Annotated in this window: 49 protein-coding genes (1 of these 49 only partly in view); 28 read left to right on the top strand and 21 right to left on the bottom strand. The window is 63.7% G+C overall.

The window, feature by feature from the left end; all coding sequences use genetic code 11:
* Positions 1–31: 31 nt before the first annotated feature.
* The 3 genes from C7I87_RS05050 to C7I87_RS05040 form a co-directional block, all read right to left on the bottom strand.
* On the bottom strand, positions 32–391 hold the full coding sequence (locus C7I87_RS05050; RefSeq protein ID WP_149903158.1) for a tRNA-binding protein: 360 nt from the start codon (positions 389–391) through the stop codon (positions 32–34).
* A gap of 16 nt (positions 392–407) precedes the next feature.
* Positions 408–908, bottom strand: coding sequence for a type III secretion system chaperone family protein (locus tag C7I87_RS05045; RefSeq protein ID WP_015316098.1), 501 nt, complete (start codon positions 906–908; stop codon positions 408–410).
* 317 nt (positions 909–1,225) lie between these two features.
* Positions 1,226–1,528, bottom strand: coding sequence for an accessory factor UbiK family protein (locus tag C7I87_RS05040; RefSeq protein ID WP_027143348.1), 303 nt, complete (start codon positions 1,526–1,528; stop codon positions 1,226–1,228).
* Positions 1,529–1,683: 155 nt separating this feature from the next.
* Between C7I87_RS05040 and C7I87_RS05035 the strand changes: the two genes are divergently transcribed.
* The 8 genes from C7I87_RS05035 (at position 1,684) to C7I87_RS05000 (ending at position 8,121) form a co-directional block, all read left to right on the top strand.
* Positions 1,684–1,845, top strand: a complete 162-nt coding sequence (locus C7I87_RS05035; protein WP_373424636.1) for a hypothetical protein — start codon at positions 1,684–1,686, stop codon at positions 1,843–1,845.
* 119 nt (positions 1,846–1,964) lie between these two features.
* A complete protein-coding gene (locus tag C7I87_RS05030; RefSeq protein WP_149903156.1) occupies positions 1,965–2,207 on the top strand; it encodes a BrnA antitoxin family protein in 243 nt (80 codons plus the stop codon).
* Between the two features lie 117 nt (positions 2,208–2,324).
* Complete coding sequence (lgt, locus tag C7I87_RS05025) at positions 2,325–3,185, top strand: prolipoprotein diacylglyceryl transferase (RefSeq protein WP_149903155.1); 861 nt, start codon at positions 2,325–2,327, stop codon at positions 3,183–3,185.
* On the top strand, positions 3,182–4,285 hold the full coding sequence (locus C7I87_RS05020) for a class I SAM-dependent methyltransferase (RefSeq protein ID WP_149903154.1): 1,104 nt from the start codon (positions 3,182–3,184) through the stop codon (positions 4,283–4,285). The genes lgt and C7I87_RS05020 overlap by 4 nt, the downstream gene beginning before the upstream one ends.
* A 135-nt stretch (positions 4,286–4,420) precedes the next feature.
* Complete coding sequence (gene pgeF, locus C7I87_RS05015; protein WP_149903177.1) at positions 4,421–5,212, top strand: peptidoglycan editing factor PgeF; 792 nt, start codon at positions 4,421–4,423, stop codon at positions 5,210–5,212.
* 2 nt (positions 5,213–5,214) lie between these two features.
* On the top strand, positions 5,215–6,366 hold the full coding sequence (locus C7I87_RS05010) for a M24 family metallopeptidase (protein ID WP_149903153.1): 1,152 nt from the start codon (positions 5,215–5,217) through the stop codon (positions 6,364–6,366).
* A gap of 43 nt (positions 6,367–6,409) precedes the next feature.
* Complete coding sequence (locus C7I87_RS05005; RefSeq protein WP_149903152.1) at positions 6,410–7,030, top strand: hypothetical protein; 621 nt, start codon at positions 6,410–6,412, stop codon at positions 7,028–7,030.
* A 155-nt stretch (positions 7,031–7,185) separates the two neighbouring features.
* Positions 7,186–8,121: a ribose-phosphate pyrophosphokinase gene (locus C7I87_RS05000; RefSeq protein ID WP_149903151.1), complete on the top strand. Its 936-nt coding sequence runs from the start codon at positions 7,186–7,188 to the stop codon at positions 8,119–8,121.
* 7 nt (positions 8,122–8,128) lie between these two features.
* On the opposite strand, the gene C7I87_RS04995 is transcribed toward C7I87_RS05000, so the two are convergent.
* A complete protein-coding gene (locus C7I87_RS04995; protein WP_149903150.1) occupies positions 8,129–9,028 on the bottom strand; it encodes an AraC family transcriptional regulator in 900 nt (299 codons plus the stop codon).
* Between the two features lie 139 nt (positions 9,029–9,167).
* On the opposite strand from C7I87_RS04995, the gene C7I87_RS04990 reads away from it, so the two are divergent.
* A complete protein-coding gene (locus tag C7I87_RS04990; RefSeq protein ID WP_149903149.1) occupies positions 9,168–10,409 on the top strand; it encodes an MFS transporter in 1,242 nt (413 codons plus the stop codon).
* Positions 10,410–10,476: 67 nt separating this feature from the next.
* On the opposite strand, the gene C7I87_RS04985 is transcribed toward C7I87_RS04990, so the two are convergent.
* Positions 10,477–11,334 carry an alpha/beta fold hydrolase gene (locus C7I87_RS04985; RefSeq protein ID WP_149903148.1) on the bottom strand — a complete coding sequence of 286 codons (858 nt, stop codon included), beginning with the start codon at positions 11,332–11,334 and terminating at the stop codon, positions 10,477–10,479.
* Between the two features lie 151 nt (positions 11,335–11,485).
* Here C7I87_RS04985 and C7I87_RS04980 point away from each other — a divergent pair, with 151 nt between their 5' ends.
* The 7 genes from C7I87_RS04980 to C7I87_RS04950 all read left to right on the top strand — a co-directional run bounded on the left by C7I87_RS04980 (position 11,486) and on the right by C7I87_RS04950 (position 16,943).
* On the top strand, positions 11,486–11,914 hold the full coding sequence (locus C7I87_RS04980; RefSeq protein WP_149903147.1) for a MarR family winged helix-turn-helix transcriptional regulator: 429 nt from the start codon (positions 11,486–11,488) through the stop codon (positions 11,912–11,914).
* A gap of 235 nt (positions 11,915–12,149) precedes the next feature.
* Complete coding sequence (locus tag C7I87_RS04975; protein ID WP_149903146.1) at positions 12,150–12,791, top strand: 50S ribosomal protein L25/general stress protein Ctc; 642 nt, start codon at positions 12,150–12,152, stop codon at positions 12,789–12,791.
* Between the two features lie 22 nt (positions 12,792–12,813).
* Entirely contained in the window at positions 12,814–13,551 is a 738-nt protein-coding gene (pth, locus tag C7I87_RS04970; protein WP_149903145.1) for an aminoacyl-tRNA hydrolase, read from the top strand.
* 95 nt (positions 13,552–13,646) lie between these two features.
* Complete coding sequence (gene ychF / locus C7I87_RS04965) at positions 13,647–14,750, top strand: redox-regulated ATPase YchF (protein WP_149903144.1); 1,104 nt, start codon at positions 13,647–13,649, stop codon at positions 14,748–14,750.
* A gap of 185 nt (positions 14,751–14,935) precedes the next feature.
* Positions 14,936–15,910, top strand: a complete 975-nt coding sequence (corA, locus tag C7I87_RS04960) for a magnesium/cobalt transporter CorA (protein ID WP_149903143.1) — start codon at positions 14,936–14,938, stop codon at positions 15,908–15,910.
* Positions 15,911–16,017: 107 nt separating this feature from the next.
* Entirely contained in the window at positions 16,018–16,488 is a 471-nt protein-coding gene (locus tag C7I87_RS04955) for a MaoC family dehydratase (RefSeq protein ID WP_188393728.1), read from the top strand.
* Positions 16,485–16,943, top strand: coding sequence for a MaoC family dehydratase (locus C7I87_RS04950; RefSeq protein WP_149903142.1), 459 nt, complete (start codon positions 16,485–16,487; stop codon positions 16,941–16,943). Before C7I87_RS04955 ends, C7I87_RS04950 begins: the two co-directional genes overlap by 4 nt.
* A gap of 47 nt (positions 16,944–16,990) precedes the next feature.
* Here the strand turns inward: C7I87_RS04950 and C7I87_RS04945 are convergent, their stop codons facing one another.
* The 5 genes from C7I87_RS04945 to petA all read right to left on the bottom strand — a co-directional run bounded on the left by C7I87_RS04945 (position 16,991) and on the right by petA (position 21,523).
* A complete protein-coding gene (locus C7I87_RS04945) occupies positions 16,991–17,536 on the bottom strand; it encodes an adenine phosphoribosyltransferase (protein ID WP_027143364.1) in 546 nt (181 codons plus the stop codon).
* Positions 17,537–17,766: 230 nt separating this feature from the next.
* Positions 17,767–18,462 (bottom strand): acid phosphatase, encoded by a 696-nt coding sequence (locus C7I87_RS04940; RefSeq protein WP_149903141.1) that lies wholly within the window; start codon positions 18,460–18,462, stop codon positions 17,767–17,769.
* 282 nt (positions 18,463–18,744) lie between these two features.
* Positions 18,745–19,617, bottom strand: a complete 873-nt coding sequence (locus C7I87_RS04935) for a cytochrome c1 (protein WP_149903140.1) — start codon at positions 19,615–19,617, stop codon at positions 18,745–18,747.
* Positions 19,618–19,644: 27 nt separating this feature from the next.
* Positions 19,645–20,946 (bottom strand): cytochrome b, encoded by a 1,302-nt coding sequence (locus C7I87_RS04930; protein WP_149903139.1) that lies wholly within the window; start codon positions 20,944–20,946, stop codon positions 19,645–19,647.
* A 16-nt stretch (positions 20,947–20,962) separates the two neighbouring features.
* Complete coding sequence (gene petA, locus C7I87_RS04925) at positions 20,963–21,523, bottom strand: ubiquinol-cytochrome c reductase iron-sulfur subunit (protein ID WP_023770291.1); 561 nt, start codon at positions 21,521–21,523, stop codon at positions 20,963–20,965.
* Positions 21,524–21,837: 314 nt separating this feature from the next.
* Here petA and C7I87_RS04920 point away from each other — a divergent pair, with 314 nt between their 5' ends.
* Positions 21,838–22,182 (top strand): cupin domain-containing protein, encoded by a 345-nt coding sequence (locus C7I87_RS04920; RefSeq protein ID WP_149903138.1) that lies wholly within the window; start codon positions 21,838–21,840, stop codon positions 22,180–22,182.
* Positions 22,183–22,218: 36 nt separating this feature from the next.
* Here C7I87_RS04920 and C7I87_RS04915 read toward each other — a convergent pair whose 3' ends face one another.
* The 5 genes from C7I87_RS04915 to C7I87_RS04895 are packed head-to-tail and all read right to left on the bottom strand — an operon-like array spanning position 22,219 to position 27,226.
* Positions 22,219–22,530: a DUF6665 family protein gene (locus C7I87_RS04915; protein WP_149903137.1), complete on the bottom strand. Its 312-nt coding sequence runs from the start codon at positions 22,528–22,530 to the stop codon at positions 22,219–22,221.
* The gene (locus tag C7I87_RS04910; RefSeq protein ID WP_188393727.1) at positions 22,531–23,019 is read right to left on the bottom strand and encodes a GNAT family N-acetyltransferase; all 489 of its coding nucleotides are present in this window, start codon (positions 23,017–23,019) and stop codon (positions 22,531–22,533) included.
* Between the two features lie 4 nt (positions 23,020–23,023).
* Positions 23,024–24,907, bottom strand: coding sequence for an ABC transporter ATP-binding protein (locus C7I87_RS04905; RefSeq protein ID WP_149903135.1), 1,884 nt, complete (start codon positions 24,905–24,907; stop codon positions 23,024–23,026).
* A gap of 10 nt (positions 24,908–24,917) precedes the next feature.
* Complete coding sequence (locus C7I87_RS04900) at positions 24,918–26,804, bottom strand: ABC transporter ATP-binding protein (RefSeq protein WP_149903134.1); 1,887 nt, start codon at positions 26,802–26,804, stop codon at positions 24,918–24,920.
* Positions 26,805–26,833: 29 nt separating this feature from the next.
* Positions 26,834–27,226, bottom strand: a complete 393-nt coding sequence (locus C7I87_RS04895; RefSeq protein WP_149903133.1) for a hypothetical protein — start codon at positions 27,224–27,226, stop codon at positions 26,834–26,836.
* A gap of 409 nt (positions 27,227–27,635) precedes the next feature.
* On the opposite strand from C7I87_RS04895, the gene C7I87_RS04890 reads away from it, so the two are divergent.
* A complete protein-coding gene (locus tag C7I87_RS04890) occupies positions 27,636–28,094 on the top strand; it encodes a tRNA (cytidine(34)-2'-O)-methyltransferase (protein WP_149903132.1) in 459 nt (152 codons plus the stop codon).
* 129 nt (positions 28,095–28,223) lie between these two features.
* Positions 28,224–28,670, top strand: coding sequence for a redox-sensitive transcriptional activator SoxR (gene soxR / locus C7I87_RS04885; protein ID WP_149903131.1), 447 nt, complete (start codon positions 28,224–28,226; stop codon positions 28,668–28,670).
* Here soxR and C7I87_RS04880 read toward each other — a convergent pair.
* On the bottom strand, positions 28,667–28,924 hold the full coding sequence (locus tag C7I87_RS04880; RefSeq protein WP_023770299.1) for a hypothetical protein: 258 nt from the start codon (positions 28,922–28,924) through the stop codon (positions 28,667–28,669). The genes soxR and C7I87_RS04880 overlap by 4 nt on opposite strands.
* A 168-nt stretch (positions 28,925–29,092) precedes the next feature.
* Between C7I87_RS04880 and hemF the strand changes: the two genes are divergently transcribed.
* The 5 genes from hemF (at position 29,093) to C7I87_RS04855 (ending at position 32,869) form a co-directional block, all read left to right on the top strand.
* Positions 29,093–30,007: an oxygen-dependent coproporphyrinogen oxidase gene (hemF, locus tag C7I87_RS04875; protein WP_149903130.1), complete on the top strand. Its 915-nt coding sequence runs from the start codon at positions 29,093–29,095 to the stop codon at positions 30,005–30,007.
* A gap of 302 nt (positions 30,008–30,309) precedes the next feature.
* Entirely contained in the window at positions 30,310–30,570 is a 261-nt protein-coding gene (locus tag C7I87_RS04870) for a DUF1344 domain-containing protein (protein WP_149903129.1), read from the top strand.
* Positions 30,571–30,783: 213 nt separating this feature from the next.
* A complete protein-coding gene (locus C7I87_RS04865; RefSeq protein WP_149903128.1) occupies positions 30,784–30,969 on the top strand; it encodes a DUF1059 domain-containing protein in 186 nt (61 codons plus the stop codon).
* Positions 30,970–31,216: 247 nt separating this feature from the next.
* The gene (locus C7I87_RS04860) at positions 31,217–31,795 is read left to right on the top strand and encodes a hypothetical protein (protein ID WP_149903127.1); all 579 of its coding nucleotides are present in this window, start codon (positions 31,217–31,219) and stop codon (positions 31,793–31,795) included.
* An 87-nt stretch (positions 31,796–31,882) separates the two neighbouring features.
* Positions 31,883–32,869: a S8 family serine peptidase gene (locus tag C7I87_RS04855; protein WP_149903126.1), complete on the top strand. Its 987-nt coding sequence runs from the start codon at positions 31,883–31,885 to the stop codon at positions 32,867–32,869.
* 38 nt (positions 32,870–32,907) lie between these two features.
* Here the strand turns inward: C7I87_RS04855 and C7I87_RS04850 are convergent, their stop codons facing one another.
* The 3 genes from C7I87_RS04850 to C7I87_RS04840 are packed head-to-tail and all read right to left on the bottom strand — an operon-like array spanning position 32,908 to position 35,428.
* Entirely contained in the window at positions 32,908–34,170 is a 1,263-nt protein-coding gene (locus tag C7I87_RS04850; RefSeq protein WP_149903125.1) for a CCA tRNA nucleotidyltransferase, read from the bottom strand.
* Complete coding sequence (locus C7I87_RS04845; protein WP_149903124.1) at positions 34,167–34,799, bottom strand: CoA pyrophosphatase; 633 nt, start codon at positions 34,797–34,799, stop codon at positions 34,167–34,169. The genes C7I87_RS04850 and C7I87_RS04845 overlap by 4 nt, the downstream gene beginning before the upstream one ends.
* Positions 34,799–35,428: a DUF1285 domain-containing protein gene (locus C7I87_RS04840; protein ID WP_149903175.1), complete on the bottom strand. Its 630-nt coding sequence runs from the start codon at positions 35,426–35,428 to the stop codon at positions 34,799–34,801. The genes C7I87_RS04845 and C7I87_RS04840 overlap by 1 nt, the downstream gene beginning before the upstream one ends.
* A gap of 157 nt (positions 35,429–35,585) precedes the next feature.
* On the opposite strand from C7I87_RS04840, the gene C7I87_RS04835 reads away from it, so the two are divergent.
* Genes C7I87_RS04835 through C7I87_RS04820 form a run of 4 tightly spaced genes read left to right on the top strand, consistent with a single transcriptional unit; the run spans position 35,586 to position 42,549 of the window.
* On the top strand, positions 35,586–36,590 hold the full coding sequence (locus C7I87_RS04835; protein ID WP_149903123.1) for an AAA family ATPase: 1,005 nt from the start codon (positions 35,586–35,588) through the stop codon (positions 36,588–36,590).
* The gene (locus tag C7I87_RS04830; RefSeq protein ID WP_149903122.1) at positions 36,590–37,600 is read left to right on the top strand and encodes a DUF58 domain-containing protein; all 1,011 of its coding nucleotides are present in this window, start codon (positions 36,590–36,592) and stop codon (positions 37,598–37,600) included. Before C7I87_RS04835 ends, C7I87_RS04830 begins: the two co-directional genes overlap by 1 nt.
* On the top strand, positions 37,597–40,419 hold the full coding sequence (locus C7I87_RS04825; RefSeq protein ID WP_149903121.1) for a DUF4159 domain-containing protein: 2,823 nt from the start codon (positions 37,597–37,599) through the stop codon (positions 40,417–40,419). The genes C7I87_RS04830 and C7I87_RS04825 overlap by 4 nt, the downstream gene beginning before the upstream one ends.
* 57 nt (positions 40,420–40,476) lie before the next feature.
* Positions 40,477–42,549 carry a hypothetical protein gene (locus tag C7I87_RS04820; protein ID WP_149903120.1) on the top strand — a complete coding sequence of 691 codons (2,073 nt, stop codon included), beginning with the start codon at positions 40,477–40,479 and terminating at the stop codon, positions 42,547–42,549.
* Positions 42,550–42,683: 134 nt separating this feature from the next.
* Here C7I87_RS04820 and clpS read toward each other — a convergent pair whose 3' ends face one another.
* Entirely contained in the window at positions 42,684–42,989 is a 306-nt protein-coding gene (clpS, locus tag C7I87_RS04815; RefSeq protein WP_149903119.1) for an ATP-dependent Clp protease adapter ClpS, read from the bottom strand.
* Positions 42,990–43,119: 130 nt separating this feature from the next.
* A protein-coding gene (locus C7I87_RS04810) for a hypothetical protein (RefSeq protein ID WP_149903118.1) crosses the window boundary here: on the bottom strand, positions 43,120–43,202 show its end. It continues 232 nt past the right edge of the window; only the last 83 of its 315 coding nucleotides appear in the window; its start codon lies beyond the right edge, outside the window; its stop codon occupies positions 43,120–43,122.

The following is a 43,202-nucleotide window of genomic DNA, read 5'->3' as shown; positions in this document are numbered from 1 at the left end:
ATCCGCTCCAGCAAATGCCGGGATTAAACATCTAAAACAGCCGCCCGCCGTCAGGCACCTCGCGCTCGATGGCGCCGAGCACCACAGCACCCTCCTCATCCGGAAAACCGAGCGTCAGCACTTCCGACATGAACGGGCCGATCTGGCGCGGCGGGAAATTGACCACCGCGAACACCTGGCGGCCGATCAAGGTCTCGGGCGTATAGTATTTGGTGATCTGCGCCGACGACTTCTTGATGCCAATCGTCGGGCCAAAATCGATCTTCAGCTTGAATGCCGGCTTGCGCGCCTCCGGAAAAGGCTCGGCCTCGACGATCGTGCCGGCACGAATGTCGACACGATCGAAATCGGCGAAGCTGATTTCGGGCTTGCGCTCGTTGCTTGAACTCATGTCGAACGCTTCTTGCTCAGGCGTTGCCGAAGGTCTCGAACAGCACGCCGGCCAGTGCGTCCTTTGCCGAGGTTCCCGACCAGACGACGAACTGGAAAGCCTGGAAGTAGCACTCGCAGGCTTCCAGGGCCGAGGACAAAAGCACCTCGACCTGCTGGCTCGAGGGTTCGACCCCGCCGGCCAGGAGCAGCGACTGGCGGAACATGATCGCGCCCTCCTGCTCCCAGAGGTCGAAATGGCCGAACAGCATCTGTTCGTTGATCAGCGACAACAGCCGCATCACTTCCAGCGTGCGCGCTTCCGGCACCTTGATGTCGAAGGCGCAGGCGAGATGCAGCGCCTCGAAATCCTCCATCCAGGAGAAGGACACGTGATAGTCGGTCCAGCTGCCGGCGACCGAGATCGAGATTTCGTCGTCGCCGGCCCGTTCGAAGGACCAGTCATTGTTGTGGGCCACCTGCTCGATCACATCCACCGGATGGATTTCGCGCGAAAATTCGAGTTCGAGAAGTTCCATGGAATGCTTCCTGTGTTCAGGGGGAGCGCCACACGCTCCGCGGGGCACACACGACGAACAATCTGTCTAGAACTCGGACGGCCGGGACTTCTCAACGCAAAGACCCCAGACCGGACCCCACCGCCCGGCGCATGACCCTGCTCCGAATCATGCAACAAATTCAGTCTATTGATCGGGAGTCGCGTGAACAGCCCAATTTTTCGCACTGCGTCATTCGCATGTGGAAAGGTGCCTGTCACAAAGAGTCACGCAATGCCGGTAAGCGATTCACGGCAAAGCGATTTTCAGGCTGGTGCTTTGTGGAAAAGTTTAACGAATTATTTTTTCGGCTTGGGCTTGGCCGGAGCCGCAGGTGTGGCCTGACCGGTCAACTCGGCGATCCTGGCCTCGAGCGTCTCGATGCGCTCGGCGAGCCTGCCGTTCTCTTCTCTCGCCTTGGCCGCCATCTCGCGCGCGGCCTCGAACTCCTCGCGCTGCACGACATCCATGGAGTTGAGGATGCGCTCGGCCTGGCCCTTGAAGGCCGTCTCCACCTCGCGCCGCACACCTTGAGCGGCACCGGCGGCGTCGGTCATCAGCTTGGCGAATTCATCGAGAATGCGGTTCGGTCCGGTCGACATGGCAAATCCTCGCTTGCTCGATTTGAATTAGTGACGTGGCGCGAGGAATGCAAGAACGTTAAAGCCGATGCGGCATCACGTCGGATGCGATTTGATCTGAACTGACAGCCGATAGCTGGTATCATCTGGGAAGAGCATCTAGGTGGGAGTCTTCCGTGGCTATCGATGCGGATTTGAACCGGCGCCTTGCCGCACTCGACGCAGCGCTTGCCCGAGGCGTCAGCGATGCCGATGCAGGGCGGGTCAAACCAGCCGAGGAGGTGCTTGATCGCCTAGAGGCCAAGTACAAGGCATTGACAGTGAAATCGCCGAGATAGGCACTGCGCTTGCAAGAACGTCGAGCGGCTCCTTCTATACGGGATGGTGTCAAGTCGCCTATTGTAGCGTTTTCATCGCGACTGCATCAGGCATGAGTCGTCTTCAGTCAGGATAACCAATGGCAACACCCCCGCGCCGACCGACAAATCCGATGGAAGCCGCCGAGGCTGTCTTCAAGCCGGTCAAGAAGCCGGCCGCGGCTCCGCCACGCGAGCCCTCCACCGCTCCGAATGTCCGCGAGCTGGTCTCGATCAGGATCGACCGGGCCGTGCTCGATCATTTCCAGGAAGCTGGTCCCGGCTGGCAGGACAGGATCAACGACGCCTTGCGTGAACTGGTGTCCGGCAAGCCCAGGGGTTGAGCACGGCACCCGCGCGATGGACCTTGGAGCGATCCTGCTCCCGGGGCCGTGACCTTGCCTTGACCCTGCCAAAACCCTGCCGCATGGTCCGCGCCGATCGCAACCGAGAGCTCCCCGTTGAACGAATATTTCCTACTGCCGCTGGCTTCGCTGCCTTTCCCGAACATCAACCCGATCCTCGTCCAGATCGGGCCGCTGGCGGTGCACTGGTACGGCATCGGCTACATCGTCGGCATCCTGTTTGCCTGGTGGTATGCCAAGCGGCTCGCCGCCAATCCCAAACTCTGGCCCGACGGCGTCCTGCCGATGAAGCCGGAGGATCTCGACGATTTCATTGTCTGGGCGGCCATCGGCGTGGTTCTGGGTGGCCGCACCGGCTATGTCCTGTTCTACGACCTGTCCCGCTATATCGCCCATCCGCTCGATATCTTCGCTGTCTGGCAAGGCGGCATGTCCTTCCATGGCGGCCTGCTCGGCGTCATCCTCGCCATGACGCTGTTTTCCTTCAAGCGCGGCATCCGTACCTGGTCGCTGTTCGATGTCGTGGCGGCCGGCGTGCCGGTCGGCCTTGGCCTTGTGCGCGTCGCCAACTTTATCAACTCCGAGCTTTGGGGACGGCCCACCGATGTGCCCTGGGCGATCGAATTCCCCAATGGCGGTCCGTTCACCCGCCATCCGAGCCAACTCTACGAAGCCCTGCTCGAAGGGCTGGTGCTGTTTCTCGTGCTGCGCATCCTTACCCATTCGCGCCTCAAGCTGAAGACGCCGCGCTTTGTCGGCGGCGCCTTCATCTGCGGCTACGGCCTGTCGCGCATCTTTGTCGAATTCTTCCGCGAGCCCGACCAGCAGCTCGGCTATCTCCTCGGCACCAACTGGCTGACCATGGGCATGATCCTGTCGACGCCGATGGTGCTGGCTGGCATCTGGGCAATGGCGACAGCCAAACCGGTGACGCAAGCACAACCGCAGGCGACATGACGCGGCTGAGGTCCCGCATCGTCGACCTGATCAAGGCTGTGGGTCCGATGCCGGTGAACGAATACATGGCGCTCTGTCTGTTCGATCCGCGTGACGGCTATTACACGACACGCGAGCCGTTCGGCACAGCCGGCGACTTCGTCACCGCACCGGAGATCAGCCAGATGTTCGGCGAACTCGTCGCCGTCTGGCTTTACCAGGCTTGGGCAGCGAACGGCCGGCCGATGCCAGTCACCGTCGCCGAGATCGGTCCCGGCCGCGGCACGCTGATGAAGGACATGCTGCGCACCTTGTCGCGGCTCGATCCAGCCTTGGCCAATGGCGCGTCCTTCGCCATGATCGAGACCAGCCCTCGCCTGGCCGAGGTCCAGAAACAGACGCTTGCGGCGACACCCTTCACGATCGGCTGGCACGAAACCATCGACACGCTGCCGCGACAGCCTCTGTTCATCGTCGGCAACGAATTGTTCGACGCTGTGCCGATCCGGCAGTTTGTCCGCGCCGGGGCCGGCTGGCGTGAGCGCATGGTCGGCCTCGATCACTCGGACAACCTTTGCTTCTTCGCTGGCGCCGGCTCGGTCGACCCGACACTTCTGCCCACCGATGCCACAGGCGCGCCACAAGGCGCGATCGTCGAAGTGGCGCCCGCCCGGGCCGCCCTGATGGCTACCATCGCCGAGCGCGTATCCACGGATGGCGGCGCCGGGCTATTCCTTGACTATGGCCATCTGCAGCCGGGTGTCGGCGACACGCTGCAGGCCTTGCGCAGGCACGATCACGAAGATGTGCTGGCCAATCCGGGCGAAGCTGACCTCACCTCTCATGTCGATTTCGCCGCCCTTGCCGCGATCGTGCGCGCGCAAGGTCTTGACGCCCATCTGTCGACGCAGGGTGATTTCCTGCTCGACATGGGCATTCTCGAACGTGCCGGCCGGCTCGGCGCCGATGCCGGCCAGGCGGCACGTGACAAGATCGCCGACGATGTCGAGCGCCTCGCCGGCCCGCAAGCCATGGGCGAGTTGTTCAAGGTGCTTGCCATACTGCCGCGTGGCGTGGCCGCCCCACTCTCCGCAACGACGTCCCTTGCCACGGCGGATTGACTTTTCACCGCAGCCTCTCCCAATCTCCCGTCCGTAAAAAAGCGCGACCGGATCGCCGGCCGCGCCATGCCCCGTTTTCTTCTCGACGAAGCACTCCTTCTTGACGAAACCGCCCACACGGACAACAACGCCCGCATGCTGAATCAGACCAAACCGGATCCCGTTCGGTCGCCGTTGCTGGACAAGACGCGGGCACAAGGCATCCGCCACGGCTATTTCACCCGCATAGGCGGTGTCTCCACCGGCATCTACCAGGGCCTCAACATCGGCACCGGGTCGGATGACGACCAGGCGCTGGTGGCGCAGAACCGGGCTCGCGTCGCCGCCTGGATGGGCGTCCCCGCAAGCCATCTCCTGACCGCCTGGCAGGTCCATTCGCCCGACGTCGTCATCGCCAGGGAACCCTTCGCGGGCGAGCGGCCCAAGGCCGATGCCATCGTCACCGATCGTCCAGGCATCGCCATCGGCGCCTCGACCGCCGATTGCGGCCCGGTTCTGTTCGCGGATGCCGGCGCGCGCATCATCGGCGCGGCGCATGCCGGCTGGAAAGGCGCTTTCACGGGCGTGCTCGAAAACACCATTGCCGCCATGGAAAGCCTCGGCGCCCGTCGCGAAAACATCGTCGCCGTGCTCGGCCCTTCGATCGGCCCCGACAATTACGAAGTGGGGCCAGAATTCGTCGCCCGCTTCGTCGATGCCGACAGTGAAAATGCGCGGTATTTCGTGCCTTCGGCACAGGCCGGCCATTCGATGTTCGACCTTAACCGCTATACGGTCGACCGGCTGGCCAGGGCCGGAGTGACGGCCGATGGCCTTGGCCGCTGCACCTATGCCGAGGAAGATCTGTTTTACTCCTACCGGCGCACCACGCACCGCAAGGAGCCCGATTATGGCCGGCAGGTTTCGGCAATCGTTTTGGAGAATTAATAATGGCTCTGCATTTTGAACGATCGGAATTCGACGCGCGGCGCGACCGGCTGACGATCGAGATGGCCGAGAAGAAGCTCGACGCCATCCTCCTGTTCGCGCAGGAAAGCATGTACTGGCTGACCGGTTACGATACGTTCGGCTTCTGTTTCTTCCAGTGCCTGGTGGTGAAGGCCGAAGGGTCGATGGTGCTTCTGACCCGTTCGGCCGATCTGCGCCAGGCGCGCCACACCTCGATCATCGACAACATCGTGCTGTGGACCGACCGCGACGGCGCCAACCCGGCGGTCGATCTGCGCAACCTGCTCAACGAACTCGACCTGCTCGGCGCCCGCATCGGCGTCGAATACGACACCCACGGCCTGACCGCCTATAATGGCCGCCGCCTGGACGAGCAGTTGCAGACCTTCGGCCAGATCGCCGATGCTTCCGGCATCGTCGGGCGGCTGCGCCTGTTCAAGAGCCCGGCCGAGGTCGCCAAGGCGGAGAAGGCCGCCAATCTCTCCGACGACGCGCTGGACGCGGCGCTGCCGCTGATCAAGCAGGGCGGCGACGAGGCCCTGATCCTGGCCGCCATGCAAGGTGCGATCTTCGCCGGCGGCGGCGACTACCCGGCCAATGAGTTCATCATCGGCTCCGGCATCGACGCGCTGCTCTGCCGATACAAGGCCGGCCGCCGCAAGCTCACCAAGAACGACCAGTTGACGCTCGAATGGGCCGGCGTCTTCCATCACTACCATGCGCCGATGATGCGCACGGTGCTGACCGGCAAGGTCTCCAAGCGCCATCAGGAGCTGTTCGACGCGGCACGCGCCGCGCTTCTGGCCGTCGAAAAGGCGATGACGCCCGCAAACACCTTCGGCGACGTGTTCGACGCCCACGCCCGCACCATGGAAGCGCACGGCCTGACCAAGCACCGGTTGAACGCCTGCGGCTATTCGGTCGGCGCCCGCTTCACCCCGTCCTGGATGGACATGCCGATGTTCTACCAGGGCAATCCCGAGCCGATCGCGCCGAACATGACGCTGTTTGCCCACATGATCATCATGGATTCCGACACCGAGACAGCGATGACGCTTGGCCGCACCTACCTGACCACCGAATCCCAGCCGAAGCCGCTGTCCCGCCATGATCTCGACTTGATCGTGCAGTGAATCCATAATGGGAGGCGTTCTTCGCCAAGGAGTTAGAAGGCAAATGAGACGATCGCACATGACGACCGTGTCATTGCTTGTGGCATTGGCTTTGACTGCCTGCACCAACGCAAAGGACGTCCTCGAACCTTCCGCCATCACCCCGCCGGCGGCTTCGGCACAGCCCGCACCCGCCACACAAGGCAGCGCTGCGGCCACCGTTCCCGCCCTGGCGCCATCGACGCCCACCGCGACGGCGGGCGCATCCGCCGCGCCCGTCACCTCCGCCCAGGCCGCCGCGATCCTGTCGAAGACCCGGCTGCAGATCGCGCCGATCGTCGGCGCTTCGGTGGAAGCCGCCACGCCGCTGACGGCGGAACTTCAGACACGCGCCAAGCAGCGCGGCATCACGCTGGCCGGCAGCCAGGACCAGACGGCAACGCATGTACTGAAGGGTTACTTCTCGGCGATGACGGAGGGCAAGGACACCACCGTCATCTACGTCTGGGACGTCTACGACCCCTCCGGCAACCGGCTGCACCGCATCAACGGCCAGATGAAGGCGCCTTCGACCAGTTCCGGCGGCGCCGACAGCTGGAAGTCGGTCTCGCCAGCCACCATGCAGGCGATCGCCGACCAGACCATCGACCAGTTTGCGGCCTTTCTCAGCGGAAAGGCGAGTTGAGGTATTGCCAGTCGGTGATGCCAAACAGTTTTCCTGGGCTTAGCCGGCGGATTCGCGATCACGGCGCTTGCAATACCAGCGCGGGCCGCTAAAAGCCCGATTAAAAGGCGCAGGAGAGTCCGCCAGGCCTCTCCGTCCTCCACCAGGAACGGTGCATGAAACTCTTCGCGGGCAATTCCAACAGGGTGCTGGCCGAAGCGGTCGCCCGCTATCTCAACATCCCGCTGGGCAAGGCCAGTGTCAGGCGCTTCGCCGACCAGGAAATCTTCGTCGAGATCCAGGAAAATGTGCGCGGCGAGGATGTCTTCATCCTGCAGTCGACCTCATTCCCGACCAACGATCACCTGATGGAACTGCTCATCATGATCGACGCCTTCATGCGCTCCTCGGCCAAGCGCATCACCGCGGTTATCCCCTATTTCGGCTATGCCAGGCAGGACCGCCGCGCTTCCGGGCGCACGCCGATCTCGGCCAAGCTGGTCGCCAACATGATCACCCGCGCCGGCGTCGACCGGGTTTTGACGCTGGATCTCCATGCCGGCCAGATCCAGGGTTTCTTCGACATCCCGACCGACAATCTGTTCTCCGTGCCGGTGATGGCCCGCGACGTGAAGGCGAAGTACAAGCAGCTCGGCAATGTCGTGGTGGTGTCGCCCGATATTGGCGGCGTGGTCCGCGCCCGCGCGCTGGCCAAGCGCTTCGACGCGCAGCTCGCCATCGTCGACAAGCGCCGTGAGCGTCCGGGCGAATCGGAAGTCATGAACATCATCGGCGCGGTGGCTGGCAAGGACTGCCTTTTGATCGACGATATTGTCGATTCCGGCGGGACGCTCTGCAACGCAGCCGATGCGCTGCTGGCCAACGGCGCGACCAGCGTCACCGCCTACATCACCCACGGCGTGCTGTCGGGCGGCGCGGTCGCCCGTATCAGCGGCTCGAAGCTGCAAGAACTGGTGATCACCGATTCCATCCAGCCGACGCAAAGCGTGCTGGACGCGCCCAACATCCGCGTCATCTCGATCGCCGACCTGATGGGCGAAGCCATTTCGCGCACGGCTACCGAGGAATCGGTGTCGAGCCTGTTCGACTGAAAACCAGCTACCCCTGCGGCGGCAAGGCCGATGGCGCCGGGGCCTCTAACCGGGCCGGGGCTCGCCGCATGCCTTCGCCGGCGTCACGCGCCCCGCGCATATAGCTGCGCGGCGAAGAACCCAGCATGCGCTTGAACATGGTGATGAAGGCCGGCACGCTGTCATAGCCGAGATCGAGCGCCACCCGCGTGATCGGCTCACCATCGGCGAGCCTCGGCAAGGCCGCGAACAGGCAGGCCTGCTGGCGCCATGTCGACAGCGACAGGCCGGTCTGGCGCTGGAAGGCACGCGTGAAGGAGCGCCGGCTCATGCCCACGGTATCGGCCCATTCGTCGATCGTTGCGTGCGGTGAGGGTGCTGCGACGAAACGCCGGCAGAGCGCCGCAAGTTTGGGATCCGACGGGAACGGCAGGCCGAGCGGCCGCTCCGGCAATTGCGGGATCTCATGCAGGAGAAGGTTCATGATCAGGCCGCCCCGCCCTTCCAGTTCGCCGCCTTGCGGCAGCTTCTCGGATTCCACGATCAGGCTATGCATCAGGTCGGTGACGCCGACGACGCGCATGCCCTCCGGCAGGCCCGGTATCGCCTGCGGCATGACGTAGACCGAGCGCATCGAGACATCGCCCAGCATCTCGACGGAATGTTCGATGCCGGCCGGAATCCACATCGCATGGTCCGGCGGCACCATCCAGCGCCCATGCCGCGTCGTCACCAGCACGACGCCGACCAGCGCATGCAGCAACTGGCTGCGGCTGTGGTGGTGGTGCGGCACGTGGTAGCCGTCCGGATATTCGGTCGGCAACACCACCGCCGGCCCGACCGCCTGCTCGAGCCACTGCCAACGTAGCCCGTGCAACTGTTGGAGATCGGTGTGCCCGGCGCCGAAAATCTCCCTGGTTTTTGGCATTCGGTATGGCCCACTTGCGAAACTATTGGACCAAACCACGAAAGAAGTCTCTTGGCAACCGGCCTATAAGGCTGCCTGCGGGAAGCGCCCGCCACGTCGCCCGCGGGAACAACCCGCCAAAAAGACTACGGAGCCTATCTTGACCGATACGACAGCCAGCAGCGTCGCGACACAAGCGACCGCCAGTCGGGCTTCAGCCCAGGCGACGGCCTTCACCGTCATCCTGGCGGTGAGCCTCTGCCACTGCATCAACGACATCATGCAGTCGCTGCTATCGGCCATCTATCCGCTTCTGAAAGACAATTACGGCCTCGACTTCTGGCAGATCGGCCTGTTGACCTTCACCTTCCAGGTGACGGCATCCCTGCTGCAGCCGATCATCGGCGCGGTCACCGACAAGCGGCCAATGCCTTATTCGCTGCCCTGGGGCATGGCGTCCTCGCTGATCGGCCTGGTCGTGCTGGCCTATGCCGGGCACTACTACCTGCTGCTGATCGGCGCCTCGCTGATCGGCATCGGTTCGGCGATCTTCCATCCGGAATCCTCGCGTATCGCCCGTTTCGCTTCCGGCGGCCGGTTTGGCCTGGCGCAATCGCTGTTCCAGGTCGGCGGCAATTTCGGCCAGTCCATGGGTCCCTTGCTGGCCGCCTTCATCGTCGTGCCCTTCGGCCAGACCAGCATCGCCTGGTTCGCCGTCGGCTCGCTGATCGGCATCGTCATCCTGTGGCAGGTCGGTGGCTGGTACAGCCGCCTGCGCGCCGCGGAGGGCAATCGCAAGACGGCAAGCTTCGTCTCGCCCTTCCCGCGCCGCAAGGTGATGTGGGCCTTGGCGGTGCTGACCTTGCTGGTGCTGACCAAGAACGCCTACATCGCCAGCCTAGCCAGCTACTACACCTTCTATTCCATCCATAAGTTCGGCGTTTCGGTGCAGATGTCGCAGGTCATGCTGTTCCTCTTCCTCGGCTCTTCGGCACTGGGCATCCTGCTCGGCGGCCCTTTCGGCGACCGCTATGGACAAAAGGCGATGATCTGGTTCTCGATCGTCGGCGTCCTGCCCTTCACGCTGGCGCTCCCCTACGCCAACATGGAATGGACGATGGTGCTGACCGTGCTGATCGGCCTGATCCTGTCGTCGGCCTTCTCCAACATCGTCGTCTTCGCGCAGGAACTGGTGCCGGGCCGCGTCGGCACCATCGCCGGCATCTTCTTCGGCTTCGCCTTCGGCGTCGGCGGCATCGCGGCCGCCGTGCTTGGCGTCGTCGCCGACATGAAGGGCATCGATTTCGTCTTCCAGATCTGCTCGTACCTGCCGTTGCTGGGGCTGCTGACGGTGTTCCTGCCCAACATGAAGGAAGCCCGCAAGGCGCAGGCAACCGCTTAAATCATCCGAGTTGTGTCCACGCAAAGGCACCCGCCGTACGGCGGGTGCCCCCGTTCTATGGAAGGTTCTAGGCCTTGAAGAAGGCCAGCAGGTCGGCGTTGATGATTTCGGCGTGGGTCGTGGCCATGCCGTGCGGAAAGCCCTTATAGACCTTGAGCTCGCCCTTCTTGAGCAGCTTGATCGTCAGCAGCGCCGAGTCGGCGATGGGAACGATCTGGTCGTCATCGCCATGCATGACCAGCACCGGCACCTCGATCGCCTTCAAGTCGTCGGTGAAGTCGGTCTCTGAGAAGGCCTTGATGCAGTCATAGTGGGCCTTGGTGCCGCCCATCATGCCCTGGCGGTACCAGTTGTCGATGACACCCTGCGAAACCTGCGCACCCGGGCGATTGAAGCCGTAGAACGGGCCGGCGGGAACATCCACGTAAAGCTGGGCGCGGTTGGCGGCGACGCCGGAGCGGAAGCCGTCGAACACCTCGATGGGAAGGCCGCCGGGATTGGCTGGGGTCTTGAGCATGATCGGCGGCACCGCGCCGAGCAACGCTGCCTTGGCGACACGGCCGCCCGAGCCATACCGGGCGACATAGCGCGCCACCTCGCCGCCGCCGGTCGAATGGCCGACATGGATGGCATCCCTGAGATCGAGATGCGCGACAAGTTCAGCCACGTCGGCGGCATAGGTGTCCATCTCGTTGCCGATATCCGTCTGCGTCGAGCGGCCGTGGCCGCGCCGGTCATGCGCAATGACGCGGTAGCCTTGTGCCAGGAAGAACAGCATCTGGGCATCCCAGTCGTCGCCGCTCAACGGCCAGCCGTGATGGAAGACGATGGGCTGGCCGGTTCCCCAGTCCTTGTAATAGATCTGCGTACCGTCCTTGGTGGTGATCGTGCCGCTGCCTGAGCCTGATTTGGTCTGCGAAGTCATCTCAATCTCCGTTTAATTGATATCACGATAAAGGATATCGCGATATCAATATCGCTATCTCAGCTTGATCGTCTTGTCTACAAAAATATGTATCGCGATATCATTTTTCGTGGTATATATTGCAGGCGCTTAATCGGCAAAGGAATGCGTCGTGCCTCTCCCATTGGACAATCAGCTCTGCTTCACGCTCTACGCCACCAGCATGGCGATCAATCGCACCTACAAGCCGATGCTGGACGAGATGGGCATCACCTATCCGCAATATCTGGTGCTGAACGCGCTGGGCGAAGCCGCTGGCATGTCGGTCGGCACGATCGCGCACAGGCTCGCTCTGGAATCGAGCACGGTCACGCCGCTGGTGAAGCGGATGGAAGAGGCTGACCTGGTAACCCGCCAGCGCAGCCAGACCGACGAGCGCCAGGTGCAGGTCGATCTGACAGCCGCTGGCCGCAAGCTGCTTGTGCGGTGCAATTGCCTGAACGAGACCCTGGTCGAACGCTCGGGCATGACGCTGGCCGAGCTCGACGCCCTGAACCGGCAGGTCCAGGCACTGCGCGATGCGTTGAGTGGCGACCGGTAGCGACGGCATCCGGCCATGGCTTGCACGCCTGCCCGCCTTCCGCTATAGAGCCGCCACCCGCGTAGACACCCTTGGAGGCAACGCGGCGGAAGGCTGCCTTCCCCTTGTGATCCCGAACAAAGATCCGCTCGCTGCGGTTTCCGGCATTCGGACATCGAGGTCCGGCGGCTTTCGACGTTTACGGCTCGGCACATCGCCAACCGTAGGCGCTCCATAACACGCGAAAGGAAAAACCATGAGCCACGATACTTACGAGCTCAAGGCCGAAGCGCGCGAACAGGTCGGTAAGGGGTCCGCCCGTGCAGTTCGCCGCAATGGTAAAGTGCCTGCAGTAATTTACGGTGACAAGCAGCCTCCCCTGGCGATCGCTCTCACCTACAAGGACATCTTCTACAAGATCCATGGCGGCGGGTTCCTGACCACGGTCGCCACGATCGATGTCGACGGCAAGAAGATCCAGGTCCTGCCGAAGGACTTCCAGCTCGACCCGGTCAAGGACTTCCCGATGCACGTGGATTTCCTGCGCATTGGCAAGGACACGGAAGTCAATGTCGACGTGCCTGTCCACTTCATCAATGAAGACAAGTCGCCCGGCATCAAGCGTGGCGGCGTGCTCAACATCGTGCGTCACGAGGTCGAGTTCCACTGCCCGGCCAATGCGATCCCGGAATTCATCACCGTCGATCTCACCGGCGCCGACATCGGCGATTCGATCCATATCTCGGCGGTCAAGCTGCCGGCTGGCGTCAAGCCGGTCATCTCCGATCGCGACTTCACCATCGCGACCATTGCCGGTTCGGCGGCGATGAAGCCGGAGGCGGAAGAGACGGTCGAGGCTGCGGCTCCCGAAGCGGCTCCGGCCGCCGAAGAGAAGTAAGTTTTCCCGCCCGGAGGCGACGATGCCGGGGAAGACGGCGCTTGTCTTTGCAGGCCTCGGCAATCCGGGCGCGAAATACGCTGAAAACCGGCACAATGTCGGCTTCATGGCGGCGGACGCTATCGCCCGCCGCCATTCCTTTTCGCCCTGGTCGAAGAAGTTCCAGGGCCTGATTTCCGAAGGCACGCTCGGCGGCGAAAAGATCATCCTGATCAAGCCGCAGACCTTCATGAACCTATCCGGCCAGTCGGTCGGCGAAGCGTTGCGCTTCTACAAGCTCGACCTTTCCGCCCTCACCGTCTTCTATGACGAGATCGATCTTGCCGAAGGCAAGCTGCGCATCAAGACCGGCGGTGGCGCCGGCGGCCACAACGGCATCCGCTCGATCGACGGTCATGTCGGCAATGCCTATCGCCGCGTGCGCATCGGCGTCGGCCATCCCGGCGTCAAGGAAATGGTCCAGCATCACGTGCTCGGCGATTTCGCCAAGGCCGACCGCGACTGGCTCGACCCGCTGCTCGACGCGATCGCCGACAATGCGGCGATGATCGTCAAGGGCGACGAATCCGGCTTCATGAACAAAGCCGCCCTTGCCGTCCAGGGTAAGGCCGGCGCCGAACCGGAAAAGCCGGCGCAGAAGCAGGCTCCGAAACAGCAGAGCCAGGCCCGCCAGGCCCGCCCCCAGCAGGCACCCGCCAAACTGCCTGAGACCGGCCCAATGGCCGCCATGCTGAAAAAGCTGTTCGGCAACAAGGACTGAGGCGCAGGACCATCGACGTTACAGGGCTTGACGTTGATCACCCCTATCGCCCATAGCCCTCATCAAATTTCGCTTTCCCGATAGGACCGGACACCATGGGTTTCAAATGCGGCATCGTTGGCTTGCCCAACGTCGGCAAGTCGACGCTTTTCAACGCGCTGACGAGGACGGCCGCCGCGCAGGCCGCCAACTATCCCTTCTGCACCATCGAACCGAACACCGGCGAGGTGGCGGTGCCCGATCCGCGCCTGCAGAAGATCGCCGAGATCGCCAAGTCGAAGGAGATCATCCCAACCCGCATCTCTTTCGTCGACATTGCCGGCCTGGTGCGCGGCGCCTCGAAGGGCGAAGGGTTGGGCAACCAGTTCCTCGCCAACATCCGCGAGGTCGACGCCATCGTGCATGTGCTGCGCTGTTTCGAGGATGACGACATCACCCATGTCGAGGGCCGCATCGACCCTGTCGCCGACGCCGAGACCGTCGAGACCGAGCTGATGCTCGCCGACCTGGACAGCCTCGAGCGCCGCGTCGTGCAGTTCCGCAAGCGCGCCGGCAGCAAGGACAAGGAAGCGACCACGGTGCTGCCGATGATGGAGGCGGCGCTTGAGTTGCTGCAGGCCGGCAAGCCGACCCGCATCCTGCTCAAGGGCATTTCGGCGGAGGACCTGCGCATCCTGCAGGGCCTGAACCTTCTGACCTCGCATCCCGTGCTCTATGTCTGCAACGTCGCCGAGGCCGATGCCGCCACCGGCAACGAGCACACCAAGGCCGTGGAAAAGATGGCCACCGCGCAGGGCGCCGGCACCGTGGTGATCTCGGCCGCGATCGAGGCCGAAGTCGCCCAGCTCTCGGACGAAGAGGAGATGGAGTTCCTGTCCTCGCTTGGGCTCGACGAGCCAGGCCTGAACAAGGTCATCCGCGCTGGCTACGACCTGTTGCATTTGATCACCTATTTCACCGCCGGCCCGAAGGAAACGCGCGCCTGGACCATCCACAAGGGCGACAAGGCCCCGCAGGCCGCCGGCGTCATCCACACCGACTTCGAACGCGGCTTCATCCGCGCCCAGACCATCGCCTACAACGACTTCGTCACATTGGGCGGCGAAGTGGCGGCCAAGGAAGCCGGCAAGGCGCGTGACGAAGGCAAGGAATATGTCGTCCAGGACGGCGACGTCATGCTGTTCAAGTTCAATACTTGACCGGCCAGGAGCCATGGTCGGCCGGGAGGATCAGCGCCGCTTTCCCCTGCCTTGACCTTGTCACATCGCGGGTCTAATCGGCTGCTGCACGGATCGGCGCTCTCGTCGAAAGCGCCTGTTCCGTGCAATCCGACACGATGCGTCAACCTGAGCGCACCCTTTAAGTCAGCAAGGGAGAACCGGCGATGATCAAGGCCTTCGTCGTCGACAATGATCGCCTGCGCCTCACCGACGACCTGCTGGCCAATGGCGACAAGGTCGTCTGGGCCGATCTCTTCAATCCGACCAAGGAGGAAGAGGCCGCCATCGAGAGCTGGCTCGGCATCGCCATCCCGACCCGCGAGGAGATGGAAGAGATCGAGATTTCGAGCCGCCTCTATATCGAGGACGGCGCCTACTTCATGACCGCCACGCTACCTGCCCAGACGGAGGTCGACGATCCCCTGATGTCACCGGTCACCTTCGTGCTCGCCGGCGCCAGGCTGATCACCGTGCGCTACCACGAACCGAAGGCGTTCAAGACCTTCCCGTTGCGCGCCGAGAAAGTGGCGACCGGCTGCACCAGCGGCGACACCATCCTGATCGGCCTGCTGGAGGCGATCGTCGACCGTCTCGCCGACATCCTGGAGCGCGCCGGCCGCGACATCGAGCAGATCTCGCGCGACATCTTCGAGGCGCGCTCGACCAAGGTGTCGAAGCGCAACCGCGACTTCCAGGAACTCCTGAAGGCCATCGGCCGCAAGGAAGATATCGCCTCCTCCGTCCGCGACAGCCTGATCTCGTTGCAGCGGTTGGCCGGTTTCCTCGCCCATGTCGCGACACTGACCAAGATGAGCAAGGATGTCCGCGCCCGCATCAAGACCTTGTCGCGCGACGTGCTGTCGCTTGCCGACCACGCCACCTTCCTGTCGCAGAAGATCTCCTTCCTGCTCGACGCCACGCTCGGCATGATTTCGATCGAGCAGAACGCCATCATCAAGATCTTCTCCGTCGCTGCCGTCATCTTCCTTCCGCCGACGCTGGTTGCCTCGATCTACGGCATGAATTTCGACGTCATCCCCGAGCTGAAATGGGAACTCGGCTATCCCTTCGCCATCGGCCTGATGATCCTGTCGGCGATCCTGCCGTTCTGGTATTTCCGCCGCCGCGGCTGGCTCTGAACACGGTCTGGCGCAGTAAAAATTGCTTGACCAAAGGCCGCCCGGCCTGCATCCGAGTTTGCCGATCCAAAAGGGATCGCGCGTTCTGCAAATCGGATTTCCTGACCATGACCGCAAAGACATGGGCTTATGAGGACTTCGTCGAGGGGACCTCGTTCGACCTCGGCGCCAAACAGGTGAGCGCGGCGGAGATCATCGAGTTCGCCAGCGAATTCGATGCGCAGCCGATGCATCTCGACGAAGAGGCCGGCAAGGCCAGCATTCTCGGCGGCCTCTCGGCTTCGGGCTGGCACACCTGCGCCATGTTCATGCGCATGCTGTGCGATGCCTTCCTGCTGGACTCCACCTGCCAGGGCGCGCCCGGCGTCGATCAGGTCAAATGGAAGAAGCCGGTGCTCGCGGGCGATACGCTGCGCGGCAGCCTCGTGGTTCTCGCCAGGCGCCTGTCCAAGTCGAAGCCGCAACTCGGCTTCGTGACCATGCGCAGCGAACTGGTCAACCAGCGCGGCGAAAGCGTCTTCGAGCTCGAGAATTCCGTCATGTTCCTGACGCGCGATGCCGCGGGGAACCTGTCATGACATTGGACGAATTCTTCCGCATCGGCACCACGGTGACGCTGGGTTCGCACACGTTCGAGCCCGAGGCGATCAAGGCGTTCGCCCGCAAATACGACCCGCAGATCTTCCATATCGACGAAGAAGCCGCGAGGAAGAGCGTGCTTGGCGGGCTCTGCGCCTCTGGCTGGCACACCGCGGCCACCTGGATGAAGCTTAATCTGGAGACCCGCCTGGACGCCGAAGGCTGGGACGGCCCGCTGCCCGAATTCGGCCCCTCGCCCGGATTCAAGAACCTGAAATGGCTGAAACCGGTCTATGCCGGGCAAACCATCACCTTCACGCGCACGGCGCTTTCCCACCGCCCCATCGCATCCCGCCCCGGCTGGCGGTTGCTGGCGCTGCTCTGCGAGGCTTCCGATTCGACCGGCGGCAAGGTGCTGGAATTCGAGAGCGCGGTGCTGGTGAAGGTGGGGTGAGGCGTCTCTTCCTTCTCCCCCTGTGGGAGAAGGCAAGATCCGACCCTTCAATGCCCCTCGAACCCGATCAGCGTCCGCACCGGCACGCCAAGCGCCTCGAGCTTGGCGCGGCCACCCAGATCCGGCAGGTCGATGACGAAGCAGGCGGCGAGGATATCCGCCCCGATCTGGCGCAGCAGCTTGACCGCCGCTTCAGCCGTGCCACCGGTGGCGATCAGATCGTCGACCAGGATCACCTTCTCGCCGGGCGCTACGCCGTCCTTGTGCATCTCCATCTCGTCAAGCCCGTATTCCAGGCTGTAGGCGACGCGCACGGTCTCATAAGGCAGCTTGCCCTTCTTGCGGATCGGCACGAAGCCGGCCGAAAGCTGATGGGCGACGGCGCCGCCCAGGATGAAGCCGCGCGCTTCGATGCCGGCGATCTTGTCAATCTTTTGCCCGGCATAGGGATGCACCAGCTCGTCGATGGCACGGCGGAAGGCGCGTGCGTTGCCGAGCAGCGTGGTGATGTCGCGAAACAGGATACCCGGCCTGGGATAGTCCGGAATGGTGCGGATCGACGCCAGCAGCGTGTCTTCGAGCGAGGATTTCATGAAGCGGCTCCGGATGATCCAGCTGACAGAGGCGAAACGGCGCGGGGGCCGATCGTAACCCGTCGCGACCGACAACGGCTAGCGCGATGTGACGGTCGAGACAAGCGCATCCGGCAAAGGATTGGCAGCAAACGCCAGGCGATTTCCTTGCCGTGGGCGCAGGCCGCGGCCACCACGAGAAAGGGGCGCCCGAAGGCGCCCCGCTCGAACAGACGGCAATCGGCGAAAGCTTACATGCCGAGGCCGGAACGCAGCTCGGCCTTGGCCACGTCGTATTCAGCCTTGAAGTCATCGCGGTTGAGCAGGACCGCGGCGATGACGCTGCCGGAAATCTTGCCCATCTCGACGTCGGACGGATAGTGGATGCCGCCGACGATGCGGTTATGTGCGAACTCGGCCGCGCGTGCCATGATCTCGGCGCGCTTTTCCGGAACCATGTCGGACAGGATGATGCCCATCATCGTGCCGACAGTCGCGTGGCCGGACGGCCAGGAACCGGAGCTCGACAGCTTGACCACCGGCTTGACGAGGTCGCTGAGCTGGTGCGGGCGCGGGCGCTTCCAGACATCCTTCGCCGGGTCGACGACGGCGCCTTCGGTCTCCACCACGCGATCGAAGAAGGCGCTGAATTTCGGCAGCTTGTCCTTGTTGAAATTCGGCCCCATGACATCGGCGAAACGCCAGACGTTTTCCTCGGCATCGGCGATGGCGCGGGCTTCCATTTCGGGTGTGCGCGTGACTTGCATGGTCAGCACCTCCCCAAGCTCGGCCTTGGTTTGCGCCGAATCATTGGCCGGCGGAGGCGGCAGGATCATCGTCAGGTCGACATCCTTGTTGGTGATGAAGGGTTTTGCGTCTTCGGCGCGGGCCGCGGAACCGACGACGAGCAGCAGCAGGCCTGCCGCAAGCGATGCGTATCTTTTCATGGGCGTGATCCTTTGATGAGAGCGCCGCAGGATCGCGATGTGCGGTGACGGCCATGTGACACCGCCAAGGCGTGGCGGTGTAATCCAACCCGAAAAGCAGAAAGGGCACGGGCACCTCGCGGCGCCCCTCTGAACGGCCCAAGGCCTTTTGAGATTCAGGTCAGGCCGAGTCGAAAACGATGGTTTCCGAGAACCGGAGCGGAGCGTACTTGAAGTACGTGAGCACCGGAAGCGCAGGAAGCCGTCGTTTGCAGACCGGCCTCACCAGAAGATCAACAGGCCTTAGTGCGCAACGGCTTCCCATACCTTGCGCTTGGTCATGTAGACCAGCGCGCCGAACAGAAGCAGGAACACCAGCACGCGGAAGCCGGTCTTCTTGCGGGCTTCCATGTGCGGCTCGGCCGCCCATGCTAGGAAGGTCGACACGTCGCGGGCATACTGGTCGACGGTCTGCGGCGCGCCGTCGTCATAGGTCACCTGGCCGTCGGAGAGCGGCTTGGGCATCTTGAGCGACACGCCGGACATGAAGTACGGGTTGTAGTGCGTGCCTTCCGGGATGACCATGCCGGCGGGCGGCGCCTGGTCGTAGCCGGTCAGCAGCGAATGGATATAGTCCGGGCCGCCTGCGTCATACTGGGTGAAGATGTCGAAGACGAACTGCGGAAAGCCGCGCTCGACGCCACGCGCCTTGGCCAGCAGCGACATGTCGGGCGGCGCCGCGCCGCCATTGGAGGCAGCCGCGGCTTCCTCATTGGCGAACGGCGCCGGGAAATGGTCCGACGGCTTGCCGGGGCGGTCGAACATGTCGCCGGCATCGTTGGGACCGTCATGGATGGTGTATTCGGCTGCGAACGTCTTGATCTGGGCGTCGTTGTAGCCCAGGTCCGACAATGTGCGGAACGCCACCAGGTTCATCGAATGGCAGGCCGAGCAGACTTCCTTGTAGACCTTCAGGCCGCGCTGCAGCTGCGCCTTGTCATAGGTGCCGAACGGGCCGGTGAAGCTCCAGCTCATTTCCTTCGGCTCGTTGATCGGGAAATGCGTCGGAGCCGCCGCGTTGTGCGCTTCTTCGGCCGCGAACGCCCAAGTGCCTGCAACCCCAGTGCCGGCGGCCACAAGGCCGATCAGCGCCAGCGAGGTGAGAATCTTTTTCATGCCAAATCCCCTTAGATTCTCTACCGCTCAGCCCTTGGTCTCAGGTGCTGCCGTGGCGCCCGCCGGATGCCCGCTGCCACCCTTGTTCTTCTCGAGAACCGCTTCGGTGATCGAGTTGGGCAGTCTGCGCGGTGTCTCGATCAGGCCAAGCACCGGCAGCGCGATCAGGAAGAAGGCGAAGTAGAACAGCGTCGCCATCTGCGCCATGAACACATAGCTGCCTTCCGCCGGCTGCGAGCCCAGCCAGCCAAGCAGGATGGCATCGGCCACGAACAGCCAGAAGAACAGCTTGTACCAGGGCCGGTAGACCGCCGAGCGCACCTTGGAGGTGTCGAGCCACGGCACCAGGAACAGCATGACGATGGCGCCAAACATGCACAGCACGCCGCCGAGCTTGGAATTGATCGGCCCGATATTGAAGGTGATGGCGCGCAGGATCGCGTAGAACGGCAGGAAGTACCATTCCGGCACGATATGGGCCGGCGTCTTCAGCGGGTTCGCGACGATGTAATTGTCGGCGTGGCCGAGATAGTTCGGCAGGAAGAAGACGAAATAGGCGAAGATGAACAGGAACACGATCATGCCGAACGCGTCCTTGATGGTCGCGTAGGGGGTGAAGGCGACGGTGTCGGTCTTCGACTTGACCTCGATGCCGGTCGGGTTCGATTGGCCCACGACATGGAGCGCCCAGACGTGCAGCACGACGACGCCGGCGATCATGAACGGCAGGAGATAGTGCAGTGCGAAGAAGCGGTTGAGCGTCGGGTTGTCGACCGCAAAGCCGCCGAGCAGCAGCTGCTGGATCCAGTCGCCGACCAGCGGAATGGCACTGAAGAAGCCGGTGATGACGGTGGCGCCCCAGAAGCTCATCTGCCCCCAAGGCAGCACGTAGCCCATGAAGCCGGTCGCCATCATCAGGAGGTAGATGATGCAGCCCAGAATCCACAGCAGCTCACGCGGCGCCTTGTAGGAGCCGTAATAAAGACCGCGGAAGATATGCAGGTAGACCGCGATGAAGAAGAACGACGCGCCGTTGGCATGCATGTAGCGCAGGAGCCAGCCGGAATTGACGTCGCGCATGATCTTCTCGACCGAATTGAAGGCGAGAGTGCTGTCCGACGTATAATGCATCGCCAGCACGATGCCGGTCAGTATCTGCGAGACCAGCATGATGGCCAGGATGCCGCCGAAGGTCCACATATAGTTCAGGTTGCGCGGCACTGGATAGGCGACGAAGCTGTCATAGACCATCCTGGGCAGCGGCATGCGGGCGTCGAACCAGCGTTCGATACCGGTCTTTGGCGTATAGGTCGAGTGTCCCTCGCTCATCGAAATATCCCCTGCCTCAACCGATAAGGAGTTTGGTATCGGAAATGAACTTGAATACCGGAATAGCCATGTTCTCCGGCGCCGGGCCTTTGCGGATGCGGCCGGCAGTGTCGTACTGCGAACCGTGGCACGGGCAGAACCAGCCGCCGAAATCGCCTTCCTGGCCGAGCGGGATGCAGCCCAGATGGGTGCAGACCTGAACCATCACCATCCAGGCTTCCTTGCCGGGCGTGGTGCGGTTGGCGTCGGTCGCCGGCGCGTCTGACGCGAGGTTGGCGTTGCGGGCGATCGGATCCTTGAGATCGGAGAGGCTGACGGCCTCGCCGTCCTTCATTTCCTTCTCGGTGCGGTTGCGCACCACGACCGGCTTACCGCGCCACTTGACGATCAGCGAACTGCCGGGCGTCAGCGAGGAGACATCGACCTCGACCGAAGCGAGCGCCAGCGTCGAGGCGTCGGGACGCATCTGGTCGATGAACGGCCAGGCGACGGCACCGGCGCCAACCACGGCGGCCATGCCGGTGGCGACGTAGAGAAAATCTCGACGGTTGGGATCGTGGATGTCGGTTGCGCTCACGGGTGCCTGATCCTTTCGCCTCTTCCGCGCCGGTGGCTGAGCCTTGTTCCCCGCTCAATCACGCCAACCCGACAGCGCATGGCGAACAGGCTAGCGAATTCCTCCGGCATTTGGACTTCGGTTTATGCGTGAAGCCCGTTTTTGTCCAGACGGGTCAAGGCACAAGGGCAGATTGTCGCGGGGACAAAATCCCCTATTGCTCGGCAAGGCGGCGAATGGCCGCAAAAGGCGGCTAAACAACCGGGAAACAACCGCAAATCCGGTATCGTTGTTTGCCTCGACATAGGCTGCCCGAGTGATCTATTTTCCCTGCCATGGTGCATGTCATCGATCGCGAGGAATGGTCTGTTCGTTCCAATCACTGGAAGGGCGAACTGCAATGCGGCGTCTACGGCTCCAACTCCTGCCTGATCTTCAATTACCTGCCCGATGTCGGCGGCGGCCCACGGCTGCACGCTCATCCCTATGCGGAGATCTTCATCATCCGCCAGGGCACCGGCCTGTTCACCGTCGGCGACCAGGAAATCGAGGCCTCGGCCGGCCAGATCGTCATCGTGCCGCCCCACACACCGCACAAATTCACCAATCTCGGCCCCGGCCCGCTGGAAACGACCGATATCCACGAGAACGGCAGTTTCATCACCGAGTGGCTCGAGTGACCATGATCCTCAGGATGATGGTCAGACAAAAAAGCCCTATTTGGCGCCGAGCCTGACCAGCACGGCCCTGGGGATGCTGTATTCCCGGATCACCGCATCGTGCTTGCGCAGCCCGCACAGTTCGCGCTGGATGAAATAGCCGTGCACCGCCTCGGCGGCTTCCTTCAGAAGCTGGGGCCGCCGGTCCCCATCTTCGTTGTCGCGAAGCATCGCCAGCGTCACCTCGACGCGCTGGCCGGCACGACCGAGCGCGGCAGCCTTCTCGGCGAGGATTTCATGACCAAGCGCGTCAAAGGCGGCCTCGGCGGGGGAAGATCCGGTCAAACCGGAGGGAGGCCGCAGAGACATTCAGTTCGCCTTTCTGCGCTTTGCAGTCTCATCGCTCAGCGCCATGCGATGGGTGACGAATTCCTCGCCGGAAACGCGATGGAAGCCAAGCCTCTCGTAAAAGGCAAATGATTCCGCTGGAGCGCGTGTGTTGAGCGATGAAAAATGCGCTCGTGCCCGCTCGATGATCGCGCCGACCAGCATGCGACCGACGCCGAGGCGCCGGTGCGCCGCGCTGACATAGAGGTGGCGCACGCGGCCGAAATCGCCTTCTTCGAAATAGGGATCGACATTGAGCCCGCCAACGCCGATCAGTTGCCGGCCATGATAGGCGCCGAGCAGCATTTCGGGCCTTTTCAGGAATTTGTTGCGCCCGCTCGTCCAGCCGTCGCGAAGCCGCACCAGCATCCAGTAGCCTTCCTGACGGCTTTCCTGCATCAGAGCATCGAAAGCCGGTGTCGTCGGGCGCAGCCCCTTCAGCACGTAACCGGTTTCATCCGCCGCGCCCATGCGCCTACTCCGCCGGCCGCGTCTCTTCGAGCACGCTTTCCTCATGATAGAGGAAGCCACCGGACTGGCGCTTCCACAGCCGGGCATAGAGCCCGTCGAGCGCCACCAGTTCGTCATGCGTGCCTTGCTCGACGATGCGGCCGCCGTCGAGCACCACGAGGCGATCCAGTGCCGCGATCGTCGACAGCCGGTGGGCGATGGCGATCACGGTCTTGTTCTCCATCAGCCGCGTCAGATTCTCCTGGATCGCCGCCTCGATGTCGGAATCGAGCGCCGAGGTCGCCTCGTCGAGGATCAGGATGGGCGCGTCCTTGAGGAAGACGCGGGCGATCGCCACGCGCTGGCGCTGGCCACCCGACAGCTTGACACCGCGCTCGCCGACAAAGGCCTCATAACCCTGGCGGTCCCGGTTGTCGCGCAAGGTCAGGATGAACTCGTGGGCCTCGGCCTTCTTCGCCGCCGCGATCACCTCCGCATCGGTCGCGTCGGGCATGCCGAGCTTGATGTTGTCGCGCAGCGAACGGTGGAACAGGGCCGTGTCCTGGCTGACGACGCCGATATTGGCGCGCAGCGAATTCTGCGTCACACCGGCGACGTCCTGGCCATCGATGGTGATCCGGCCGCTTTCGAGGTCGTAGAGGCGCAGGATCAGGTTGGCCAACGTCGTCTTGCCGGCGCCCGATGGCCCGACGAGCCCGACCTTCTCGCCCGGCCTGACGACAAGGTCTATGCCGTTGAGCACGCCGAACCCCTTGCCGTAGTGGAACTCGACGTTCTTCACATCGATACGGCCTCCGGCCACGACCAACTCCTTGGCGTCGGGCGCGTCGGTTAGCCCGAGCGGCTGCGAAATCAGCGCCTTGGAGTTCTCCAGCACGCCGAGGTTTCGCAAGATGCCGTTCATCTGCATCATCAGCCGGCCGAGCAGCATGTTGAGGCGCAGCACCAGCGACAGCGTGAACGCGACGGCACCGACGGTGATCGAGCCCTCGACCCAGAGATAGACGGCAAAGCAGCCGATCGCCGTGATCATGATGCCCGACAGCGTCGTCAGCGCCATGCGAACGCCGGTCAGCCGGCGGGTGAAGGGCCGCAGCGCGTCGAGATAGATATCGAAGCCGTTCCTGATGTAGCGGTCGTCGCCGTCGGCCGCGAACAGTTTCAGCGTCTGCACGTTGGAATAGGAATCGACGATGCGGCCATTGATCATCGAGCCCGCCTCGGCGGTCGCTTCGGCGTGCTTGCGGATCGCCGGCAAATAGCGCCTGGCCAGAAAGCCGAAGGCGGTGATCCAGATCACCACCAGTGCCGCCAGCCTGAGGTCCAGCCCCGCGACCAGCGCCAGCGTCGTCACCGTATAGACGACCATGAACCAGACGACCTCGATGAAGCTTTCCATCAGGTCGCCGGTCGCCTGCCCGGCCTGCCAGACCTTTGTCGCGATACGACCGGCGAAATCGTTCTGGAAGAAGGCATAGGACTGGCGCGAGACATGCCGGTGCGCCTGCCAGCGCACCAGATTGTAGAAGCCCGGCGTGATCGTCTGTTCGTCGACCAGCGCCGACAGCCCGACGACCACGGTGCGGATGACCAGCACCACAGCGACCATGAACACAAGTTCGGGGCCGGCGGCGGCCCACAGCGCGTGCCAGCTCCGCTCGCCGGGAAGCTGGTCGAGGATATCGACAAGCCGCCCGACGAAATAGAACAGGCCGGCCTCGACCAGCGGCGCGATGCCCCCGATGACCAGCATGGCGAAGAAGGCGAACTTCGCCTGGCCGACATAGTGCCACAGGAAGCCTCCGACGCTGGCCGGTGGCCGAAGATTCGCCGGCTCCCTGAACGGATAGACCCAGGTCTCGAACCAGCGGTAGATGGCTGTCATCATGCGGCGGCCATCATTCTGCGGCTTGCCCCTTTGCTATTGCGTCGTTGGCGGCGCCGACCGGGCCGTCCTCGAGCAGGAACCCACCCGACTGGCGCTGCCAGAGCTGCGCGTAAAGCCCGCCTCTGGCGACCAGTTCCTCGTGCGAACCCTCCTCGATGACGCGGCCCTGGTCCATCACGACGAGCCTGTCCATCGCCGCGATAGTCGACAGCCGGTGCGCGATGGCGATGACGGTCTTGCCTTGCATGAGCTTGTAGAGATTCTCCTGGATGGCGGCTTCCGCCTCGGAATCGAGCGCCGACGTCGCCTCGTCAAGGATAAGAATGGGCGCGTCCTTCAACATAACGCGAGCAATGGCGATGCGTTGCCGCTGGCCGCCGGACAGTTTGACGCCGCGATCGCCGACATAGGCGTCGAAGCCTTTCCGGCCGCTATGGTCCGAAAGCGCCGATATGAAATCCAGCGCCTCAGCCCGCCGCGCCGCCTCGACAAGCATGTCATCGCTGGCTTCGGGCCGGCCATAGAGAATGTTCTCGCGCACCGAACGGTGCAGCAGCGAGGTGTCCTGCGTGACCATGCCGATCTGGGCGCGCAGCGAATCCTGCTTCACGCCGGCGATCTCCTGGCCGTCGATCAGGATCCGGCCGGACTCCAAGTCGTAGAAACGCAAGAGGAGATTGACCAGCGTCGACTTGCCCGCGCCCGAGCGCCCGACAATGCCGACCTTCTCGCCCGGCTTCACCGCGAGCGACAGGTTTTCGATGACGCCCTTCTGCTTGCCGTAGTGGAAGCGGATGTCCTCGAAGCGGATATCGCCTTTGGAAACGCTGATCTCCTTGGCATCCGGCCTGTCCTCCACGAGGCGTGGCAGCGAGATGGAGGCAATGCCGTCCTGCACCGTGCCGATATTCTCGAACAGGCCCGACATTTCCCACATGATCCACTGCGACATGCCCCACATCCGAAGCACCAGGCCGATGACTACGGCGACCGCGCCGATCGTCACCGCTTGCCCCATCCACAGCCACAACGAGATGGCGGTGACCGAAAACAGCAGAAGCGCGTTCAGTATGTAGAGCGAGCCGAACAGCACCGTCACCAGCCGCATCGACCGGTAGACCGTGTCGAGGAAGCCCATCATGCCTTCCCTAGCGAAGGCTGCCTCGCGGCGCGAATGGGAAAACAGCTTGACCGTCTGGATGTTGGTGTAGCTGTCGACGACGCGGCCGGTCATGGTCGAGCGCGCATTGGCCTGCTCCTCGCCGACCTTGCCCAGGCGCGGGATGAAAAAGCGCAGCAACAGCACGTAGCCGACCAGCCAGACGCCAAGCGGCGCCGCCAGCCGCCAGTCGGCCGAACCGACGATCAACAGCATGCCGAGGAAATAGACGATGACGTAGTTCAGGACGTCGATCACCTTGATGACGCATTCGCGCACGGCGAGCGCCGTCTGCATCAGCTTGGTGGCGATGCGGCCGGCGAACTCGTCCTGGTAGAAGCTCATCGATTGCTTGAGCAGGTAGCGATGCACCTGCCAGCGGATGCGCATGGGATAATTGCCCATCAGCGTCTGCTGGTTGAGCAGCGAATGCAGCCAGACCGTGCCGGGCAGCGCGAACAGCACGATGAAGGCCATGCCGGCGAGCTTCCAGCCCTCCGTCTGCAGGAAGGTCTCGCGATTCTGCCCCGACAGCCAGTCGACGATGCGGCCGAGGAAACCGAACATCCACACTTCCGCTATGGCGATGGCAGCCACCAGCACCGCATCGACCAGGATATAGGGCCATGCCCCGCGCGTATAATGCAGGCAGAAGGCAACCAGCGTCTTGGGCGGCTCGACCGGTTCCGCGGCAGGGAACGGATCGAGCCTTCTTTCAAACCAGCTAAACAACAACATAGGTCATGCTCACGAAATCTGTTTCCCGCTCAAGCGGCACGCCGTACGAGGTCCTCGGAACGCATGGCGCCGAGGGCCGACGGTCCGGAATCATCCGGACCGTCGGCCCTGCTTCGCGCAATATAGGGGTTCGCGGGCTTTTCGCCGACAGGCTCTTTTGACGATCCTGACGGCGCGGTGCCGACAGCCCGGATCTTCGCACCTGGCCGGATCAGCCGGATGATCCGGCGACCCAGCGACGGCCGGCTCGGATCGGGAACCGCATGCGAGAAATCGACATCCGGCAACATGCCACGATGCGGCCGGCGACGGACTTCGGCATGAACCGCCGAAGAATAGGTCTCACCGATCAACAGCACCCAGGTCGGCATGCGGTGGATATGCAGGCTCCTCGAGCCGGGTATTCTATAGGGATCGAACATCGGTCCGTCCTCCGTGTTGAAATAGAGATAAAAAGGGTGATCGACGTCATGCCGCGGAATCTGCGGAGGATCAGTCGGAACGCGTTGGGACGGGGCCATTGGCCCCTTCGGTGGCTTGAAAAACATCGCAGGATTCCTTCGAAGACCAGGGAATGGTTTCGGCGGAAATCGGTGCGGAAGTGTCTAAAAGATCAGGAGAAACGTCGTACCGAAACCGCCAGGGCGCAAGTAAGCCCACGGGTGGGGCGCTGGATGTGCATGGTCATCATGAATTACCCCTCCATCGGTTCGGGTTGACAATGGAGTTGACATACCCGACTTCGCAGAAAATGGCCACCCGCAGGTCCAGGAATTTCCAAAACCAGGAAGCCGCTGTGGCCGATCTGCCACTTATTAGAAGGACGCGGAAGTGAACCGTGGTCTCCGCATCGCGCTCTACCAGCCTGACATTGCCGGCAATACCGGGACAATCCTGCGCTTCGCCGCGTGTCTCGGGCTTGGCGTCGACATCATCGAGCCGGCCGGCTTTCCGCTCTCCGACAGAGCGCTCAAGCGTGCCGGCATGGACTACCTCGAAATGGCTGCCCTGACCCGGCATGTCGACTGGCACGCCTTCGAGGAATGTCGCAAGGCCCGCGCGGACCGGCTGGTGCTGCTGTCGACCAAGGCTACCACCCCCTATACAGACTTCAGCTTCACCGACCGCGACATCCTCCTGTTCGGCCGCGAATCCGCGGGCGTGCCGGATCCAGTCCATCAGGCGGCGGATGCGCGGCTGACCATCCCGATGCAAGGCGCGGCGCGCAGCATCAACGTCGCGCTTTCCGTCGCCATGGTGGCGGGTGAAGCCATCCGGCAGCTTGGCTAGGGGATCGCCCGCAGCGCGGTCCGCGGTGATTTGTGCCCAGGCGCACATCCGCCTTCTCCTTCGTTTGCACATCCAGGCTTTCTTGGCTACAAGCTCAACTTAACTTGAGGTCAAGCGGAAAATTGCGAGATGGCACCAGCATTGGAATTGACGGTCGGCCAGGTGGCTGCGCGCAGCGGCGTGGCGGTGTCGGCGCTGCATTTCTACGAGACGCGCGGCCTGATCCGCAGCCACCGCACCTCCGGCAACCAGCGCCGTTACGGCCGCGACGTGCTGCGCCGGGTGGCCATAATCCGGATCGCCCAGGAGGTCGGTATCTCGCTCGCGGAAATCGGTGCCGCGCTTGAATCATTACCTGAAGGCCGCACGCCGACGCGCGAAGATTGGAATCTGCTTTCAACGGCTTGGCGCGATAGCCTCGATCAGAAAATCAGCCAACTAAAGAAGCTGCGCGACGGGTTGACCGACTGCATAGGCTGCGGCTGCATGTCGATCGACAAATGCCCGCTTCGCAACAAGGGGGATCGGCTGGCAAGGGAGGGAACGGGGGCGCGGCGACTGCTGGTCGGGGGCTAATCCGCCGCCGGCAACCGCCTTATCGTAAACTCGATCAGATCGCCCGGGCGCTCGAACCAGCTTTCGATCTCGGTCCAGTAGGCCTGCTTGGGGAAGCGCTCGAACCACTCCTTGGCCTTCAGGCGGGCGTCGGAGCGCGGCAGGACGAAGGTCTCACGCAGGAAACCGTCGCGCGGCATGCGCGCGCGTTCGGCTCGGCTTTGGTCGAGCCTTTTCTTCAGGCCATCCAGCGGCGGTCTTGCCGGGGTGCGCACGAAACAACTCCTTGCACCTGGCGCATGACCCCGAAATCGGAATCGGGTTTCGGAAAGGACCATGCGCAAAACCAAAGTGACTTGACCCTGTCCCTTAAGAGATTAGGGATCGCGCCCGGAAAAGACGAGTCTTTTGTCGACTCGCCGCCCCGAAACCGGAGACGGCACTTGGAACGACCTGAAATACCGGCGGGGCTGCCCGCCGACATCGAAGAGATGAAGATGAAGGCCCGGCTTTGGTTCGAGGCGCTGCGCGAGCGCATCTGCGGCGCTTTCGAGCAGATCGAGCAGGACCTCGGCGGTCCACTCGCCTCATGGTCGCCCGGCCGCTTCGAAAAGACGCCGTGGGAACGCGACCAGGGCAAGGGCGGCGGCGGCACCATGTCGATGATGCATGGCCGCGTCTTCGAGAAGGTCGGCGTCCACACTTCGACCGTTTATGGCGAGTTCTCGCCCGAATTCAGGAAGCAGATGCCTGGCGCCGAGGAAGACCCGCGCTTCTGGGCATCGGGCATTTCGCTGATCGCGCACCCATGGAACCCCAACGTTCCGGCCGTGCACATGAACACGCGCATGGTCGTCACATCCAGGCAATGGTTCGGCGGCGGCGCCGACCTGACGCCGGTGCTCGACCGCCGCCGCACGCAGGATGATCCCGACACGATAGCCTTCCACCGTGCCATGCAGTTCGCTTGCGAGAAGAACGCGGCGGTTGCCGACTACCCGAAATTCAAGGCCTGGTGCGACGAGTACTTCTTCCTGCCGCACCGCAATGAGCCGCGCGGCACCGGCGGCATCTTCTTCGACTACCTGCATCCGGAAGAGGAGAAGGGCGGCTGGAATGCCAATTTCAACTTCGTCCAGGACGTCGGGCGTTCGTTCCTCGTCGTCTACGGCCACCTGGTGCGCGCCAACTTCAACGAGAACTGGACCGATGGCGACCGCGACGAACAGCTGATCCGCCGCGGCCGCTACGTCGAATTCAACCTTCTTCACGATCGTGGCACCATCTTCGGGCTGAAGACCGGCGGCAATGTTGCCGCGATCCTGTCCAGCCTCCCGCCGGAGGTGCGCTGGCCGTAAAAAAATGGTGAGCGCGATGTGAGGCCGCATTGATGTCCCATTTGTCGAATCTGGGCGCGGAATGTGGCGTCGAGAATATCTTTTTCGTCTAATATCCATCTGAAAAAACTGAGTTATTTGTCGCATTCGGGTCGGGAAGCGCCGGTGGTTTGCCCAAGGGCAATTCCAGGAAATGCAACCGCTTTCCCTTCGGAATTGCGTCCGAACAAGGTTAGCCGCGACTCGACGCGACCGGACGGCCCAAAGACGATGCGGATCATCCTCGCCAAAAAGGATGCCCGCTCTTCCAGGAGTGTATCAGCATGAGAAAGATCATCGTTTCCGCTGCCGCCGCCGCCCTTCTTGCTTCCGGTTCCGTGGCGTTCGCCGCCGTCAAGCACACCACCGGAACGGTCAAGAGCTTCGATGCGATGGCCAAGAGCCTGGTTCTCGACAATGGATCGTCTTTTACGCTTCCCGCGACCTTCAAGGATCCTGGCCTGAAGGCCGGCGAGAAGGTCAGAATTTCGTGGGACATGAGCGGCAAGGACAAGGTTGCCGAGGCAGTCAAGATCGTGAAGTGATGGCCTGCCCGCTGGGTTAGCGTAAGAGGGCGGAGCAGCGCCGCTCCGCCTTTCACCATTGACCGCAACCAATACCACCCCATCTGTGTTACGGTCTTCACCCCTGCCCGTGGTTCGGTTCCAAGGCCGGATAGCGGGCCAAGAAGATGCGGAGCTCCGGCCTGTCCTTGCAGGGCAGTCGATCCGGCTCCATGGAGGAAGAGGAGAGATCCCATGAAACAGTTCCATTGCGGCTCGCTGGTTCCCGGCTGCGACTGGCACACCCGTGCCGACGAGGAAGCCGAGGTCATGCGCCGTGCCGTCGAGCATATGCGCGAGACGCATGGCGAGACGATCATCCGCGAGACGATGATCGAGGCTATCCGCTCCCGGATTGAGAAGGTCCGTGACGCGGCGTAGGGCGCGGGCGGGGACTGTCGATATGAGCAAAAGAACCGTGGTGGCGCTCGGGTAACGCGCGTCGCACCGGTTTATTTCGACACATGGCCCGCGCCTCAAAAAATCATATTTGCTCCAGCTAAAATAAACCGTGCGGTAACCAAACCCGTGCGATCGTCAGACTGATATCCAGACTACAGGGGGCTGCCAGAGAAGCCCGTCGCCGTCAGGCACTGGTCCGGAATCAGTGGGGCGAGGTGTTTCGCGGATGCGCGAAAAATCCGGCAATCGTGCGAGTTTGTGCGCAACGGCGCTCCTGCCGTGGGCGCTCCTCGGCGCGCCACCGGCGGTTGCCCAGGAATTGACGACATCGCTCATCGACATCCACCAGGGCTCGCCGCTCAGCGATAAGGCGAGAGGCCTGGGTGACGGCGGGTATGAGTTGCAGTCCGGAAGCCGGGTATCGTTCAACCAGTGGTACCAGACAAACTGGGTCGACATGCATGTGGACCTGATGACGCAGATTACGGAGGACACCGGTATCCTTTGGGGGTTTGGCACCGGGGAACATGGCGAGAAGTATCGGATCGAGCCCAGCCTCAAGCTTGGTTTCCTCACACAGCTGCATCCGAGTGCGAACAGCATACTGTCCTTGTCGTTCACCACGACCTTCGGCGGTAAGCTCACCGAAAAGCCCTGCCAGGCCGATTATGGCGATCTGGGCACCTACAGCGTCAATTGCCGGCTCGCCGCCGGCGAGGTCGCGCCCGAGGAAACGTTGAAATATCTGGTTAACGCTAAACCGGAGAGCCAGCATCTCTGGCTGAATTACCGTGTTACTTTCTGATCGCGGGCGGCCAGGCACGAGATATGGCATAGCCGCCGGAGATTCGCGGTCGTCCATCCTAGCTTCTGTTTGAACCGGGGTAAGATCATGTCAAATGCGCGTTGGAAGTTCGGTATCGCCACGGCCCTCGCCCTTCTGCCGGCTTCCATGGCGGCGGCTCAAGAAGCTGGCGGTCCGGATCCGCTATCCGCGCTCTGCGTGGGCGGCCAGTCGAACGCTTCCATATGCTTGAGCGCAACCTTGCCGACGGCCACATCGCAGACCTTGCAAGGCTGGATGAGCCCGGATGTCGGAGCCGCATGGCGTTCCGGTTACAAGGGCCAAGGCGTCACCATCACGATCGTCGACGATTTCTCCAGCACATCGAAGTTCAGCGGCAATTTCGGCATCGGCACGCAGACCCAGCGCCACGGCGAATGGACCCGCGAAGAAGCCAGCATGGTTGCGCCGTTGGCAACCATCAGGTCGAAAGACTTTTCCACCAGTTCATCGGTCGCGCTGTCGCCGGGCCTGAACGTGCTCAATCTGAGCTATGGCATGTACGCCAAAGCGGGTTATAGCCCCAGCCAGATCGGATGGAGCGCCGAGGAAGCCTCCATCATCTCCTATGCCACCAGGGGAACGGCCGTGGTTTCGAAGGCTGCCGGCAACGACGCGGTTGCCGTGGGCGGCGTCACCAGCGGCCAGCAGGACTACCTAGACCTCGCCCTGGTCGGAAAGGCATCCGCGATTTTCGTCGGCGCGCTCAACAGCAACGGCACGACGTCGAACAAGGCCAGCATGGCCTGGTACTCCAACACCGCCGGCTCCAACACGGCTGTGCAGAGCCATTTCCTGGTCGTGGGTGTCACCGGGGACAAGACCGGCCTTTACGGCACCTCTTTCGCCGCGCCGATCGTTGCCGGCTACGCCGCCATCGTGGGCAGCAAGTTCAGCAAGGCAACGCCGACCCAGATCACCAACCAGTTGCTGAATACGGCCCGTACCGACACGCTGGCCAACTATAGCGCCTCCGTCTATGGCAAGGGCGAGGCAAGCCTTTCGCGTGCCCTCGCTCCGCTGTCGATCAAGTAGCGGCACGGAAGCGCAGGGGCAGACACAGCGGTTCTGGCCTACGTTTCAAGGGCCTCCGCGGCGCGCTTGATCAGCGCGTCGCGATCGGGCGCAAAACCCGCATCGATCCATTCCGCCTCGAGGTTCTTGAGGATTTCGCCGAGCTTCGGCCCCGGCGTTGCGCCGAGCGCCGTAAGATCGGCGCCTTTCAGAGGAAACACCGGTTTTTCCCATTTGAGCGCAAAGGCAAGCAGGCGCGAAAAGCCACCCGCTTGAAGCAATGCATCATTGTCCTCGACAGCGCGCACCCGCGCCGCGGCAAGCGAAAGCCGCAGGCGGTCGACAAACCCTTGCCGGTGGCCGCGATAGAGCCGTTTCGCCAGTTCGCCCTCGGTCGTCTTCGGCTCGACGGTCGTGGTGAGCGCCCAGTGGAGCATGCGGTCGGCTTCAGCGGTCGAGAACCTGAGCCTCTCGGCCAGGGTCTTCATGCGCGCGGCATCCGGCGGCACGATCGCCTCCAGCCGCAGCATCGGATCCACCGCCCAGCCCAAATCCTTCTCGGCCCTGGTCAACCCATGGATCGCATCGATGCCCCATTTCTCGCTTTCCGGCAGCGCGGCGGTCAGGACACCGGCCTGGCGCATCCAGAGCAAGGCGCGCGAAGGGTCGGGCGCCGATAGAAGCTTCTTCAATTCGGACCAGACGCGCTCGGCGGAGAGCTGGGCGAGCCCTTCCTTCAACCGGGCGCAGGCCTTCAGCCCCTCCGCGTCGGGCCGGCCCTCGCCGTACCAGGCGAAGAAGCGGAAGAAGCGCAGGATGCGCAGATAATCCTCGCGGATGCGCGCCTCCGGATCGCCGATGAAGCGTAGCCGGCGCGCCTCGATGTCGGCGATGCCGCCGACAAGGTCGACAACCCGTCCGTCGGCCTCCGCATAGAGCGCGTTGATGGTGAAGTCGCGCCGCTCCGCGTCAAGCTTCCAGTCGCGCCCGAACGACACTTTGGCGCGGCGGCCATCGGTCTCGACATCGGCGCGCAAGGTGGTGATTTCATAGGGCTTGCCATCGGCGACCACCGTGATGGTGCCATGCTCGATTCCGGTCGGCACCGCCTTGAAGCCTTCCGCCTCGGCGCGGCGGATGGTTTCCTGCGGCAGGCAAGAGGTGGCGATATCGATGTCGGTGACGGGCTGGCCCATCAACACGTTGCGCACCGCGCCGCCGGCGATACGCGCCGCCTCACCGCCTTCGGTGAGCACGGCAAGCAGGCGCTGAAGATGATTGTCGAAGAGCCAGTCCGCCCTGCCCGCGATCGAAACACTCACGCATAGAGCCTTTCATAGAGCGTACGGATGATGCCGGCGGTGACGCCCCAGATGCGCCGGTCGCCATAAGGCATGTCGTAGAAGAACCACTCGAGATCGTTCCACATGCGGCTGTCGCGCCTATGGTTCACCGGATCCATCAGGAAGCGCAGCGGCACTTCGAAGGCGGCATCGACCTCATCGGCGTTCAGGGTCAGCTGGAATTGTGGCCGCACGATGCCCAGCACCGGCGCGATGCGGTAGCCGCTGCCGGCGACGTAATCGGGCATGCGGCCGATGATCTCGATGTGATCAGGGGCAAGGCCGATCTCCTCGAAAGTCTCGCGCAGCGCCGCCGCCTCGGGGGTTGCGTCGGTCGGATCGATGGTGCCACCGGGAAAGGCTACCTGCCCCGAGTGGTTGCGCAGTTTCTCGGCCCGTTTGGTCAGGAGAACCGTCGCCTCACCGTCATGGTCGACCACCGGGATCAGCACCGCCGCATTGCGCAGCGGCTTGCCCGGATTGAGGCGCGGATGGACGGGATTGAAGCGGTGATCGCCATAGTCGTCGCCGGCATGCGCATCCGGCTGCGCGGCAAAGCGCGCGCGAAAGTCCGCCGATGAGAACGGCGCCGGCGACACATGGTCCATCATGCGCTCGACCGCTTCAACTGATCCGCCGGCATGATCGGAAACACGGCATTCTTCGAGCGCACCGAAAACATCGTCCTGCCGTCGATCTCGATCTCCTCGCCGTGCCCGACCAGTTCGTACATGACCGGCCGCGCCACCAGCGCCTCCAGCCTGCCGCGCACCAGCAGATAGGGCTTCAGGCCGCCGGTCTCGTTTTCGTCGACGAAGCGCAGCGGCCGCTCCGGTCCGGCCTCGACCACGTCGCCCACATTGGTGCGGAAGGTGATGACCTGATCCTCGCCTTCGCCCGAAACATCCATCTCGACGGCGACGAACGGCGCATCGGCAACGCGGATGCCGACCTTTTCCACCGGCGTCACCAGATAGGTCCTGCCGTCTGCGTCCTTGCGCAGCACGGACGAGAAAAGCTGCACCAGCGGCATGCGGCCGATCGGCGTGCCCAGGTAGAACCAGGTGCCGTCGGCCTTGATCTCCATGTCGAGATCACCGCAAAAGTCGGGATTCCAGCGTTCGACCGGCGCCGCGCCCTTGCCGGCACGGGCCGCGCGCGAGATCAACGCCTCGAGGCCTCGAGCCTCGGTGGCTTGCGTAAGGCTTTGTTGGCGATGTTCGTGGTGTTCCGTCATCGTCACGAAATAGTCACTGTTGTTCCGCTTGTCAGCCTAAGTCTGTGATTTAAGTTCAACCATAGGCGCTCCGCGAGGCCGAATCGCGGCAGTCTATGGTATGGTGCGAGCCAGCATTTCCAAACCATGGCATTCCAACCAAAGGGATCGATGCGGCATGAGCGTGATGGTCAAGGAAAGCCCGATCAGCGAAACGGACATGGTAGCCGAGGCCGAGAAGGCGCTTGCCGACATCTCCAGGATCCGCGACGGGGTTGGCCGGGTGATCTTCGGTCAGGAGAACGTTGTCGAGCGCACGCTGGTGGCGCTGCTGGCTGGCGGCCACGCGCTGCTGGTCGGCGTGCCGGGCCTCGCCAAGACCAAGCTGGTCGAGACGCTGGGCGTCGTGCTCGGGCTCGATTCACGCCGCATCCAGTTCACGCCCGACCTGATGCCGTCCGACATCCTCGGCTCCGAGGTCATGGAGCAGGACGAGACCGGCAAGCGTTCCTTCCGCTTCATCTCCGGCCCGATCTTTGCCCAGCTGCTGATGGCCGACGAGATCAACCGCGCGTCGCCGCGCACCCAGTCGGCGCTGCTGCAGGCGATGCAGGAATATCACGTCACCATTGCCGGCGCGCGCTACGATCTGCCCTCGCCATTCCATGTGCTGGCGACGCAGAACCCGCTGGAGCAGGAAGGCACCTACCCGCTGCCCGAAGCCCAGCTCGACCGCTTCCTGATGCAGGTCGACATCCTCTACCCCGAAATCGAGGCCGAGCGCCGCATCCTCCTGGAAACCACCGGCGTCGAGGACGCCAAGGCAACCAACGTCCTGCAGCCGGCACGGCTGAAGGAGATCCAGACACTGATCCGCCGCATGCCGGTTCCAGAAAGCGTCGTCGAGGCGATCCTCAATCTGGTGCGTTCGGCGCGTCCGGGCCAGGGCAATGCCGAGACCGACAAGCATGTCGCCTGGGGCCCGGGTCCGCGCGCCAGCCAGGCGCTGATGCTGTGCACCAGGGCACGCGCGCTTTACGACGGACGGCTGGCGCCCTCGGTCGACGATGTCAGGGCGTTGGCCGAGCCGGTGCTGCAGCATCGCATGGCGCTGACCTTCGCCGCCCGCGCCGAAGGCACCAGCGTGCGCGACGTGGTGGCGAAGCTTGTGAAAGGCATTTGATGGTGCGTATCGGCGAAGTCCAGGCTCCGGCAGCGACGCGTGACGCGCTCGCCCGCGGCCGGTTGCGGGCTTCGCTTGTGCCCGACCTGCTGGTCGAAGCACGCCGTATCGTGAACACCGTGATCGCCGGCTGGCATGGCCGCCGCAAGCGCGGCATCGGCGAGAATTTCTGGCAGTTCCGACCCTATGTCGAAGGCGATGCCTCGCGCATCGACTGGCGCCGCTCGGCCCGCGACGACCATACCTATGTGCGCGACCGTGAATGGGAAGCCGCCCATACGGTCTGGCTGTGGGCCGACCCCTCGCCGTCCATGCTCTACAAATCGACAGGTGCCGGTGTTTCCAAGCAATCGCGCGCGCTGGTGCTGACACTGGCCATGGCCGAGCTTCTGTCGCGCAGCGGCGAGCGCATCGCCTGGCCGGGGCTGACCGATCCGTTCACCGCCCGCAACGGCGCCGAGCGCATCGCCGCCCAACTCATGCATGTCGGCGATCTGCCGGCAAAACCCGATCTCTCCGATATCAGGCGCTTCTGCGACATCGTCATCGCCAGCGATTTCCTCGATCCCGTCGAGGAAACCATGGCCTGGCTCGACGTACTCGCCCGTCACGGCGTGCGCGCCCATCTGATCGAGGTCGCCGACCCGGCCGAGGAAACCTTCCCCTACGCCGGCCGCACCGAGTTCACCGATCCCGAGACCGGCGACAAGCTGACCGCCGGCCGCGCCGAGATGCTGGCCGATGAATACCGTCTGCTCTACACCGCCCGCCGCCAGGAACTGGCCCGTTGGTGCAAGCGGCTCGGCTGGAGTTTTACCGTCAACCACACCGACCGGCTCGCTTCCGACGCGCTGGTGCGCCTGCACATGGCGATGACCGCTGATGGCTCGTATGCCGGGCTGACCTCTGGTCATGCCGGGCTGACCTCTGGTCATGCCGGGCTGACCTCTAATCATGCCGGGCCGACCGCCACTGCCAGTGGCGGTAAGCCTGGAAAGGCCGTCGCATGAGCTGGCTGCCGCTCTCCTTCGGCGCCCCGATGGTGCTGTGGGGCCTGCTGGCGCTGCCGGTGATCTGGTGGCTGCTGAGGTTGACGCCGCCCAAGCCGCAGACCGAAATATTCCCACCGCTGAAGATCCTGGCCCTTGTGCTGAGGCGTGAGGAAACCCCGCAGCGCAGCCCGTGGTGGCTGACGCTGCTCAGGCTGCTGATGGCCGCTCTCGTCGTCGCGGCATTGGCCGAACCGGTCTTCAACCCGCGCGAGAAGCTGCCGGCCGAGGGTGCGGCCCTTGCGCTGGTCATCGACAATGACTGGGCCAGCGCCGCCGACTGGAACAAGCGCGTCGCCACCGCGGAGCGGCTGATCAACGACGCGGGTTCGAACGGCGTGCCGGTGGTCATCGCCTTCACCGCCGAAAAGCCCAATGCGGAGATCGGCCCCTTCGATGCCGCCGCCGCACTCGACCGGCTGCGCGCCGCCAAGCCACGGCCTATCCCGACCGACCGGCCCGCCGTCTATGCCCGCGTCGCCGGCGTTCTGGAGAGCCTGCCCGGCACCAGCGTCGCCGTGCTGGCCGATGGTCTGGCAGCCAGGGGCGACGAGGCCGCCTTCAACACGCTGTTGTCGAAAAATGCCGCCCGCGTCGTCTGGGCGGTGGCCGACCGACTTTCCCTGACCGGCCTGACATCAGCCGACAATCAGGTTGACGGCTTTGCCCTGACCGCCATCCGCGCGCCCGGCGATCCCGCTCCGGCGCAGGTCACCGCCGGCGCCTTCGACGACAAGGGCCGCCGCATCGCCGATGCGACCCTGACCTTCGCGCCAGGCGAGGCCACTGCCACCGGCACCATGGCGGTGCCGTTCGAATTGCGCAACGACTTCGCCTCGATCGCGCTCGACGGCGAACGGCACGCGGGGGCGGTGCGCGTGCTCGACGAAAGCTCCAAGCGCCGCCGCGTCGGGCTGTTGTCGCAAGCCGAGGCCGACCAGGCGCAGCCGCTCCTGTCGCCGCTCTACTATATCAGGCGCGCCCTGCAGCCCTTCGCCGATCTGGTCGAACCCTCCAGCGCCGATCTCGCCAACGCCATCCCGCAGATCCTGGACCAGAAGCCGGCGATGATCGTCATGGCCGATATCGGCACCATTCCTGCGCAAGTTCGGCAAAGGCTGGTCGACTGGGTCGACAATGGCGGCACGCTGGTGCGTTTCGCCGGCTCGCGGCTGGCCGCTGCCGGTAATGATGACGACCTGCTGCCGGTTCGCCTGCGCACCGGCGAACGTTCGCTCGGCGGCGCGCTGTCATGGACATCGCCGCAGCCGGTCACCGAATTTCCCAAGGCCGGCCCGTTCGCCGACCTGGCGCCGCCAACCGAGGTCACGGTGACCAGGCAGGTGCTGGCCGAACCGACACCCGACATCGTCGAGCGCACCTGGGCAGCCCTTGCCGACGGCACGCCGCTGGTCACCGGGCTGAAGAAGGGCAAGGGCACGCTGGTGCTGTTCCACGTCACGCCCGAGGCGACATGGTCGAACCTGCCGATCTCGGGCAGCTTCGTCGAGATGCTGCGCCGCATCGTGCAGCTGTCGCGTAACCAGGGCGCGGCGATCGCCAATGCCGAAGCCGCCGCCACGTCGCTGGCACCCTATCGCATGATCGCGGCCGACGGCTCGCTGGTGCCGCCGACACCGGATGCACGGCCGCTGGTGCCCGGCGCAGGCGCATTGCCGGTGACCTTCGAGAACCCGCCAGGCCTGTATGGCTCGGAGACAGGCGTCTTCGCTCACAATCTGCTCGACGCCGCAAGCACGTTCGAGCCGCTGGCGCGCCCGCAAGTGACAGTGCCGGTCACCACGGTCCAGTATGCCTTAGATGAATCGCGCAACCTGAAGGGTTCGCTGGTCGCGGCGGCTCTGTTGCTGATGCTGCTCGACACGCTGGCGGTGTTGTGGATGGGCGGCCTGTTTTCGCGCCGGCCGCGCCGGGCCGGTGCCGCGGCAACCACCGCCGCCATGCTGATCGCGCTTGGCGCACTGTTCGGCCATGCCGATGTCGCGCGCGCCGACGATGCCAAGCCGGGTGACCAGGTCGCCATCGAGGCGATCTCGAAAACCCGCATCGCCTATGTGCTGACCGGCGTGCCGGGTGTCGATTCGATCAGCCGCGCCGGGCTCGAGGGCCTGACCCGCTTCCTGATCGAGAAGACGGCGCTCGAACCGGGCGCGCCCGCCGGCGTCGACATTTCGAAGGACGAGCTGTCCTTCTATCCCCTGATCTACTGGCCGATCGACCCGGCGGCCCCCATGCCGAGCCAAGCCGCGATCGCCCGCATCGACGCCTATATGCAGCAGGGCGGCACCGTGCTGTTCGACACGCGCGACCAGTTCGCCAACGGCATCGGCGCCGATTCCACCAGCCCAGCGACCGAGCGGCTGCGCGACATCCTCGGCAACCTCAACGTGCCGCCGCTGGAGCCGGTGCCGTCGGACCACGTGCTGACCAAGTCCTTCTTCATCCTGCCCGAATTTCCCGGCCGCTTCGCCGGCAGTCCGCTCTGGGTCGAGGCATCGCTCGAAGCCAGCAACGCCGACAACCGTCCGGTGCGCACCGGCGACGGCGTTTCGCCGATCATGATCACCGCCAATGATTTCGCCGGCGCATGGGCCGTCGACGAGAATGGCGACCCGCTATTGCCGACCGTGCCGAACGATCCGATGCAGCGGGTCTACGCACTGCGCGCCGGTGTCAACATCATGATGTACATGCTGACCGGCAACTACAAATCCGACCAGGTGCATGTTCCCATCCTGCTCGAACGGTTGGGGCAGTAGGATGACGTTCTCACTCCCCACGGCGGTCGACCCTCTCCACAACGGGGAGGATAAGGCATGAACTGGTCGATCTCCTTCGAACCGCTGATCTCCTGGCCGTTTCTGGTCCTGGTTCTGGTGCCGTTGGCATTGCTGGCACTCGTCGGCCTGTGGTTTCGCCAGCGCGGCGCGGTCCTGCGCTTCGTCGCCCTGCTGGCGCTCGCCGCCGCGCTCTTCAATCCGGTGTTCCTCAACGAGGAGCGCGAGCCGCTGAAGAGCGTCGTTGCCCTGATCGTCGACCGCAGCCAGAGCCAGGACATTGGCGACCGCACCAGGCAGACCGACGAGGCCGTGGCCGGACTGCAGCAGCGTCTTGGCCGCTTCAAGCAGTTCGACGTCCGCGTCGTCGAGGCCGGCAAGTCCGACGCCGCCGAGGAGCGTACCGAAACGCGGCTGTTCGGCGCGCTGGAAGGCGCCTTCCGCGACGTGCCGCCCACGCGCATTGGCGGCGCCATCATGATCACCGATGGCGAGGTGCATGACACGCCCTCGGGCGCGCCCGATTTCAACGCTCCGCTGCATGCCCTGATCACCGGCAACGACCACGAGAAGGACCGCCGCATCCGCTTCGAGAACGCGCCGCGTTTCGGCCTTGTCGGCAAGCCGCTCGATATGACTTACCGTGTCATCTCGACCGAAAACGAGGCTGGACCGGTCGATGTCAGGGTCTCGGTCAATGGCGAGCAAGTCGCGGTCGAGCATGCCACCGTCGGCCAGGCCATGCCGCTGCAAGTGACCATCCCGGGTGCTGGCCGCAACATCATCGAACTCGCCATCGACCGCGAGCCGGGCGAACTGACCGACACCAACAACCGCGCCATCGCGCTGGTCGACGGCATCCGCGAGAACCTGCGCGTGCTGCTCGTGTCGGGCGAACCGCATGCGGGCGAGCGCACCTGGCGCAATCTGTTGAAATCCGACGCCTCGGTCGATCTCGTCCATTTCACCATCCTGCGGCCGCCGGAGAAGCAGGACGGCACGCCGATCAACGAATTGTCGCTGATCGCCTTCCCGACCCGTGAGTTGTTCGTCGAGAAGATCAAGGATTTCGACCTCATCATCTTCGACCGCTACCAGCACCGCGACGTGCTGCCGATCCTCTATTACGACTACATCTCCGAGTATGTCGAAAAGGGCGGCGCGCTGCTGATCGCCGCCGGCCCCGAATATGCCGGCGAGGCTTCGATCGCGCGCACGCCGCTGATGTCGGCCCTGCCGGCCATGCCGACCGGCGAAGTGGTCGACAAGGCATTCTTTCCCCGCCTCACCGAACTCGGCCAGCGTCATCCGGTGACGCGCGGCCTCGACGGTTCGGCCACCGAGCCACCGCACTGGAGCCGCTGGTTCCGCACCATCGGCGTGCAGAACCCGCAAGGCGAAGTGGTGATGAAGGGCGCTGACAACCGGCCGCTGCTGCTGCTCGACCGCAAGGGCGAAGGCCGCGTCGGCATGCTTCTGTCCGACCAGGGCTGGCTGTGGGCGCGCGGCTTCGAGGGCGGCGGCCCGCATGTCCAGCTCTACCGGCGCATCGCCCACTGGCTGATGAAGGAGCCCGAGCTCGAGGAAGAGCGGCTGACCGCCGAGGGACGCGGTATGGTGCTGGAGATCCGTCGCCAGACGATGGCCGACGATCCCGGCACGGCGCAGATCATCACACCGTCCGGCAAGACGCTCACCGTCAAGCTCGACAAATCCGAACCCGGCGTCTTCCTCGGCAGCGTCCAGACCAGCGAGATCGGCCTCTTCCAGGTCGCCAATGGCGATCTCACCGCGCTTGCCCACGTCGGACCGGTCAACGCGCCGGAATTCGCCGACGTCGTCTCCACGCAGGAGCGGTTGAAGGCACCGGCTGAAGCCACCGGCGGCAGCGTGCGCCGGCTGGCCTCGTCCACGGCCAGCGACGTGACGCTGCCTTCCATCGTGCCGGTGCGTTCGTCCGGCGAAGCGTCGGGCAGCGACTGGATCGGCCTGCGCACCACCAACGACAGCGTGCTGAAGGCCGTGTCACGCGTACCGCTTTTCGGCGGCTTCCTCGGCCTCGGCCTGCTGCTTCTGGCAATGGGCTCGATGTGGTACCGCGAGGGACGGTAGAGCGGGACGCTCTTGCCTTCTCCACAAGGGGAGAAGGCAAGAGCGTCCGGCCCTGCCCTTCGCTATGGCTCCGGGCGTTCGTCGCTTTAATCGACAAATCGTTGTCGATTAATCGCCCTGCGGGCGACCGCTCCTCACTCCTCCGGTTCCGTCGTGAACAGCAGCGGGTAGCCCTTGGCCTTGCCGGCATCGGTGGCCCGCGTCGCCTTGGTCTCGGCGACATCCCTGGTGAAGACCGCGACCACGCAGACACCACGTTGGTGCGCGGTGATCATGACCCGGTGCGCCTGGTCCTCGCTGAGGTTGAACTCGCCCTTCAGCACCGTCACCACGAATTCGCGGGGCGTGAAATCGTCGTTGACGAGGATGACCTTGTAAAGCTTCGGCCGCTCGGTCTGCGGCTTGACTTTTACGCGCGGTTTTGTGGTGGTTTCAGGCATTCGAACCGACAGTTTCGCGATCAAACTCAAGTCCGCATTTTGCCACGGGCGGCAGCGATCGTCCATTTGCGGACCCGTCGGCGGCCAGGCCCGGTCCTTCACAATCATGTGGGAAATGGTCGGTCGCGGTTCAACGGCCCTGGCGGCCGAAGATGCGGCGAGTTGTGTCGGCATCCGCCCGGCGTTCCAGCCATGCCGCGATCGGCCATCCGG

It is taken from the genome of Mesorhizobium sp. SARCC-RB16n, from assembly GCF_008520305.1.
Lineage (GTDB): Bacteria > Pseudomonadota > Alphaproteobacteria > Rhizobiales > Rhizobiaceae > Mesorhizobium.
This window is presented reverse-complemented; position numbering and strand designations above follow the sequence as displayed.

Bases quoted from the DNA above. Each gene is read 5' to 3' on its own strand.
- C7I87_RS05020 (WP_149903154.1), top strand. From the start codon at position 3,182: ATGACGCGGCTGAGGTCCCGCATCGTCGACCTGATCAAGGCTGTGGGT.
- C7I87_RS05005 (WP_149903152.1), top strand. From the start codon at position 6,410: ATGAGACGATCGCACATGACGACCGTGTCATTGCTTGTGGCATTGGCT.
- C7I87_RS04915 (WP_149903137.1), bottom strand. From the start codon at position 22,530: ATGTCTCTGCGGCCTCCCTCCGGTTTGACCGGATCTTCCCCCGCCGAG.
- corA (WP_149903143.1), top strand. From the start codon at position 14,936: ATGATCAAGGCCTTCGTCGTCGACAATGATCGCCTGCGCCTCACCGAC.
- C7I87_RS04865 (WP_149903128.1), top strand. From the start codon at position 30,784: ATGAAACAGTTCCATTGCGGCTCGCTGGTTCCCGGCTGCGACTGGCAC.
- C7I87_RS04975 (WP_149903146.1), top strand. From the start codon at position 12,150: ATGAGCCACGATACTTACGAGCTCAAGGCCGAAGCGCGCGAACAGGTC.
- C7I87_RS04940 (WP_149903141.1), bottom strand. From the start codon at position 18,462: ATGAAAAGATACGCATCGCTTGCGGCAGGCCTGCTGCTGCTCGTCGTC.
- ychF (WP_149903144.1), top strand. From the start codon at position 13,647: ATGGGTTTCAAATGCGGCATCGTTGGCTTGCCCAACGTCGGCAAGTCG.
- C7I87_RS05000 (WP_149903151.1), top strand. From the start codon at position 7,186: ATGAAACTCTTCGCGGGCAATTCCAACAGGGTGCTGGCCGAAGCGGTC.
- C7I87_RS04835 (WP_149903123.1), top strand. From the start codon at position 35,586: ATGAGCGTGATGGTCAAGGAAAGCCCGATCAGCGAAACGGACATGGTA.
- C7I87_RS04870 (WP_149903129.1), top strand. From the start codon at position 30,310: ATGAGAAAGATCATCGTTTCCGCTGCCGCCGCCGCCCTTCTTGCTTCC.
- pgeF (WP_149903177.1), top strand. From the start codon at position 4,421: ATGCTGAATCAGACCAAACCGGATCCCGTTCGGTCGCCGTTGCTGGAC.
- C7I87_RS04995 (WP_149903150.1), bottom strand. From the start codon at position 9,028: ATGCCAAAAACCAGGGAGATTTTCGGCGCCGGGCACACCGATCTCCAA.
- C7I87_RS04910 (WP_188393727.1), bottom strand. From the start codon at position 23,019: ATGGGCGCGGCGGATGAAACCGGTTACGTGCTGAAGGGGCTGCGCCCG.
- C7I87_RS04955 (WP_188393728.1), top strand. From the start codon at position 16,018: ATGACCGCAAAGACATGGGCTTATGAGGACTTCGTCGAGGGGACCTCG.
- C7I87_RS04895 (WP_149903133.1), bottom strand. From the start codon at position 27,226: ATGTTCGATCCCTATAGAATACCCGGCTCGAGGAGCCTGCATATCCAC.
- C7I87_RS04930 (WP_149903139.1), bottom strand. From the start codon at position 20,946: ATGAGCGAGGGACACTCGACCTATACGCCAAAGACCGGTATCGAACGC.
- C7I87_RS04825 (WP_149903121.1), top strand. From the start codon at position 37,597: ATGAGCTGGCTGCCGCTCTCCTTCGGCGCCCCGATGGTGCTGTGGGGC.
- C7I87_RS04985 (WP_149903148.1), bottom strand. From the start codon at position 11,334: ATGACTTCGCAGACCAAATCAGGCTCAGGCAGCGGCACGATCACCACC.
- C7I87_RS04840 (WP_149903175.1), bottom strand. From the start codon at position 35,428: ATGACGGAACACCACGAACATCGCCAACAAAGCCTTACGCAAGCCACC.
- soxR (WP_149903131.1), top strand. From the start codon at position 28,224: ATGGCACCAGCATTGGAATTGACGGTCGGCCAGGTGGCTGCGCGCAGC.
- C7I87_RS05050 (WP_149903158.1), bottom strand. From the start codon at position 391: ATGAGTTCAAGCAACGAGCGCAAGCCCGAAATCAGCTTCGCCGATTTC.
- C7I87_RS04905 (WP_149903135.1), bottom strand. From the start codon at position 24,907: ATGATGACAGCCATCTACCGCTGGTTCGAGACCTGGGTCTATCCGTTC.
- C7I87_RS04935 (WP_149903140.1), bottom strand. From the start codon at position 19,617: ATGAAAAAGATTCTCACCTCGCTGGCGCTGATCGGCCTTGTGGCCGCC.
- C7I87_RS04830 (WP_149903122.1), top strand. From the start codon at position 36,590: ATGGTGCGTATCGGCGAAGTCCAGGCTCCGGCAGCGACGCGTGACGCG.
- C7I87_RS04900 (WP_149903134.1), bottom strand. From the start codon at position 26,804: ATGTTGTTGTTTAGCTGGTTTGAAAGAAGGCTCGATCCGTTCCCTGCC.
- C7I87_RS05030 (WP_149903156.1), top strand. From the start codon at position 1,965: ATGGCAACACCCCCGCGCCGACCGACAAATCCGATGGAAGCCGCCGAG.
- clpS (WP_149903119.1), bottom strand. From the start codon at position 42,989: ATGCCTGAAACCACCACAAAACCGCGCGTAAAAGTCAAGCCGCAGACC.
- C7I87_RS05045 (WP_015316098.1), bottom strand. From the start codon at position 908: ATGGAACTTCTCGAACTCGAATTTTCGCGCGAAATCCATCCGGTGGAT.
- C7I87_RS04845 (WP_149903124.1), bottom strand. From the start codon at position 34,799: ATGGACCATGTGTCGCCGGCGCCGTTCTCATCGGCGGACTTTCGCGCG.
- C7I87_RS04855 (WP_149903126.1), top strand. From the start codon at position 31,883: ATGTCAAATGCGCGTTGGAAGTTCGGTATCGCCACGGCCCTCGCCCTT.
- C7I87_RS04945 (WP_027143364.1), bottom strand. From the start codon at position 17,536: ATGAAATCCTCGCTCGAAGACACGCTGCTGGCGTCGATCCGCACCATT.
- pth (WP_149903145.1), top strand. From the start codon at position 12,814: ATGCCGGGGAAGACGGCGCTTGTCTTTGCAGGCCTCGGCAATCCGGGC.
- C7I87_RS04920 (WP_149903138.1), top strand. From the start codon at position 21,838: ATGGTGCATGTCATCGATCGCGAGGAATGGTCTGTTCGTTCCAATCAC.
- C7I87_RS04950 (WP_149903142.1), top strand. From the start codon at position 16,485: ATGACATTGGACGAATTCTTCCGCATCGGCACCACGGTGACGCTGGGT.
- C7I87_RS04820 (WP_149903120.1), top strand. From the start codon at position 40,477: ATGAACTGGTCGATCTCCTTCGAACCGCTGATCTCCTGGCCGTTTCTG.
- C7I87_RS04860 (WP_149903127.1), top strand. From the start codon at position 31,217: ATGCGCGAAAAATCCGGCAATCGTGCGAGTTTGTGCGCAACGGCGCTC.
- C7I87_RS05010 (WP_149903153.1), top strand. From the start codon at position 5,215: ATGGCTCTGCATTTTGAACGATCGGAATTCGACGCGCGGCGCGACCGG.
- C7I87_RS05040 (WP_027143348.1), bottom strand. From the start codon at position 1,528: ATGTCGACCGGACCGAACCGCATTCTCGATGAATTCGCCAAGCTGATG.